Source organism: Mangrovibacter sp. MFB070 (genome assembly GCF_000705335.1).
GTDB lineage: Bacteria > Pseudomonadota > Gammaproteobacteria > Enterobacterales > Enterobacteriaceae > Mangrovibacter > Mangrovibacter plantisponsor.
On sequence record NZ_JJMI01000025.1, the window covers coordinates 55862 to 113532 of the forward strand.

General features: G+C 42.7%; 62 protein-coding genes, 5 tRNA genes, 1 other RNA gene and 2 pseudogenes (1 of these 70 cut by a window edge). 12 read left to right on the forward strand and 58 right to left on the reverse strand.

The annotated features are described in order from the left end of the window. Positions 1-7 precede the first annotated feature (7 nt). From DT73_RS12410 to DT73_RS12525, 25 genes are all read right to left on the reverse strand, one after another. A complete protein-coding gene (locus DT73_RS12410; RefSeq protein ID WP_036109113.1) occupies positions 8-733 on the reverse strand; it encodes a methyltransferase in 726 nt (241 codons plus the stop codon). Positions 734-783: 50 nt separating this feature from the next. Further along, positions 784-1575, reverse strand: a complete 792-nt coding sequence (locus DT73_RS12415; RefSeq protein WP_036109126.1) for a hypothetical protein — start codon at positions 1573-1575, stop codon at positions 784-786. Positions 1576-1589: 14 nt separating this feature from the next. Next, positions 1590-1892, reverse strand: coding sequence for a hypothetical protein (locus tag DT73_RS12420; protein ID WP_235234501.1), 303 nt, complete (start codon positions 1890-1892; stop codon positions 1590-1592). Continuing rightward, on the reverse strand, positions 1855-2208 hold the full coding sequence (locus tag DT73_RS12425) for a hypothetical protein (protein WP_036109133.1): 354 nt from the start codon (positions 2206-2208) through the stop codon (positions 1855-1857). Before DT73_RS12425 ends, DT73_RS12420 begins: the two co-directional genes overlap by 38 nt. Positions 2209-2212: 4 nt before the next feature. Further along, a complete protein-coding gene (locus DT73_RS12430) occupies positions 2213-2794 on the reverse strand; it encodes a hypothetical protein (RefSeq protein ID WP_051691363.1) in 582 nt (193 codons plus the stop codon). Beyond that, entirely contained in the window at positions 2791-3216 is a 426-nt protein-coding gene (locus DT73_RS12435; protein ID WP_036109136.1) for a hypothetical protein, read from the reverse strand. The genes DT73_RS12430 and DT73_RS12435 overlap by 4 nt, the downstream gene beginning before the upstream one ends. A gap of 2 nt (positions 3217-3218) precedes the next feature. Continuing rightward, positions 3219-3671 carry a glycoside hydrolase family protein gene (locus tag DT73_RS12440; RefSeq protein WP_036109139.1) on the reverse strand — a complete coding sequence of 151 codons (453 nt, stop codon included), beginning with the start codon at positions 3669-3671 and terminating at the stop codon, positions 3219-3221. Positions 3672-3734: 63 nt separating this feature from the next. Further along, positions 3735-3998 carry a hypothetical protein gene (locus DT73_RS12445; RefSeq protein WP_036109142.1) on the reverse strand — a complete coding sequence of 88 codons (264 nt, stop codon included), beginning with the start codon at positions 3996-3998 and terminating at the stop codon, positions 3735-3737. A 39-nt stretch (positions 3999-4037) separates the two neighbouring features. Beyond that, complete coding sequence (locus DT73_RS26770; protein WP_051691364.1) at positions 4038-7496, reverse strand: DUF1983 domain-containing protein; 3459 nt, start codon at positions 7494-7496, stop codon at positions 4038-4040. Then, positions 7489-7890, reverse strand: coding sequence for a hypothetical protein (locus DT73_RS12455; RefSeq protein ID WP_036109146.1), 402 nt, complete (start codon positions 7888-7890; stop codon positions 7489-7491). The genes DT73_RS26770 and DT73_RS12455 overlap by 8 nt, the downstream gene beginning before the upstream one ends. 12 nt (positions 7891-7902) lie before the next feature. Beyond that, positions 7903-8529, reverse strand: coding sequence for a hypothetical protein (locus DT73_RS12460; RefSeq protein WP_036109160.1), 627 nt, complete (start codon positions 8527-8529; stop codon positions 7903-7905). Between the two features lie 13 nt (positions 8530-8542). Further along, the gene (locus DT73_RS12465; protein ID WP_036109163.1) at positions 8543-9103 is read right to left on the reverse strand and encodes a hypothetical protein; all 561 of its coding nucleotides are present in this window, start codon (positions 9101-9103) and stop codon (positions 8543-8545) included. Positions 9104-9161: 58 nt separating this feature from the next. Continuing rightward, positions 9162-11546, reverse strand: a complete 2385-nt coding sequence (locus DT73_RS25135; RefSeq protein ID WP_051691366.1) for a hypothetical protein — start codon at positions 11544-11546, stop codon at positions 9162-9164. Continuing rightward, positions 11546-11830 carry a hypothetical protein gene (locus DT73_RS12475; RefSeq protein ID WP_036109165.1) on the reverse strand — a complete coding sequence of 95 codons (285 nt, stop codon included), beginning with the start codon at positions 11828-11830 and terminating at the stop codon, positions 11546-11548. Before DT73_RS12475 ends, DT73_RS25135 begins: the two co-directional genes overlap by 1 nt. 35 nt (positions 11831-11865) lie before the next feature. Beyond that, a complete protein-coding gene (locus DT73_RS12480) occupies positions 11866-12165 on the reverse strand; it encodes a hypothetical protein (protein WP_036109168.1) in 300 nt (99 codons plus the stop codon). 1 nt (position 12166) lies between these two features. Continuing rightward, complete coding sequence (locus DT73_RS12485) at positions 12167-12625, reverse strand: phage tail tube protein (RefSeq protein ID WP_036109171.1); 459 nt, start codon at positions 12623-12625, stop codon at positions 12167-12169. 70 nt (positions 12626-12695) lie between these two features. Beyond that, complete coding sequence (locus DT73_RS26935) at positions 12696-12821, reverse strand: hypothetical protein (protein WP_255358353.1); 126 nt, start codon at positions 12819-12821, stop codon at positions 12696-12698. Beyond that, positions 12811-15693 (reverse strand): phage tail protein, encoded by a 2883-nt coding sequence (locus DT73_RS25140; protein ID WP_051691367.1) that lies wholly within the window; start codon positions 15691-15693, stop codon positions 12811-12813. The genes DT73_RS26935 and DT73_RS25140 overlap by 11 nt, the downstream gene beginning before the upstream one ends. A 4-nt stretch (positions 15694-15697) precedes the next feature. Then, positions 15698-16075 carry a hypothetical protein gene (locus DT73_RS12495; RefSeq protein ID WP_036109174.1) on the reverse strand — a complete coding sequence of 126 codons (378 nt, stop codon included), beginning with the start codon at positions 16073-16075 and terminating at the stop codon, positions 15698-15700. A gap of 2 nt (positions 16076-16077) precedes the next feature. Continuing rightward, positions 16078-16362 (reverse strand): hypothetical protein, encoded by a 285-nt coding sequence (locus DT73_RS12500; protein ID WP_036109179.1) that lies wholly within the window; start codon positions 16360-16362, stop codon positions 16078-16080. 5 nt (positions 16363-16367) lie between these two features. Further along, on the reverse strand, positions 16368-18155 hold the full coding sequence (locus tag DT73_RS12505) for a phage major capsid protein (protein WP_072006955.1): 1788 nt from the start codon (positions 18153-18155) through the stop codon (positions 16368-16370). Then, positions 18100-19539, reverse strand: a complete 1440-nt coding sequence (locus DT73_RS12510; protein ID WP_051691369.1) for a phage portal protein — start codon at positions 19537-19539, stop codon at positions 18100-18102. Before DT73_RS12510 ends, DT73_RS12505 begins: the two co-directional genes overlap by 56 nt. Beyond that, positions 19539-20009, reverse strand: coding sequence for a hypothetical protein (locus tag DT73_RS12515; RefSeq protein WP_036109182.1), 471 nt, complete (start codon positions 20007-20009; stop codon positions 19539-19541). Before DT73_RS12515 ends, DT73_RS12510 begins: the two co-directional genes overlap by 1 nt. Before the next feature lie 5 nt (positions 20010-20014). Next, positions 20015-21862, reverse strand: coding sequence for a terminase gpA endonuclease subunit (locus DT73_RS12520; RefSeq protein WP_152552521.1), 1848 nt, complete (start codon positions 21860-21862; stop codon positions 20015-20017). Next, positions 21783-22310, reverse strand: coding sequence for a hypothetical protein (locus tag DT73_RS12525; RefSeq protein WP_036109185.1), 528 nt, complete (start codon positions 22308-22310; stop codon positions 21783-21785). The genes DT73_RS12520 and DT73_RS12525 overlap by 80 nt, the downstream gene beginning before the upstream one ends. 247 nt (positions 22311-22557) lie before the next feature. On the opposite strand from DT73_RS12525, the gene DT73_RS12530 reads away from it, so the two are divergent. The 3 genes from DT73_RS12530 (at position 22558) to DT73_RS12540 (ending at position 24681) form a co-directional block, all read left to right on the forward strand. Then, positions 22558-22782 (forward strand): hypothetical protein, encoded by a 225-nt coding sequence (locus DT73_RS12530; RefSeq protein WP_036109188.1) that lies wholly within the window; start codon positions 22558-22560, stop codon positions 22780-22782. Positions 22783-23107: 325 nt separating this feature from the next. Beyond that, a complete protein-coding gene (locus tag DT73_RS12535) occupies positions 23108-23794 on the forward strand; it encodes a hypothetical protein (RefSeq protein WP_036109190.1) in 687 nt (228 codons plus the stop codon). 155 nt (positions 23795-23949) lie between these two features. Beyond that, the gene (locus tag DT73_RS12540) at positions 23950-24681 is read left to right on the forward strand and encodes a hypothetical protein (RefSeq protein WP_036109194.1); all 732 of its coding nucleotides are present in this window, start codon (positions 23950-23952) and stop codon (positions 24679-24681) included. A gap of 377 nt (positions 24682-25058) precedes the next feature. On the opposite strand, the gene DT73_RS12550 is transcribed toward DT73_RS12540, so the two are convergent. From DT73_RS12550 to DT73_RS12570, 6 genes and pseudogenes are all read right to left on the reverse strand, one after another. Next, a complete protein-coding gene (locus tag DT73_RS12550; RefSeq protein ID WP_051691370.1) occupies positions 25059-25847 on the reverse strand; it encodes a DUF4225 domain-containing protein in 789 nt (262 codons plus the stop codon). 115 nt (positions 25848-25962) lie between these two features. Then, positions 25963-26343, reverse strand: coding sequence for a GIY-YIG nuclease family protein (locus DT73_RS12555; protein ID WP_036109201.1), 381 nt, complete (start codon positions 26341-26343; stop codon positions 25963-25965). Between the two features lie 83 nt (positions 26344-26426). Next, positions 26427-27045 (reverse strand): annotated as a pseudogene (locus tag DT73_RS25855) (transposase). A gap of 159 nt (positions 27046-27204) precedes the next feature. Then, positions 27205-29268, reverse strand: coding sequence for a hypothetical protein (locus DT73_RS12565; RefSeq protein ID WP_036109204.1), 2064 nt, complete (start codon positions 29266-29268; stop codon positions 27205-27207). A gap of 58 nt (positions 29269-29326) precedes the next feature. Then, a complete protein-coding gene (locus DT73_RS26570) occupies positions 29327-29479 on the reverse strand; it encodes a hypothetical protein (RefSeq protein WP_200874788.1) in 153 nt (50 codons plus the stop codon). Between the two features lie 592 nt (positions 29480-30071). Continuing rightward, positions 30072-31964, reverse strand: coding sequence for a recombinase family protein (locus DT73_RS12570; RefSeq protein WP_036109205.1), 1893 nt, complete (start codon positions 31962-31964; stop codon positions 30072-30074). A 49-nt stretch (positions 31965-32013) separates the two neighbouring features. On the opposite strand from DT73_RS12570, the pseudogene DT73_RS12575 reads away from it, so the two are divergent. Continuing rightward, positions 32014-32625, forward strand: a pseudogene (locus DT73_RS12575) (pyridoxal phosphatase); the annotation flags it as partial. 186 nt (positions 32626-32811) lie between these two features. Here the strand turns inward: DT73_RS12575 and DT73_RS12580 are convergent. The 8 genes from DT73_RS12580 to DT73_RS25560 form a co-directional block, all read right to left on the reverse strand. Further along, entirely contained in the window at positions 32812-33132 is a 321-nt protein-coding gene (locus DT73_RS12580; RefSeq protein ID WP_036109208.1) for a hypothetical protein, read from the reverse strand. Between the two features lie 26 nt (positions 33133-33158). Then, positions 33159-33479, reverse strand: a complete 321-nt coding sequence (locus tag DT73_RS12585; protein WP_036109211.1) for a hypothetical protein — start codon at positions 33477-33479, stop codon at positions 33159-33161. A gap of 61 nt (positions 33480-33540) precedes the next feature. Further along, entirely contained in the window at positions 33541-33825 is a 285-nt protein-coding gene (locus DT73_RS12590) for a hypothetical protein (protein WP_036109214.1), read from the reverse strand. A gap of 212 nt (positions 33826-34037) precedes the next feature. After that, a complete protein-coding gene (locus DT73_RS26460; RefSeq protein WP_160173967.1) occupies positions 34038-34190 on the reverse strand; it encodes a hypothetical protein in 153 nt (50 codons plus the stop codon). A gap of 191 nt (positions 34191-34381) precedes the next feature. Beyond that, complete coding sequence (modC, locus tag DT73_RS12595) at positions 34382-35443, reverse strand: molybdenum ABC transporter ATP-binding protein ModC (RefSeq protein ID WP_036109217.1); 1062 nt, start codon at positions 35441-35443, stop codon at positions 34382-34384. Next, entirely contained in the window at positions 35443-36135 is a 693-nt protein-coding gene (gene modB, locus DT73_RS12600) for a molybdate ABC transporter permease subunit (protein ID WP_036109221.1), read from the reverse strand. The genes modC and modB overlap by 1 nt, the downstream gene beginning before the upstream one ends. Beyond that, the gene (gene modA / locus DT73_RS12605) at positions 36132-36908 is read right to left on the reverse strand and encodes a molybdate ABC transporter substrate-binding protein (protein ID WP_036109224.1); all 777 of its coding nucleotides are present in this window, start codon (positions 36906-36908) and stop codon (positions 36132-36134) included. Before modA ends, modB begins: the two co-directional genes overlap by 4 nt. Positions 36909-37201: 293 nt before the next feature. Further along, the gene (locus DT73_RS25560; RefSeq protein ID WP_036109227.1) at positions 37202-37339 is read right to left on the reverse strand and encodes an AcrZ family multidrug efflux pump-associated protein; all 138 of its coding nucleotides are present in this window, start codon (positions 37337-37339) and stop codon (positions 37202-37204) included. A 122-nt stretch (positions 37340-37461) separates the two neighbouring features. Here DT73_RS25560 and modE point away from each other — a divergent pair, with 122 nt between their 5' ends. The 7 genes from modE (at position 37462) to gpmA (ending at position 45391) form a co-directional block, all read left to right on the forward strand. Continuing rightward, on the forward strand, positions 37462-38253 hold the full coding sequence (gene modE / locus DT73_RS12615) for a molybdenum-dependent transcriptional regulator (RefSeq protein WP_036109230.1): 792 nt from the start codon (positions 37462-37464) through the stop codon (positions 38251-38253). A gap of 98 nt (positions 38254-38351) precedes the next feature. Next, entirely contained in the window at positions 38352-39821 is a 1470-nt protein-coding gene (modF, locus tag DT73_RS12620) for a molybdate ABC transporter ATP-binding protein ModF (protein ID WP_036109242.1), read from the forward strand. Between the two features lie 202 nt (positions 39822-40023). Further along, complete coding sequence (gene galE / locus DT73_RS12625) at positions 40024-41040, forward strand: UDP-glucose 4-epimerase GalE (RefSeq protein WP_036109245.1); 1017 nt, start codon at positions 40024-40026, stop codon at positions 41038-41040. 9 nt (positions 41041-41049) lie between these two features. Further along, on the forward strand, positions 41050-42096 hold the full coding sequence (gene galT, locus DT73_RS12630) for a galactose-1-phosphate uridylyltransferase (protein ID WP_036109248.1): 1047 nt from the start codon (positions 41050-41052) through the stop codon (positions 42094-42096). Between the two features lie 2 nt (positions 42097-42098). Beyond that, positions 42099-43217 (forward strand): galactokinase, encoded by a 1119-nt coding sequence (gene galK / locus DT73_RS12635; RefSeq protein ID WP_036109250.1) that lies wholly within the window; start codon positions 42099-42101, stop codon positions 43215-43217. Then, a complete protein-coding gene (galM, locus tag DT73_RS12640; RefSeq protein ID WP_036109253.1) occupies positions 43211-44251 on the forward strand; it encodes a galactose-1-epimerase in 1041 nt (346 codons plus the stop codon). The genes galK and galM overlap by 7 nt, the downstream gene beginning before the upstream one ends. 387 nt (positions 44252-44638) lie before the next feature. After that, positions 44639-45391: a 2,3-diphosphoglycerate-dependent phosphoglycerate mutase gene (gene gpmA / locus DT73_RS12645; RefSeq protein ID WP_036109256.1), complete on the forward strand. Its 753-nt coding sequence runs from the start codon at positions 44639-44641 to the stop codon at positions 45389-45391. Positions 45392-45457: 66 nt separating this feature from the next. Here the strand turns inward: gpmA and aroG are convergent, their stop codons facing one another. Continuing rightward, the gene (gene aroG, locus DT73_RS12650; protein ID WP_036109259.1) at positions 45458-46513 is read right to left on the reverse strand and encodes a 3-deoxy-7-phosphoheptulonate synthase AroG; all 1056 of its coding nucleotides are present in this window, start codon (positions 46511-46513) and stop codon (positions 45458-45460) included. Positions 46514-46889: 376 nt separating this feature from the next. Here aroG and zitB point away from each other — a divergent pair, with 376 nt between their 5' ends. Further along, the gene (zitB, locus tag DT73_RS12655; protein WP_036109262.1) at positions 46890-47837 is read left to right on the forward strand and encodes a CDF family zinc transporter ZitB; all 948 of its coding nucleotides are present in this window, start codon (positions 46890-46892) and stop codon (positions 47835-47837) included. Positions 47838-47882: 45 nt separating this feature from the next. Here zitB and nadA read toward each other — a convergent pair whose 3' ends face one another. The 18 genes from nadA to cydA all read right to left on the reverse strand — a co-directional run. Next, the gene (gene nadA, locus DT73_RS12660; protein ID WP_036109266.1) at positions 47883-48944 is read right to left on the reverse strand and encodes a quinolinate synthase NadA; all 1062 of its coding nucleotides are present in this window, start codon (positions 48942-48944) and stop codon (positions 47883-47885) included. Positions 48945-49150: 206 nt separating this feature from the next. Continuing rightward, positions 49151-49276: non-coding RNA, RtT sRNA (locus DT73_RS25565), on the reverse strand. Between the two features lie 31 nt (positions 49277-49307). Then, positions 49308-49383, reverse strand: a tRNA-Lys gene (locus DT73_RS12665). 26 nt (positions 49384-49409) lie between these two features. Then, positions 49410-49485, reverse strand: a tRNA-Lys gene (locus DT73_RS12670). A gap of 125 nt (positions 49486-49610) precedes the next feature. Further along, positions 49611-49686, reverse strand: a tRNA-Lys gene (locus DT73_RS12675). 4 nt (positions 49687-49690) lie between these two features. Continuing rightward, positions 49691-49766 (reverse strand) — tRNA-Val (locus DT73_RS12680). A gap of 98 nt (positions 49767-49864) precedes the next feature. Further along, positions 49865-49940, reverse strand: a tRNA-Lys gene (locus DT73_RS12685). Between the two features lie 169 nt (positions 49941-50109). Continuing rightward, positions 50110-50898 carry a cell division protein CpoB gene (gene cpoB / locus DT73_RS12690; RefSeq protein WP_036109268.1) on the reverse strand — a complete coding sequence of 263 codons (789 nt, stop codon included), beginning with the start codon at positions 50896-50898 and terminating at the stop codon, positions 50110-50112. Between the two features lie 9 nt (positions 50899-50907). Then, positions 50908-51420 carry a peptidoglycan-associated lipoprotein Pal gene (pal, locus tag DT73_RS12695; RefSeq protein ID WP_036109271.1) on the reverse strand — a complete coding sequence of 171 codons (513 nt, stop codon included), beginning with the start codon at positions 51418-51420 and terminating at the stop codon, positions 50908-50910. A gap of 31 nt (positions 51421-51451) precedes the next feature. Beyond that, positions 51452-52744 (reverse strand): Tol-Pal system beta propeller repeat protein TolB, encoded by a 1293-nt coding sequence (gene tolB, locus DT73_RS12700; RefSeq protein ID WP_036109275.1) that lies wholly within the window; start codon positions 52742-52744, stop codon positions 51452-51454. A 127-nt stretch (positions 52745-52871) separates the two neighbouring features. Next, on the reverse strand, positions 52872-54191 hold the full coding sequence (tolA, locus tag DT73_RS12705) for a cell envelope integrity protein TolA (protein WP_036109278.1): 1320 nt from the start codon (positions 54189-54191) through the stop codon (positions 52872-52874). Between the two features lie 36 nt (positions 54192-54227). Continuing rightward, positions 54228-54656, reverse strand: a complete 429-nt coding sequence (gene tolR, locus DT73_RS12710) for a colicin uptake protein TolR (protein WP_036109282.1) — start codon at positions 54654-54656, stop codon at positions 54228-54230. Between the two features lie 3 nt (positions 54657-54659). Beyond that, on the reverse strand, positions 54660-55352 hold the full coding sequence (gene tolQ, locus DT73_RS12715) for a Tol-Pal system protein TolQ (RefSeq protein ID WP_072006956.1): 693 nt from the start codon (positions 55350-55352) through the stop codon (positions 54660-54662). Further along, on the reverse strand, positions 55349-55753 hold the full coding sequence (gene ybgC, locus DT73_RS12720; protein ID WP_036109289.1) for a tol-pal system-associated acyl-CoA thioesterase: 405 nt from the start codon (positions 55751-55753) through the stop codon (positions 55349-55351). The genes tolQ and ybgC overlap by 4 nt, the downstream gene beginning before the upstream one ends. A 135-nt stretch (positions 55754-55888) precedes the next feature. Beyond that, positions 55889-56182, reverse strand: a complete 294-nt coding sequence (gene ybgE / locus DT73_RS12725) for a cyd operon protein YbgE (RefSeq protein ID WP_036109292.1) — start codon at positions 56180-56182, stop codon at positions 55889-55891. Continuing rightward, the gene (cydX, locus tag DT73_RS25570; RefSeq protein WP_064597002.1) at positions 56179-56295 is read right to left on the reverse strand and encodes a cytochrome bd-I oxidase subunit CydX; all 117 of its coding nucleotides are present in this window, start codon (positions 56293-56295) and stop codon (positions 56179-56181) included. The genes ybgE and cydX overlap by 4 nt, the downstream gene beginning before the upstream one ends. A gap of 14 nt (positions 56296-56309) precedes the next feature. Next, positions 56310-57449 carry a cytochrome d ubiquinol oxidase subunit II gene (cydB, locus tag DT73_RS12730; RefSeq protein WP_036109301.1) on the reverse strand — a complete coding sequence of 380 codons (1140 nt, stop codon included), beginning with the start codon at positions 57447-57449 and terminating at the stop codon, positions 56310-56312. A gap of 15 nt (positions 57450-57464) precedes the next feature. Beyond that, positions 57465-57671: the end of a cytochrome ubiquinol oxidase subunit I gene (gene cydA, locus DT73_RS12735; RefSeq protein ID WP_036109303.1), read on the reverse strand. The gene runs 1362 nt beyond the window's last position; 207 of the gene's 1569 nt are visible here — the last part of the coding sequence; its start codon lies off the right edge, out of view; the stop codon is at positions 57465-57467.

Here is a 57671-nt window from a genome sequence, read left to right on the forward strand (position 1 = left end):
AGTCACGTTATTCATTATCGTGACTGTACTCAACCGTTACCACCTCACAAATCACGCTCGTACCATGCCATTCATCCTTATAGATTGAGGTGTCAACCCCGCACCCTGCTTCGAACGTCCAGCCGGTGTCTTTAACAAACTTCTTGTACTTCGGTGATTCCCTTCTCTCATAACATCGAACACCACTGTATACAAAACCTGCTGAACCCTGTGGAACAATCCAGACTCCATAATCTGCAAACTCTGCCCCTTTGGTTATGACCTTGTATTCGAACTCAGAACCACTGTAAGAGCCTGTAACAGCTTCTGAGGTATTAATCTTACCGAATGGTGGATTGCCATAAACAATGTCGTAGCGTTGCTCTGAGGTGTATGTGAGAGCATCACCAGTGATCCATTCTGCCTCTGGAAGTACTCTCTTGCCTATCTGGACGTACTCTGGATTCAATTCAACACACCTTATGTGTTCTGGCTTACATCTGGTGTACTGGCAGAATGATAACCGCCCTATTCCAGCACATAGTTCAAGACACCTTCCAGTACAGTAACTGTCTATCGTGAAATCCCATCCTAACCATTCAGGCGTAAAGAATGCACCCGTAGCACCTACTGCATCCCCTGCGTAGTTGTTTAATATGAATTCTTTTTCTTCAAATGTAAGCTGTCTATCTGAATGTACTAAATCCATTACCTGTTGATGTAGTTTTGTTTCCTTTTTTGTTAGTTTTCCCATAAAGTAATACCTGCATAAGTTAATATGCAGGTATTTATTGATTAAAATAATTACTTCGGAGTAATTAAATCAAAGATACTACAATCTTCATAATAACTAATTTTTTTAGAAACACCTTCTCTTAATGAATCTAAATCCTTTAGATTTGAATTCATACTACTTAATACATCGTGATATTGTCCATCAATATTAAAGCCCGCCACAACATGAGTACCATCTGTTCTGTAACCAAGCATAGAAATAACCGACTCAATAGTAATTAAACATGTAATCAACTGTTCTGAGTACTGTTCAATTTCTAACATTAAAATAGAGAAGTCATTGTTTTTTATATTCCACCCTAAAGTGGAAATCATTTTTATATCAGAACGAATATCTTTAATTAAACTAGCATCTTTGTTTGAAACTTCATTTAGTGAAAAGAATGAATTATAAAAAATATTTATTTTGATGTTATTAACATCTTGCGTAGATAATAGATTTGAGAGTAGAGAAGTAAAAACTTTCAGATGAGGTTGACTATAGAACCTAGTTCTTAACTCTTTTAGTTTTTTAGATACAATCTCAACACCAATGTTAATAACTTTATCTTTTGTTGAATCACTACGCCACTTACTGGCAACAATAACACCGATAGTAGCAGAAATTGCCATTATAAAATCTGAAATTGATGAAACCCATTGAGCAAGATTGCTACTATCACTTAGATAGGATCTAATTAGCACAAGGATAAAACAAATTAAAATCACTCCATATATGAGAAAACGAAGATATACATTTTCTTTTAATACTTTCGATATCCAATAAGAGAACACCTTAAAATCATCACTAATGATTTTCATTCTTTAATCCTATGTTAGCTACCACCACCAATCAAGATTATAAGTACTTTCCACACTTCATCAAGTGGTATCGCTGGAAATACTAAGCCCATCAAGGCAAAGATAGGTATCACAACATAGTTATAAAATACGATGAAGGTTAATACATACCCCAACATTTGACGCCAGGTGAAACCTTTGCGTGTTTCTTCAAGTGTTATCTCATTTTGTTCATGACTGTTCTGAGCCTCTAACTCATCTTTTGATTCTTGTTTTTTCTGGAAGAATCCAAATCCAGTTTTAATCAATTCGATTATTGTCGCTAATGAAAACATCATCCTCATCCTTTTCTAAAAATTGTACTATATAAGTACGTGCTCTTATCCCTTTTACATATAATAAAGTACTATCTAATATCTTTACTTTCTCTATATGTCCATCATATGACCAATCGACAATATGACCTTTTCGAACATCTGGTTCTTTACCAAGTTGAAAAGCAATATTCATACAATCACCTGCCAAAAAATCTGGATTGAACTTAGAATCAATAAAACATACATTGTACTGAAGTGAATTCATAAATGGTTTACTTCCTGCAAAAAGAATCATATCTGTTTCTTCCTGATCATAATGCTGCCCTTCGTTTGTCATATAATTACCCCTTAGTAAATTTAAATTGTCCATTAACATTGTTTAGTATCAAACGTGCACCTTTTTCGGCATTCTCAAAGAAATCGAAAATCATCTTACGTTTCTTTGTTTCTCGTACTGCTACAATACGTTTACTCTGTTTGCCTTTCTTCTGTTTCTTGGTTGTATCAATTAAGTACTTTTTTCCTTTCTGCTCAACAACCACATAACGCTTACTGTTTAAACCTGCTTTTAGACCAACAATGTTTCCTTGCTTGTTCAAACGTGCATTATCAGTTGGTACAAACTTGGTTTCACTCGACTGTTCAAAGATAATCGATTGTAAGTACTTCAATTGGCTTGAACGTACTATAATCTGGTTTGTTCTTGTACCATTGCTGTTTTGAATGAAGTTAAAGAATATAGTACGTTTGGTAAATGCTACCGGACCACCTTCTATACTCGTATTTAACTTTTCCTGTAATTGTTTGCTTAACGCTCTTGCACGGTTTGTTATCTCTTTTTGCATGTTATTGATGTAAGTAGTTCCATCCTTAACTAACATTTGTCCGGCCTGTTGTGGTGTCGTTCCTTGCCACCCATTCATGATAGATCTCCCATAATCCGCTGAAGTACTGAAAACTGATAACCGTTATCTTTCTTCAGTCTCTGCTTTGTCATAATCGCTTGATTAATATTCAATGGATGTGTACCAAATATACTAATCAATGCTGTCTCAAGATTACTTGCCTGTTGTAGTGTCGGAAACATCCATAGAATGGTTTTACGAAATGGTTCACCTGCCTGAATTCGTTCTTTCACACTTTTGGAACTACTTATGTACTCAAGCCAGTTACTTTCTCTGGTCTGTTGAGTTAATTTACTAACATCCTTCAAGGCTTTATAAACCTGTTTTACACCAAAATAATATTCATTAGTGTTAGTGAACTGGATCATGTACACAAATGCTGCATTCTCGTATACATCATCAATACTGAATTCATCAGGGTAAAATATGTTCCATATCATGATCACCCCCGAACTACATAGGCAATCATCGAATCAACACGTTTTGGTGTTTGTCTGTACCAGTTACTGTCTTTAACCTCGATAATGGCTGTAGCGTAGTTACCTACTTTCAATGCCGCTAGAAATTTCTTGAACTTGCGAGTACCGCCAATACCCAATTGGAATACCATCATCACAATGAAGTCATTCCAGCGTGAATCCTTCGGTAAATTTAGTTCAAGGGTAGCGGCCTGGGTTTGTGCTTTGTGAATATCAATTTCTAGTAATTTATCTGCTTCTTCTTCGGTTAATCCATTACTGAAATTTTCACCCTGTAGTACTAAATGACCATAACCGACCGTGCTATAACCAAGACTGTCTTTATATGTCCAGAATTTACCATTGCGAAAGTACCCTAGCTTTGCCTGATATTGTTTAGTACCTTCATATTCTTTTAATTGTTCTTTCAAATCCATTTGTATTATTCCTTATATCCATAGTTCTATTTATAAAAAAGGGAGCACGAAGCCCCCTAATGATTATTTGTTTCTTTCTTCGAGAATTGTAATTATCTTTGCAATGCTGATTTTCAATTCTGTGATTTCTGATAGTACTTTTTCTATTTCGTTAATATCTTTAACCATAGTTTCAAGTTTTTGTTCTTGTAATGTCAAACGACTTTCAAGACTTGCAAAACGGTTTTCATTAATGATCATATCCTTTCGACGATCACGAATAGTAGTATAAAGAAAGAAGCAAATAGGTAGTAAAATTGTTGCAAAAACTGTAATTATCCATTCCATTATTAATACCTTTATTATTATTCTTCTAGTATTTATCTGTTAATAACTCGCAGTAGCATTATTAGTACCAGAACTAAAGTTTGTTGAATCAGTTTTGAATACTAATACCTGGCAAGCACTCATCGTCATTTGATACCCTTTACCAGTTGGTATACCCCTTATGCGGATCCTTACTTCCTGATTTGTAGTACCTGCTGCGAAAGTTCTGCTTCCAGTTAGTGTAATATGTTCTAATCCACTTAATGCATTACTCGCTACAACCGTCCCACCAATTAGAATTTCTGCAATTAGATTTTCATTATATTGATCTGTCGTGTTATAAATTGTACAGCAAGGTACACAAACAGTAGTAGGAAATGATTCACCAAGAACCACATTCACTTTGCTGTAGAATTGTAATGAATTACCTATTTCACTTTGTGTACAAGTATGATCCACACCTCCAAGAGCATAAGCATTAACAATATTACCTGAAATCTTGTTAGCATAAACAGTACCGCTAAAGTACCCATCAGTTGCATACACGCTACCCGTAAATGAACCAGAACTTGCATATACAGTACCTCGTACAGTTACATCATTAAACTGACAAGAACCACTTTTATTAATAATCCATCCCGCTGAACCTGAAGAATAGTTAGTACTTTGTATAGTGTTGGCAATCTTGGCAGTACTTATACTTGCATCCTGTATCTTGGCAGTACTTATACTGGCATCGGCAATATGTGCATTGTTAATAACACCAGTACCAATAGCTGCCGAACCAATACTTGCAGACTGTATAACTGCCCCATTTATATATGAAACACCATTCTGAACCACGAAAGGATAAATTTTATTCGTACTTGCTGCTGTAGCTGAATCAATCACGCTAAAGCGATCTGCTACTACTGTGAATAATGACTCAGTGCCACTATTTGCAAGTGAAATACCACTAACATAGTTATTGTTATTAACGCTAACTGTCCACCCCGTATAACCCGCCTCGTCTATGATTTCTTCTTTTACAGTATTGAATTCAGAACTTGACAGAATCCCGTCAACAACATCATTGTTTAGTTGACTGAATGGAACACTGGTTTGTTGATTAAATGGTGTTATTGCACTCCAGTTAATATTATCCATACCGAATTTATCATACATACCAACACGTACATAATATTGTCCATCATCAATAGTAGCGAAATAGGTATAGTACTGTGTAGTAGTGAAATTAGTTACACCAATACTGAAATCTGAACTACTTGATACCTGGAATAATACACCTGCAAAATCATCAGGAAAATTGTCTGAGTCGTAGGTGAACGCTATTTGGCCTATAGCCGAATCCATTTGTACATTTTGAATTAATGGTGCTTGTGGGTTACTGACAGTTAGTTGTACTTCACTTGAATAATCACTGGCTGACTGACCATGGACGATAACACCAAATGTTCTTTGACGGTTTAGACCATCATTCTGATTCATAGCATAGGTATACGTCCATGTAGTACTGGTAGTGTAATAACGGTTTAATTGTGTACCTTGTGAATCCCTTACAACTATCTCGTACTGTTTAAAATAAGAACTGAAAGGTTTACCATTAACATTACCTGTTGGTGCATTCCACCCGATAATAAAATCTGTCTGTTCTGTTTGAGTATTGCCATAGTCATTATTTACAAGATGTAGATTACTGATTTCAGGCATTGTGAAATTATAATCTGGTACTACACCTGTTTGACTTACCTTATCTGATACAAAACCAAGATTGTTATATGCAGCAACGGCAAAATCATAGGCTACTGATTGGTTAAGGCCATAAAGTTCATACTCTGTTAGGTACTTACTCGTTTGACCAGCGATCAACCATGTAGTACTTCCACTTTGTCGGTAGTATGTATAATATCCCAATAGGTTAGGATCTATACTGGCGTCCCAATCCATTACGACTGTTAGTCCGTTGTTTGTAGTACCTTTGCGAGTCACCGAAAGATTAGAAGGTGGTTGTACACTTACTGCTTTAGCAATACTGCCAGTAACAGACCACACCCCAGGATCAGTCCCGTTATATACCCCATCTGCATACTCAACACATGTTAGGTTCACCATGCCTATACCGTCTTGTGTCATTACGATTTCTTTTGAAAGTACTCGAAACTTCTTGTTAGATAGTCCATATTCTGAAAAGCTAACTGTAATAACATCCCACGGTTTTAAATCCCAACCACTATCAGTAGTGAATGCTAAGGTATTAAGTAAGTACTTTGATTTTAAAAGTTCTTTGTTAGCAAGTTCTGCTACTTTCTGTTTATCGTAAATCCAGGAATAATCCAAATCATTTACGATAATACGTCCATCAGAATTAATTACATCGTCTTGTGTAATGTCACTTGGTAATCTTAAAACATCACTTGAATATGAATTATCAACATTCGTATAGGTGGCATCTATGGCGTTAAAATACTCACTCATACCGCTTGTTGCATAGGTCAATTCACCAAATATGGTATCTTCATTAAATGATGCTACTGAACTGGATGCCACATCCAGAGTTAAATACATCTTACCTGCGTGAACATAGAGAACACCACCAAATGACTGAAGAATACTTTCAATATTTGATTTATTCGATTTCTGATAATCGATTGCCCCGTTAGAATAATATCCGTACTGATTACAGTACTGTGCAATTGAACTAAAAGAATTTAAATCTATTACACTAGGATCAATACCCATTCCATATTCTGTATTTGTAATGAAATCATAAATCTGACTTGGTGGATTTGAACTTGCCCGTGTTACTCCATCGGTTAAATCATAAATCAATCGGCCTTTTATTTCTGCTGTAAGAACATAGTTATCATTAACCAAAATTGAATTTTCTAATGAATCCTGTGTTTTCTTGATTACAGTATGAACCTGTACAATATTGTTACCGTGGAAAGTACTATTCCATTGAGAACCTGCATATTGTGTAGCAAGGCTGGAAGTACCAGAATATGAATTACCAAAATAGACTTCTAATTGTAAGTACGGTTTGTATTTGTCTTTAAGTTTTGAATTACTTACCAGTCCTTCCGCTTCAATCGGATAGTCAAGTACTGGCTCATCATCGAAGTATATTTGGCTTATTAATGGCTGTACTGGCCCCATACATAATGCATGTGCAGTATATAAGTACTGGCTGTTATTATTCTGTATATTGTACCAGGGAACAATAGATCCCACCTTTATGAAACAACCATTATCCCACGAACTAAAATCTGGTGCTTCACCCCCGTACACGATTGGAAGTCCAGATGTCGGGCTTGTCGTTCGTGATAATGTTGTTGCACTATCTGTTGTTTGTGTACCCGACACTGCCGCCATCATTGAACTAGTTGCAATATAACTCGCTGCACCTGCGGCAATCCCTGCGGCAATAGCTAAAGACGCTCCGCCAGTCCATAGACTCGCTGCCACGGCAACCGCCATCACCACGGCACTTAGAATGCTACTAAAGCCACCCTTACCCATTTGTTACCTTCCTTAGTCTGTAAAACTTACCATCTTCCGTAATGGCTTTTTTGTTCATATAAAACCCCGTATGATCTTCAAGTACTGCAATATGTGCATTGTGCTGAAATACCGTTACATTAAGACCAGTACTAGCAACCCATATATCACCTAGTATTGGTGTTTGTACTTCATCGGAGTGTTGTTTTATTAATTCTTCAATTCCAGTAAATCCAATTGACTGAAATAGTTTTAATCCATCTTTTACATTGTCATATCCAAGATTGGCAGTACTCATATAGTCAGTACCGCAAAATAGATCAATCCATTTGAGTACTATCAAATTACAATCATTTTTGCCAATCTCATATGGATTATCCAATGCTTCATTTAATATATTAATTAGTCCTATCATCTCGATTCCTCATCATGATTTATACTTCCATGTTTGCTCTGCATGAAGGATACCCAATAAGGAAAAGAAATTATCACCTGGATGCATCGATTGATGTACTGAGTTAGCTGCTAATGTTTTTGGATCATTGTCTAACTTCTTCCAGATACTATTGATGTTAATTTCCAATTCATTCTTGATTGAATCATGCTGATTGTTTGCACTTGCACTAACATAATCGACATAGCCCGAATACATTGTTTGATATTCAAGTACTGAATTATCTGCTGGATTTAGTATCACCAACATAAAATTAACTTTTGCGTTCTGGTATGCCCCTTCTAATGCAAGTACCATATTGTCCTGTTCAATTCCTGATAGGGTAAAAGTTATACCATCGTTTGTTATTGATTTTTGTTCTGTAATATTAGGAAAACCATTATCCATAAAACCGGGATATGAAATGTACTGAACACCATTAATTGAAATATCTGTAAATCCATCATTCCAGTGCAATGGTGTGATTGATTTTGGCATTACATCAACGGCTATTACAGTACAACCAACTGATACTACTTCTGGTAGTGTAAGACTGGTTTTATTAGTTCCCCTGTGCATATTGTAATACTGCAACAGGCTTGCATTTGTATATGTAGTCATTGTTAGTACTCCGTTATTGTAAATATTCTGTTGCTTTAAGTTGAATACTCATTGCATTACCAACGGTTAAACTGTAATCGTTATCGGGATTCAACATAAATTGCCCTTCAATACCTTTGTACTTAATGATTTCACCAATAACGACATTCTGGCGTAGATTTGGAAATACACTGAGTACATTATTAGCATTGGAAATTACCCGATAAATCTTTTTATGGTTACTGAACTGAATCAAAGTACCCACTTCGACTGTATACCCTGATGCAACGGGTATTTGGTATGAACCTTTTGCACGGGCTGCTGTAGCCTGAATTGATTTTGTTTGTGTACCAAGATAGTTACCATAGAATCCAAGAGATAAATTAAATGGTCGGCCTTGTGAATATTGTGCAATGAATGCATTGTATTCTTGTAAGTACTTCTTTTCGAATTGCATTGTAAATTGTATTGTGTAGTACTGAATGCCAGTACTTCTAGTATGAATAACACCTGTCCATGATTGATTGGTGTATATTGGTTCCATCGATGTTACCTGAACATCAGATAGCTTTATATTATTTGTGAATACACTCATTTAGTACCTCCGTGTTATTGTATTTATGAAATAAGTAAGGGGCATATAGCCCCTTTTATTATGTATTTCGTTGTTGTGATTGCCTTACTGCCTGATTAACATTGTTTTTGTGTTTCTTTAACATTGCCTGGAATTGTGCATCATCTGATGAAGAACCACCTTGTACAACTAGTGGTGCGTTAATCACTGTTTGTTGTGTTGGTTGAGTACTTGCATTCTGGTTTTTATCTAGGTAATTATCCAACTTCTTAGCCTGTGGATTTGATAAAACACGTTCACCTTTCGCAAGGTTCCATGTGCCCTCATTGGGAATACTATCTATACCGTCGTGAGCCTGTCCCTGAATGTTAGTACCTTTGATAGTACTGATAATTCCAGCACCTAAAGACAATACCTGTGCATACATGGCAATGTTCTGTGGGAATGGTGTAGCAAGGGCTTCACTTAGTGCCTGCTGAATCTTGATAATACTGGTTGCTACGGCGACACCCTTTGATAATGCAAAAAAAGCCTGTGCTGCACCACTTGATTCACCGAATGCACCCGCCATCATGGTAGCCATGTCGCTGGTTGCTGTACTAATCATACCCATTTGGGCAATCTGTGTTTGGCTCTCAAGTTCTAATGTCTTACGTTGGTATGCACTTTCATAAGCTGATTTCTTCTGATTGTACTGTTCAACACTGATTAGTTTTTTACGGTTCAGATCTTCAAGTAATCCAAGTTCATTAGTATATGAATCCTTCAAAGTACTTTGTTGTTCTTTGATAGAATCTGCATATTCCTGGCTGAATGGGTTATCACTATTGTTAACACCAGTTGCTGATGAAACACGGTCTGACTGATCTTTAAGTACCTTCTGTGTCTGTTTAGGATTTAATCTGTTCCCGATAGCATCAAGATTAGCTTTTAGCTTCTCTGGATCACTTTCTGAAACCATCTGGTCAACCATTTCACTGAAAGCACGAGAACGTGACTTGTATTGTGCTTCTAAGTACTTAGTAGTGTCTGCTTCACTTAGGCCAAGTGTTTTAGCACTTTCACGGATCTTGCGTTCCATTTCATTTTGCTGGTAATCGAACTTAGCAAGCTGTGCGGCAACGGCTGTATCACCCATGTTTCCAAGTACAGCATTTAACTGTTGTTGTGCTTGAATACGTTTCTGTTCTGCTGCCTTTGCGGCTGCTGCTGCTTTATCGGCTGCTGCTTTTTGTTTTGCCAAATTAGGAGCATTCAATTCTGCTAGTTTTGCCTGATAATCAGAATCGAGCTTTTGAAGTGCTGCTGTCTGTGCTGCTACATCACCATTATATGCACTCTGTAAACTGTTTTTGATTTCTTGCTTTGTTTGCTGATAACGTTGATTGAGGCTGTCTAGTGTTGCCTGTGCCTTCTGTGTTGAAGTCTGAAAAGCTGCCATTCCCGCTTTTAAAGTGGCTGCTGATGAACCTATTGGTTCTTTTTGAATGTTTGTAATATCACTGGTTAATGTACTAACTTGTGCATCAAGTGCATTTACATCTGGTTTATTATTAGGATCAATTAAATGTGCGTACTGTGCTGCTGACATTGAAGCACCTGCCGCAAGGTTAGTTACTACTGGATTTTTTACCGGGCCAGTTGCATTTATTTTATTAATTGTTTCCAAAATACCAGCTAATGTATCTGCAACTGGTGAAAGAGAATCATTTAACCATTTTTGCCATGTATTACTTAATTCATTAGTAGCTGCATCATATCGTTTGAAAGCTGCAATTTGGTCTTCAGTCATCGTTACTGTTTGTTGGCTTAAACTATTTTGATAGTCCTGTTCTGTATTAAACTGTTGAAGTACTGCTAACCTGCTGGTTGCATCATTACCAAGCGTTTCAAACATATTAACAAGTTCAGAATTTGAATAACCCTGTGCTTTTGCTGAGAAATAAATTTTCGAATATACATCTTCACCCGCACTTGCCATCTTCTGAAGTTCAAATATATTCAATTTTAAAGGCTGAATAACATCTGTTAACATACTCCCTGCATTATTAAACAGAGCATCTTGTAACTTATCCTTCAAATCCTTCTGTTGATCAGCGATGTTATCGAGTGTTAGACCAGTTTGTCGGTACACATTAGCGAGTTGTTGTAACTGGCTTGTTGACATACCACTTTTACTAGCTGCTGCAATAATTTCCATTGCTTTTTCTGCTTGTTCACCTACTTTAACGAAAGCAGCACCCATCGCTGTAGCAACTGAGCTAGTAGCAAGCATTACCGGATTAAGGCTGGTAAAGCGACCTATCATGTCACCAATGCCACCACTTACAGTACTGAACACACCACCTGAATTTTTCCCGAAAGTACTCAAGGCACGTTCTGATTGTTGAAGTGCCTGTACTAATCCCTGAGAATTACCAGTAATATTGAATACTAATTGCTGATTTTGATTTGGTTGTGCCATTACTTACCACCCATTAATTTCTTGAAAGCTTCTACTTCGCTTTTCTTCTTATCTTTCTGTTTTTCTTCTTTTGATTTAAGAATGTTGTAAAAATCCCAATCTTCATAACTTGCATTTTTGAAAGCACTTTCACTAACATTACCGGATGATTTCAGAATCAAATCACACAAGACGGCAAAACGTAATTGTTGAATGTGTGCTGAAGTAGGTTCAATGAATGTATCGAAAACATATAAGGCATCGAATAAATCAGGTTCATCTGGTAATTCACCTGATCTAATCATCTGCCTTAAACAAAAGCGTACATGGTTATTGCTTCTTACTTTTTTTCAATATGTTCTTCAACTGTTTGCTCAACTTTGAACATTTCATTGATGAATTCAATAATCTGTTCATTCATCTGTGATAAGTACTTCGAATCTATTAAATCTAAGTCTTTTTCTTCAAATACAAGTACTGCATTTTCATCACATATGCAGTACAGAATATTTGATACTACATCCTGGCATTTCTGCATGTTTTGCAGTGATGGTAGACGAATGAAAAGATCCATATCTACATCAAGCTGTACCTTCCTCGTTTCAGGTTTAAGTGCTTTTAATAGTTCTTGCTTATTCATATTATGCACCTGCTGTAATCACGGCTGTAGCTACTGCACCACCATCAATACCAAGTGTGAAATCTTTTGTGATTACCTGATCTTTATCACCTGCAATTGTAGATTTACTAACAAAACAGTTATAGGTAACACTGAAACCTTCTGTTTTAGTTGCATCAGTAAAATAAGATAATTTAACCTGAATACGTGACTGGTTTTCTGCTGCGGTTTCTAATTGTTGATGTACTGCATCATCTGGTAGATAGTTTACAGTTAATGTAATGTCGGGAACATTTTTAGTACCCAATAGTTTACGGTCATATGCTGAGTTGAAAGATTTAACAGTAATGACGGTACTTTCCGCACCACTTGTTGTAAAACTTGCAACTTCAGGTACTTCTACAAAATCAGTTGCTTCGGTTGAACCTGCTGTACCAATCTGTACTAGGATGTTAGCACCAGAGAAAATATCCATTGCCATATTTAATTCCTTTTTATAATTTGGCGGTACTTCCTGTACCGCACTGTGTTTATACTAATATTATTTATTGTTATATTTCGGTACTGGGAGGTTGTTCAGTTACTAATGTTTCATCATCTTCTAAAACATCATCAGCCAACACACATCGCCAACTACCATCTGATTTTACAGCCCAATATTGTGTATTATCGTTCATATGTATATCCTCCTATATCAATATATGCACCACCATCTGGTGGTGTGTTATTCCAATAATAGTATATGTAAGGATATGCCAATAAAGGAACTTCAAATATACCTTTGCCGTACTGTGCAGTATGAACCATATAATTACCACTGCGTGAAACAACCCATACTACATATCCAGAATAAGATGTAGTATTAGTTACACATACTCTTGTTCGTATAGCTGTTGATGGGTTTAATGTGTTTGCAACAACTGATGTCGAAGTATTTGCCGTTCCTGCGGCTAATACACGACACGATGACCCCCAGTTATCTTCATAATTACAATTACCATTACTACAAAATTCTGGGATGACAGCATTAGCAGATGTTGATCTAAAACTACCCAAATATCTTCGAGTACTATCGCCTGTTTTGATTTTTGCAGGTTTTGCATAATCAACTGGAACTGTGGTTGAGTATTCAATAGCAGGTGTACCAGCATTATCATAAAGATATATATGATACCATGTTGATGCAGTTGTAGAACTGATTGCTAATGTAATATCACTAGTTACTTCTAAGCTTCTTCCCAATCCAGGTATGTAAGCTTCACCTGCATGTACTGTAATTGATGTAGCTGAAACAAGTATATCTAAACCATAGATAGTCCGTTTATTAGAAGTTGTAATATCAAATGATGTAGTACTGGTACTTGTACCACGAGAATCAATTACATCAATTTGAGGTACTATTGCCCCATCTATTGTAGTTCTTGCACGTAGTTTAACTGCTGCATAATCAGCACCACCAACCTGATACTTACTGATTAAGTCACCACCATATACAACTGTTCCGGCTGATGGTGCCGTAGTATCAGCGTTAATGACATTAAAGTTTGTACCAACTGCTGAGAAAGAACCCTTAACACGGATTACCCAAATACCCACGGCTGAATTCATACGAATTTCTGTAGTAGAATCACGTCCATATACTGCACTGGAACGTGACGCTTTAAAATCATATCTACTTGGGAATGCACCACTTCCAGAAGTAGTTAAACCAAATAAATTCCAGTACGTTGTTCTGTCATATGTAGAGGCAAAAGCTCCAGTTAATCCACTTTGTTCTATCAAACCACTACTTTCAGCAACTTGTCTTACAGTACCTTGAATATCCGGTGCGGCGTTTTGTTGCATCTGACCTACTGTATAAGTACCGGAACCATCACCACGCAATACAGGGGCTACATAAGAACCACTGTACGCACCATTAAGATCAGGCATACGGAAAGTAGTAGAACCATCACCTGTAGAGTACTTAGCTCTTTCAGTTGCTGAACCAGTCCATGTAGCATCAGTAGTTGAACTTAGTAATCCATTACTGATAGCACTCCATATATCAGGATAATCAGCACGGTTTAAAAGCTGTCCATCTGCTGGCAAGCATCCTGACCACATTGTGGCACGAGTACCAGCGAACCAGCTTACAGCACCGATCTGATTGTTCATTACACCGTTAAGACTTGGGCCACCACTTCCACCCGCTGAAATGGCAGATTGTAATTGACGTAATGTAACAGCGTCATAATCACTTTGAGCATCTGCACCTAATTCAAGACTTCCACTTAAAGCGGTTAAATCTGTAATATCGCTGTTAATACCTAATTGTGCATATTTGGCATCGGATTCGTTTTTCGAATACACATTTAAGTTAGTTCTTGCTTCTGTTGCATCTACATCAGATAGATTATTTGTAATTGCTAATGAACCAGTATCAGTACTTGAAAGGGTAATATTACCTGATAGTGAATGACCATTTATAGTTAATGTACTTGGTACTGCTTCTGATTTACTATATACATCAAGATTAGTTCTTGCTGTTGATACAGAATTCAAATCAGATAGATTGTTTGAAATTGCCAATGAACCAGTATCAGTACTTGTTAATACAATATCAGTACTTAAAGCATGACCATTAATAGTTAATGTTTTTTGTACATATGAACTATCAGTTTCTTCTTTTGAATACACATCAAGATTAGTTCTTGCTTCTGTTGTATCATTCAAATCAGATAGATTATTTGCAATTGCAAGTGAACCAGTATCAGTACTTGATAATACAATATCAGTACTTAAATCATATCCATTCACTTTGCGTGTCATTGGTGTAAACGTAGCATTAATTTCTGATTGTTCGGGGATCTTCGTCCAGGATGTATCACTGTTCTGTACGTAAAGATGTGGTGTGCCAAGTGAATTACCTACAATCTTAAGAGTATCAGTACCATCAACCCATGCAGTACCGTACATATCAACACCAAGGGGATTCTGTTCCTGCAATGCTGGTACTTTGATTAGGCTGTTTCCGCTTGGTGTACTTGATTCATAATGAGGTACTTCTAGGCCATTTGAACCTAGGCCAAAATCACCCCATGAAAGATTAGGCAAGTCTTGTGTAGTACCCCTGCTTACCACATCTTCTGCTGTGAAAGTGTATGAACGGTCAAATACTGCATTCTGATCACTTGAATCTGAATAGGCAGTACAAAAACCTGCGAGAATAATGTAGTGCTGGTCAAGGGATTCATCAGATTCATATAGACTTATTTTAATTTGAAATTTTTCACCATCACTGAACCTATCTAGTAAGTACTGGTGAGAAAGATTATCCGGTACATAGTGAACAACGATAGATACCGAATTAATATTCATACTTCCAGATATAATCTGTGTGTATTCGTCCTGATAGGTTTCAATACTGGTATTATCACTGTTAATTGTTACTGTTGGGAATTCAGCAAGGTTATCAATTTCTACATATCCAACACTGTTTACTGTCGTATTAAACGCATCGTTGTTGTAGAAGATCTTTGTTCTGTTCCCTAAAAATATTCCTGACATATAATCACGTCCTTGTTATGTAATTTATTTGTACTGTTAACATGATTGTATTTATGCCACTGACTGGATCAATATCTTCAGTACTGCTAACAATACTGTTACTCGATACATTCACACCTTCAATCACGAATGGTTGATTTACAATACTCACAACCTGATTCATTATAGTAAGGCAATCCGTAGCAGATTTAGATGTACATGAAATATCCATTTGACATTGTGCATTCTGAATCTTGCTAAAGTTATCCTGACGTTGTTCTGTAATGTTAGTAATTAATAATGCATAACTTCTATCTTCTTGTTGTTTTAGTGGTTCACGTATAACCAGACCATCAGAAGAAAGGAGATCGTAAACATGATTTTTTATTGTTATTATATTCATGCTTAGATCTCCCGATAATAGACATTAACGATTCCTGATAAATCGTCGGATATGTCATAGATTTGATAGTTTTTATAGTTATATGTGAAAGTATCTTCTAGGTTTACAATACCTTGTTTAGTACTGAAATACATTTGTTCTGTTTGAATTAAACCATCTGTACCATCGATTACAATTTGTTCTTGTTCAAATATTACTGTTATATCAGTACTACCATTTATACTTATTGTTTCACCAAAATAATCAAGAAGAGCAGTTACTTGTTGTTTGGTAAATGCTCTACTCATATTAATTACGCCGTGATAGTAATAGTATGGAATGCTTCTGGACGTGTTACTTTAAAGTCGATAGTTGACCAAGTACGAACATACATACCTTTTTTAGCACGAGCGGTTGTAGTATCAGAATCTAATTCTAAATCACCCCATGAAGCGATTACGATATTAGAGAAATCACCCATTACAACAACACCATCAGCTACTAAATTACTTACTACTACTGGAGTAGAACCAGCCAATACCATGTTATCACCAGTGCCTTCAAGCAAGAACTTAGCGTTGGTGTTACCTTTAACAACTACCTTACGGCATAGTGCAGCCATTGCAGGTGACATAACAGCAACAATATTTGCTTCAGAGACATTGTTAGTACCAAGAGTTGCTAAACCGTCAATAACGGTATCATAATCAACCGCTGTTACATCAGTATTAGAACCAGCTTCGGCAACTACTTCAGCCATTACTAATTTTTCTAATTTATTTGCTGAACCTTTTAGAATTGCATCACTTACAAAACGTTCTGCCGCTGATGCAGATTTTTGCATGATGTGAGTTAGGTATACAGAACCTGTGAAATCACGAGGTACTAAGTCAATAGAACCAAATGATGGATCAGCTTCTACACCTGCACTATCTTCATTCACAAAACCGAATGAATCAGTAAAATCACCGCCCAAGTAAGGGATACTTAAAGTACCGTTACCTTCCAAGCCAGAAATAACCATTAGGTTAAATTTAGCTAAGATTGAATTTGCACGTAGTACATCTACGTAACTATCATATTTAATAGTTTCTTGAATAAGAGATGCACCAGTTGTTGAACTAACAGCACGTAATGCTGATGCAGGTACGATCGCACCACGTTCACCCATTTCTGTTTGAATCTCTGTTCCGTCAACGAAACTACGAATTAATTGTTTTAAAGAAAATTCCATTTTATTATCTTCCTTGATATTGTTATTAATATTTGTTAATTGACGTTTGAAATCTGCAACACTAATTCCTTTAGAGATTGCTTCTGTTACATCGACTTTTAAAACGCGAGCCATTCCCTCAAGTTCAGCAATACGTTCTTGTTCTTCTGTTTTATTTATCATTTCAGAATCTGGTTCTGATCCAGCTTCCTGTTCGATTTCAGTACCTTCAGATTCAGTACTATCATGTTCTGCTACTTCGTCTGGTTCAGTACTTTGTTCCTGTTCGGTTTCAGTACTTTCAGATTCTGATTCAGCTTGTGCTTCTTCCGCTTCAGATTGTCCCTGAATCATTTCAAGTAATTCAGGACGGTTTAATATTTCTGCATATAGTTCTTCGTCTGATACATCTAAAGCACGGCCTACACCTACTAGATCATCTGCTGGTACACTAACCATACTGATCTCGTAAGGCATCCAGCTTGTTACTAATAGGTCTTGTCCTTCGATTCTGTAATCTAAAATTTCATATCCTACTGATACTTTTGTTAGTACTTTCTCCATTACCATACGGTACTTTTCATCAGCTTTTTCAGTACATGAAAAGCGAACCAATGCACGACCTACTTTGTCTTGATCAATACTGGCAATCTCGACAACACCAATTTGATGATCAAGATTGTGATTGAATAGAAGTGCTGCGGAGTTGTTTAGACGTGTTAAATCACAATTACCTTGCCCGTGTAGTAATATTTCATTATATTCTTGCCCGTTGATAATTCTTGTAACTGGCGATTCAGAACTAAATGAAAGCATTACAGTACGAGTATCATCAGGTTGTACTGTTGTTAGGTTCATCTCCCTGGTTTGGGTTTTGTTGAATTCCATTTTCTTCATTTTCCTTTTTAATTTCTGCGAATACCTTCTCTGGTTCGCCTCCCATATCTAATATGATTTGAGTTTTTGACATAACACCCATTTCCAAATACGTTTGTCTTTCCTGTGCATCACGTTGTGGATCAATACTAATATGTTTAACTGGTATATATCTTGCCTGAGATAAGTTTGTATATTCACTGAATTGTAGTTTCAATGTATTTATCGTCATCATATAATTTGAAAGCCAGCGTTGGTATAATGGTTTAAGTACTTTTGTTATCATGACGTTTGAACGTGTTTTGAAAGTACTTTGCTGCAACTTGTCAGATAGTTTACTTGCTGAGAAACTTGCATTACTTGTATCCATAGTTAGATTCTGTTTACTTATGTTTAGTCCCATAGCTACCTGTGTCATTAATTCACTAATGAATGTATCAATTTGATCTACACCACTATTAGGATTAATTGTTTTAACATCCTGACCCGGATTCAGTTCGAAGATTGCCCCGGGTTCATAATATTCGCTGTAACTGGCAGTACTGGTATTCTCATCAATCATCATATTGTCAGTATTGGAATTTGTTATAAAGCCCATACTACTGGCTGAAATCTTCTTCTGAATTAGAGCGGCTTCAATAAAAGTACTCAAGTCTTTTAGATTCTCTGCAACACATAACAAATCAGGTATACCCCGTTCCTGTCCTGCAAAGTCTGGAATATAGTAGTGAATGATTTCATCTGCTGGGATACGTTCATAAGTGCTGTAATCTACGAGATAGGTTACAGGATTATAACGACATACATAGTAAGCAAGTGGTTTACCATACTGATCGAATTCAATACTATTACTGATGTATGAACCACCAGGTAATAGACCAACCTTGGATGAACTTAACCTTGCCGCGTCAATGATTTCTACTTTCATATCCTTATGAATACGGATAAAGCATTCACCATCTACTGCTCTGGTCTTTTCAACCAATTGCTGAAACAAATCAATAGTAAGTTGTCCGTTAATACTGAATTGTTCTGGATCTTCCGCCCATGTATAGAAAAGCTGTTCTAATGCATTCCCTAAATCTGGATTTGCTGAAATTGGTGTAGGGCGAATTGTTATACCGTCTGCACCAGTCACCCCATCGGCACACTGAACTACATAGCGTTTCGCTACTGGATTGTTAACGGCTAATTCGCGTGATTTGTTCCGTGCTGGTGTTAATACATAACGTAATACCTGATTGATGTTAGTACTTGATACACCACCAATACCCAAATCGATAATAGGACGGCGGATTGCATCTATTTCACGTTTCAATTGTCCAGTAATCTTCTGTACTTGTAATTTTCTTACCTGTTCTGGTGGTTGTGGTTTCTTCCTGAAAAAATTAAACATCAGTTGCGACCCTTCTTCAAAATTGTAATTGATTTAAAAATTCCGGCTGAATTCTTTTTCTGTAATCTATTTATTCTTTCAATGAATAGTGCTCTTAATTTATACAACGAATCTATACTGTCATTCACAATTGTTTTGTTATTGATGGTAATTTGTGTAGTTGCATTCTTAGCACGGTTTTCAATTATTGAATCTATTTCTTTAACCATCATTTTTGCATAAGATAGTTCATCTGCGGATTTCATTGGATCAATTACTGTAATGTTGTTTATAGTAATAGTACCGTTATTGTTTAATACATATGCAAACGTCCCTTCTTCCCAAGTACTGGTGTCAATTGTTTGTGTGGTTTGTATGTCTTCTGTATTGGAGTACTCATATAGTGTTTGGTTACTGTTTCCTATTTTCAGAGTACTGGAAGCTGGGATAGCTTCAATGATAGTTTCCCCAATATATATTGTTTCCTTCATTTTTATTATTTCTTCCCTAACCAGTTACTTTTTCGTCTTGTCGTTGTTCGAGACTCTGGCTTATTCTCATTGTATTTATCATTTGTTTGATTAGATTTATATATTCGTAAATCTTTGAAACCAACACGACTAAGACAATAGTTCATAGCGATCATTGCATAATTCAAACAGTCCAGCGTTTCATTACGTTTAATTCCTTTCTTTATTATCCAGCGTAATGAATCACCTTTTCTTTTAAGTTCTTCACTGGTTAACTGATCAAAGTAGTCATCTGGAAGGGTACTGGAAAAGTGTAATTGCAATGGTAGCTGGTCTGCTTCTTCCGATAGTGCTCCATTAAGTAGACGCCTAACTGTTGTTTTCCCTTCATTAACGTTAAGTACTAACAGATTGTGTCCACCAGTACGGGATTCTTTGAATAAATCACTGGTAGTACTACTTGATCCTTTGATCGCCCTGAACAGTTTCTTACCTGCACAAAAGCGGTATATGGTGTTACTCGCGTTTCCGTTACTGCTATCTACAAAGGCACAAAGTACTTTTATCTTGCGTCCACTGACTGTACGGAAATCTGCGTTTACATAGGCTTCAAGTTCCTGATAGGCCTTTGCCGTGTACTTGGTACAATCGGGGCTGAAGAACGAGCGATGATCCACCACCCAAACATGATTTTCAGACCATGCAAGCGTTGTACACTCAAGGCGGTCTAACTGCTGGTCTATACCCATTGTGATTGCTAGTGCATCATCGGGTATGCTCTTAACATCGAATTCTTCGCGTAGGTTTTCCAGTAACAGAGAATCAATTTCCTGATTCATCTGGTCATCGTAGGGTAAACCTAAATCATTGTTATAGAATGATTGTAGGTTGAATTCGTAGTGTGCAACGGCAAATGACTGTACTAACTTCTTAATCGTTGTTATTGGGCTGTATAGGCGTGATATGTGAAATCCGGCAACGTCTTTAACTTCTGGATTAGTAGCAATCCATCGCCCATGTTTTACTATCCGTGCCCGTTCTGCCTCTGTTATCTCATGTTCACACTCTGGACAAACTAACCGGGCTGTATCTTCATCCGGTAGTGCTCGTTTGCCATTGTTGATTTGCTTAAATTCGAACCTGACATTTTCCCATTCAAGCGTATGTTCATGATTGCAATGAGGGCATGTTACGAAGTACTTTCGCTGGTCTGATAACTGGTACTCAGTACATATCAAGTCATCAGGAAGTTTTGGAGTACTTGCACACATGACCAAGCCGTCTGTAAAGGTGGCTGCCCGTTGTTCTGCCAGTCTTAGCGGATTACCTTCATCACCTTCTTCAACGTTACTGATTTCATCAAGAAACAAACGTTTGATTGTTTTACCACGCAAAGTACTTGCGGCATTTAGGTTCAACCAGTACAAGAATGTCCCGTCTACAAGTTGCGTCTGATCGACGTTATTGCTGAATGATTTATTATTTTTGTCTGTTAGTAATCGATTGAGTACCGGGCTACGTTGTACAACGTTATCAAACTTTCCGGTTTTCATTAGCTTTACTTCCTTACCAGTCGAGGACGCCACAGCCATATTGGAGGGATCGACGGCCATGAAATACATTGCGGCGTTTAACATGACTGTTGTTTTTAATAATTGAGCTGAACTCTGTAATACTACTTTCCGTATTTTTGGATTTGTTATTATGTCTAATGGTTCTTTCTGGAATTCAAATAGGCGTACAAATTGCCCTGCCATTGGCCCATCTGGAAAAGTAACATTATTCTGTACCCAATCACTGGGTTTCATCTTCCTTGGTGGTAATATCATCTTGATCGACTTCTTCAAGATTGATTGTAATTTCTTGCTGTTCATCTAATTCTTCCGTGAATTCGTATTCCTGATTTCCTATTTCGTTTAGAACATCATCAATAATATTTTGTAGAAGTACTTTTAGTTCTAATGCATCCTGGCATTCGAACAATTCTAGGTAGTACTTCTGTGGTATTGAGCGTAGGTAGTTCTTCAGCTGGCTGAAGTACTCTGATAATGATTGTTCCAGATAGGATAGTTCGATTAAGTTACCAAGCCTCTGTTCAAGCTCTATCTCTGCTGTTGCTGCCTCTGCTGCCATTTTTCGTAGTTTTTCTTGTTGTATCTGTTCCTGTACGCTGGTGTTACGCAATGGCTTAAGTATGTTCTCTACAATCCATGCTCTTGCATTGTCTTCGGTATCTTGGGGCATTCCCTTTTCTACCCAAAAGCGTACTGTACTTTCATCATAGCCGTACTCACGTCCAAGTTTTGTTCTGTTGATTGTCATATATGGTTCCCCCTATCGGTTATTTATCGTTAACGTGACGGGGAGGTTTGAAAAATGAATAAATTTTTTAAAGGCCGAGCTGCGAAACCTCTCGATGAGAATTTTCTTCCAGAGGAACCATTATAAACTAATATTATTGATATTCGAATAATTTCAATATGAAACTATAATTATAAATAAGAGTTGTTAAAGTTCTCTATTAATTCCCCGATAACTATTTATCTATAAACACATAAAGGATGCAATAATGGTTACCAAAGTTACTACTGTTAAAATTGAATATACTGTTATATATGATGAGGTTACAAATGATGTTCAAGTTATTACACCACATAAAGGGTCAACGGGTTCCCATGGTGTAAATGTAGGATCTGCTGTTCAGACACATAAGCCTGTTCCAACAATCAAGGTCGATTTATCACAAGAAGATGGTGGATCAGACGTTGCTGACTTTATCAAAGGAAGATTTTAATATATAGTTAAAAACCCATGCTGACGAATACTATCATGCATGGGTATTTAAGTAATATAAGTATAGTTTTCTTCCAAGCATTGAAAGTTCATCATCTCCACACATACTCTATTCCAGGTTAACAACTTAGGTCATAGTTCTACGGCTTAAAGGTTTCAGTACTTCCTGAAAAATATGTAGTTTTACCTCTCTTGCAACCTACCTGTATCTTACCTTGTCAAAGTGGCCTCTATAGGATTAAACTGAATACTTACAGTTCTCTACTTTAGTGCTACTTAATATTAAGCACTACAGGCTGAATTATCACTAGTGTGGATAAAAATTAATGAATAAGTTATCTCTTTTTGTTTTTTTTATTTTCATCAGTTTGATTCCAGTAAAATCCTTTTCTCTTACTCGTGTTGACTGGAATTATGAGGAAAACGGTCCATTGTGCCCATATATGGGTTATGGTATGTGTATTTCTCTGAAGTATAGTGGTGATATCCAAGAGGGTGATTATAAAAAATTAAATGACTTTATAACTAACATTTCAAAATTAAATCCAAAAACCAGGATCGGTGTTATTTATTTAAACTCTAATGGTGGAGACCTATATGAATCATTTATGCTAGGAAAACTAATTAGAGAGCATAAAATACAGGTAGTCATTCCTATGAATAGTCACTGTTATTCATCATGTGTATTTGTTCTTGCTGCTGGTGTAGGTAGACTTTCTTTTGGTGATGTTGGTATACACTCTTTTTATTCAGTTAAAACACTTGACAAAAATTTTAATTATGATGAAGAAGATAAAGTTTACCAAAAAACACTTAATGACATACGAAACTACCTTAATTATATGCGTGTATCACAAAAAATAGTAGATATGATGTTAACTGTACCATCATCTAATTTGCATATTTTATCTTCAGATGAACTAAAGGAAACCGGTTTACTTGGTATAGATCCATTATTCCAACAATATCTAGTATCCCAAGGAATGTTAAAACCCCCTAAAGTAATACAATAGTACTCATCCCCAATGAGGCACAAAGAGTCAAGCCACCCAATACGCCACATGGGGATGAGCAATTAGATTATATCAAAGACGCTATGTAAATCATATACTGATGGAGTATTATATAACAAAGAATATAATCTTCTTGTTCGATTATGGAGTAATTGATGAAAGTAAACAGAATTCTAATCGGATTAGTCATTGTACTATTATTGGTAGCTATTATAGCTTTTGCTAATGTACTACTTAATCAATATGCAGGACATGTTATGGAATGGGGTAGTGTTAGTGATTGGTTAAGTTCTCTATCAACATTCGGTACTTTGATTGTTGCTGGTATGGCTTATAAGAAAGCACCCGAATGGATAAGTCAGAAACGCTATGATATTGTTCATAGTATTATTGATGATCTTATATATACCAGCATGGTAGACCTTGCCAATAAAGATTTTCATTTAATGGTTAAACTCACACATTTCACCAGTGATCTACAGAGTTGTCTTAATGAGGATAGAACAGCATTGAATTCACTAGATGAAAATTTTGACTATCTTCAAACAATATTTTTTGAATTTACCAATTTATCATATTCAATTGTAGGAAAGTTTAATTCCGTAAAAAGATATAATTATTCCCTAAGTACACATTCAGAGAATATTATAGGTAAAATTAAGTTAAGAAGTGATATGCATAGACAATACTACAGCGATATCTATGGATTGAAAACTGAAGTAGCTATGTATATTCACGCAGACAAAGATTCTAAAAAACCGTTAGCTGAAAAATTAATTAATATTTCAAAAAAACTTAGTGATAACCATATGAAATTATATAGCCAAATAAATGAATTAATCAAAAGTAATAGACCTATTGATGATTTTATTATCAAAAACACTTAGTATTTATTGTTGTGATTATGTCCAGAAACTTAAGTTAAGTACAAGTACTGGACATTGTGATTATTTAAATTTTGTGGGTATAGCTATGCCGTATGCCAGAAAAAAGACAAAAGCACCATTATATATGGATTTATAGGCAAGTGTATCTAAATATACTCCAAATACTGTATTAGTAAATTCACCACCAAATCTGAATATACATACTTGGATGGCAGAAAACAGAGTAACAAAAATAGCATAACACATATATACAGTAAAATTAGCATAACGATGTACAAAGAGCTTACCAATATATAGTAATATACCTACAATAATTGATACAGTATAATATAGTACTGGAGGCCATATTGAATCTGTTATTATAATGTCATTATAGGTCATTTGGTTTTCTCTTTCGCTTGTTCTAATATTTGATTCTGTCTTATTTGGTACATCTGGTAGCCAGTAGCACTAGTACCTACTCCATCAACCAACATATTAGGTACTGCTACTGTTTTCCAACCACGAATAAAATCAGATCTTATATGTCTGAACAGTGACCAGGATTTTTCTCTCGATAATAATGACAGCTTCCCATAGTTACTAACTGTTAGTCCGATATCTACCGTGCCATATATCAGGTCAGCAGTGTTATTAGAGCCACCAAATTTACCTACTGTATATCTGTACGCATCTCGCACAGTACCGGAAGTACTTTCTTGGAATAACAGGTAATAGCCATTTTCATAAAAGTTATTAAGGCCTTGAATAATGTTCGGTGAACCATACCCGGCACAGGCTGTTCCAAGACTTTCAGTACAGATCCCTATCCCGCCCATAACCTGTGCAGTCGCAGCCACAAAACCAATTCTTGCCAGTCTGATATTTGTATTTCTTTGTTCTTCTACCTTTTCAATGATCGCATACATTCGCAATTGCTGCGTCATCAGCATGGTTTCTTGTTTCTTAAGGTACTCAATGTTGCGATCGATTTCAGCGATACCGTACCGCCAGGACATACAGTTGGTTGTGATATCTCGTTTCAAACTCTGAATGAATACTTGCTGTTCATATACAAAATCTTCTGAAGTACTGAACATGTAGCGGCTTGCCAGTTGACGGGCATAACTTTCAAGTTCTTTGGCCTTGCGTTCAAAATCGCCCTGATCCGGGTTATGTAGTGGCATGGTGTGTAACCTCCCTTTTGCGTCATTAAAACACTGGTAGGCAATCAGTCAATAGGATTAGTACTAGTTTCAAAGTACTAATCGGGTAATTCACTGGTTATTATTTGTACGAAAATCACGCCCAAACAAACATAGGTTCATTGGCTTCTTCATCAGTATCAAATACGCATATGTAACCTAGCCTGGATAGGCTTGATAAAAGTTCATGACAATAGAATGATTCATAGCATTCTGTACGGCCTAGTGGCATCACATCTTTTGTGAATCGTGTCCTGTTCGTTGCGTTTTCGTTGTGAATGATTTGTTCATCAAAGAAGTAACCAATGTTTTTTGTTTTGTGGCGATATAGTTTAATTGATTGGATTTCAAAGTACTTATTACCCTTCTCTAGCTGCTTTATTCGTTGTTCAATGTTGGCACTATAGCCTAGTTTTATGTAGTGCTCTTTGGTGAAAATGTTAATTATAGTAATCATGTATAGGTATTGTTCCATCATGTTCTTCTCCTCATTATTGAGGCAATAAATAGTTTGCATACATGGGGCGGCCTTCGGGCTGCCTTTTTATTGCCTTGTAGTGGTCAACAAAAACTGGCCACCACTTTAGAGTTTTTCCAGAACAATCGTTCTGATTCATTCGGCGTCAGACCACCGTTATATTGATGAGGCCTGAGCTGGCTGTAATATCCCGTTATGTAATTCGTTATCGCTGTGCTGGCTTCGCTAAAATTAGCGTATCCATTATCCGGCACCCACTCCGATTTCAGACTTCTGAAGAATCGTTCCATCGGGCTATTATCCCAACAATTTCCCCGGCGACTCAGACTTTGTTTTATCTGATATCTCCAAAGTAACTGCCTGAAATTTCTGCTGGTATAGTGGCTACCTTGATCCGAGTGATACATCAAACCAGCGGGATTTCCTCGCGGTAGCCTTTTTTAATATATCCCTTTCCATTTCAACGCGTTGAAGTCTTTTCTTCAGCTCGCGTATTTCAATCTGTTCAGGCGTCATGGGCGAAGCTGTGGGAGATTTTCCCGCTCGCTCTTCTTTCAACTGGCGAACCCACTTATCCATCGTAGATTTGCCGACATTCATTGCCGTGGCAGCGGCCACAACAGTGTAATGCTGATCGAGTACAAGCTGGGCGGCTTCGAGGCGAAACTCTGGGCTGAAATTACGTCTATTACGTCCGGTCATAATGTCACCTGTTTTTGACTATGAGGCGATGATATCACCTCTATTCAGGTGGCCAAATTCAGTGTGCCACTACACCTGTTGTTTTTCTTTTGAGTAGGTGTCTACCTTAGGATCTCTTTATATAAGAATAATTACTTCCTAAGGTAGACACTTTCATAGTTACATACGTAACTGGTTTAGTTTTTCTTTCAATCCTACTAGTGACTGATTCACTTCCACATGCTCGGTAGTGCGTCGGATGTAGGCTGGCTTGTCGAAATGAAGCCCCGTTAGTGACAAATGAATGACTTCACACGCACTAACTCTAACACCGTTAACCCTGATTTGTTCGCCCTTCCCTAGTGTGATGTAGCGTTCAAGAATCGCCTTAGCACCCTTGGAACTTGAGCTAACTAGATTGCTTCCATCCTGAACTACTGCTTTCTTCCACAATGGATGTTTAAGCATCATTGTCTTGTCACCTGCAAAGTACTCGTTAAGTACTTTTATGATAACGGCATCAGCAATATCACGAATCTTAAAGCTATCAAGGTATGTATCAGTTCCTATCATTCCAGCGATTAATTCACGAATTGTGTTACCCGTAGGGAAGTACTCCGCGTCAACGTGAGCACGATAAAAGTAGGTGCGATCCTCTATAAATCCCTCCATGAGTGATTCAAAATCAGTAGGTCTTAAGCCCTTAGCGAATAGCTTTTCAACGCTTTCATGAGTAGTGTTATACAGCTCTGTAACGCTTTCTGAGGGCTTCACATTACCCGCAATAGCATCAGCCATATACTCTCGGATAATCGCGTTCTCGGCCTCTATAGCCTCTTCCTTTACCTTCTTTGACGTGTCGTTGATTACTCTCTCATTCTCTCCGTCACCATCAATGAAATGAATAGGATTAACAATGAAATCATACTTACTAAGTGCTTCACTCAATAAATTGAAATCGTTAGCAAACTCTCTTCTTTGGTGTTCTGTGTAGTTGAAATCAATACCTGTATAGGAAACATGAAATTCTCCATCATGGAAGTACACCATAGATCCCGCTATATCTTTGCGGTACTGGTTAGTGAATGATTGTTTTGCTTCATCTGTGTGAAGTGCGTCATATGTTACCTGAAGCATGTCTTTCATGATTTTGGCATCATTTACCACTGCATTACGATTGAAGATCCCTACTTCTATTTGTTCCGAACGTCTCAAGTAGTATGTTACATTCTTCAAGTCGGATACTCTACGGAAACGGTTTGTAAACTGTTCAATACGTGCCGGGTGTTCGTGACCAACAATGATCACATCAACTTCATCAAGCTTGTTGATGATTGAAAGTCCTTCAACTATTGAGTACGTACCAAAAAGTACATCATGGTTCATTTCTCCAGTAACAAAGAGATCGATTACTTCCTGGTTGTTCTTCTTATCCGCATTCACTGTTAGACCATTACGTAAACACATCTGATTTAGTGATTCACATTGTGCCTTATCATTGATAAGTACAATCGTCTTACGTGTACCTTCATTTAACTGCTTCAATACTAAATCCAGTGGGTTGCTTGTAACTACTGTGTTGAGTATCTTCCGTGCCTGTGAAGGTTTGTAGATGCGATAGGTTTTGTTAAAATCAATACCACTAAAATCTTCGGCTTCTGCTGTACCAGACATCATGATCACACTTTTGAACAATGGGAAAGATGCAATCAGCCGATTGATAACCATTGCTTTGTAATCATAATCAAGGAAGAATCCATGTACTTCATCAATTACTAGTGTTTTATCTTTGAAGTATTCTTTGTTTGGATGATTGTTGATTGTTTCAATCTTGTTCCATGTACATATCCCTGTACTAAAAACATCATTATCACCATTGAATGACAAACGAATTGAAGTTAATGGTACAAGTACTATGTAACCTTCCTTTGCCCTTAATGGTTTCCCGTTTCCATCTACTTCAATAAATTGAGTAGTTTTACCAGTACCAACACTTGCGTTTATTAGGTTAACCCCATTTGTGAGATCCATATGTTCAAACACATTACTGATGTACTGATTATGTTTAAGATTCCATTCACCATCATAGAGTGAATCTGTTCCTTTTAGTTCCTTACGTAATGCACGGGATAGAATCTTGTCCTGTACTGTACCGTTCATTACTGCTTCTCTGAGTCTATTAGCTGCCTCCTTTAGTTCTGACCTATCTGATAGTGTCGGCCCACGTAGTTCTATTTCTTCCATAATTTCATTCCTTTGATTGTTGTCATTGCATCCATGCAATGACGTTACTTACTTCTAATCATTCGCCCCTAATCATTGCCATATTGATAAGGTACTGAATTGCACCCGCTGGGGTTTTTGCTTTGTTTTCCTGAATCAGCTTCTCGATAAACCCATTTTGTGCATCGTTGATTCGTGCGGTAACTTTATGATCTTTGCTATCTTTATTCATGTTGCTTTCCTTGTCGTCATTTTTTCCATTTTTCCATATGAAAAATTACCCCAATGTCACGAGGGGTATTTTTTCATGGATGAGATTATATTTGTCACGTTTAGACTGTGACCACCTTTTACTATGGGAATTGCTTCCCGGTGAGGTATCCACTCGTGAACTACTTTTCGTCTGATTTACTACCTGTACTACTATTTATGATTGATTTTCAAAAGAGGTAGTTATACTTCTCCAGTACCTAATTATACCGCAAATTTTTTTTCTGTTTCACAAATTTGACCAACCCCATACCACAATCATCAATACCAAGAACCACCAACCCATAAGAGCAAAACCAACCAGCCCAATACACAAAACAATTCCCGTAACGCAAATTTCCTGAATAATCCTTTTCATTAAATCTTCCTTAAATAAAATTAACTATTCTATTTAGTTTATTATGCTGAAAATACAGATATAACAGTGAAACAAACACAAAAGCCCCTGTAACGCTCTGTAGCAGGGGCTGAATGTAAGATGTGGGTTAGGGTTAAGACTGGATTTAAATCGCTCTACGAGCTTCCTGTGAAGCCTGTATTGGGTATTGTGGTAATTAATTAGTGAATACAAAATTCATGTTGTCTCGCATCCAAATACCTACATCATCATTAGGATCTACAGCATCTACATAGTTCAGCAATAGTGACCAATCAATGATACTTAGTGGTTCCCCTTCTACGTTGATTAAACGAGGTGATGTACCACCGTCAACAGCGATACTAAAGGATGGCGTAGAATAAGCTACAGTATCGCCAAAACGCTCTATAGCAACGCAAGAAACCAGTTCAGGCACTTTCTTAGCTTCAACAAATAGTACATGCTTAAGTACTTCCACCTTTTTATAATTGATTGTAATTACATAGTGCTTACCCGTTCGGTAAAGCTGAATACCATCTAATATCTTAGATAGTTCTGCTGCCATCCTTGAACGTACTTCAATGTTCTTAACATCGAATAGTACGGAAGGATCAACCGTTTTAAGGTAATCAGTATCTACTTGTACTTCAGTGAATGTACTTTGACGTACTTTGAGTTCTTTTAGTCTATCTTCCGATTCTTCAAGTTCGACCAGGACGGCAAACGGTATTTTTTTACCACTGTTACGATACCGTTCAATGTTTTGTTTATATTCTTCTATGTGTGCTTCTTCATCTTCAATCTTTAAACGTACTAATTCAATTTCAGGATTATTTTCATTAGGCCGTAGAATTTTGGTAAAGTCCAAGTTCTTGATATGTTCGATAACAAATTTTTCAACTACTTCATACTGAAGTGCCTTGTTCTCACAAAGTGCATCACGTTCAGCAATACACCTGATGTATCTGTATTCCTCTGTAAACTTTCCCCTTTTCTTAGAATCCCGTTTAGTCACTACCACATTATGATACATTGCCTCACCACAACGTGCACAACGAAAAATCCCATTAAATATATTACTCTGTGTGATTTCCTTACCTGTATCTACTTCCAATTCGATTACATTACCGTCACGGTCTAAGTATGGTTTATTTGTGCCCGGATCATAGAATTTCTTCAGGAATTTACCACCAGTTACTTTAACACCAGAGCGACGTGATTTTAGCAATTCCTGTACTAAATCGAATTCCTCTTTTGAAATAGCAATTGGGTATACATCCATTTCAGAGAGTTTCTGATCTACCGGGTTAAAAGTACTATTATAATCACGAATAATTTCACTAATAAAAATAGAGCCCGTTACCCTCTTATTACGTAGAAGTTTATGAATAGATTCACCACGCCATAGACGGCTAGATTCAAACAACCATTCGCTACCTCTTTCATTAAGCATTTTCGCTATTGTTGGTGTACCAATACCAGTTTGATACAAACGGAATATTTCACGCACAACAGCTACTTTCTCGTTCAGTACATACCTATCATCTACTACGTCTATCCATTGTGGACGCTTGTTAGTAACGATAGTACCTTGCTTAAATGCTTGTTCACGTCTACGTTTCCACCCATCACGTATACGATCACTCTTGAGTTTAGACTCTTCATAGGCACGTTGAGCCGACATAGTGACGATCGGCAACATAGCACTACTTGAACGATTAATAAGCATATTCAATGAAACATCATGAATAGTAATATTGTGATTAACAAGTTCTGAAAGATACGCAACAACTGTGAATGGGTTTTGCCTACTAAAGCGGTCAATGCTTTCCAGTACTAAATGTGAATCATCCCACATACCCCCACGTACTTGTTCCATCCATCGGCCTAACTCCCCTTCGGACATATTCAAACCTTTGAAAGCTGACACGCCCTGATCGCTAATAATAATAGCTTCTGGATCATCCATTTCAGAAAGTAGATTAGTACGCTCTACATATGCGTTCAAGTTTTGTTCTTGACGCTCAATACCCGTTCCAGATCGTTGTTGCTCTGAACTTACCCTATGATATATAAAGCATTTTTTCATTTTTCAGTTATCCAGAAAATGATAATAATTTTTTGTATAACATATTATACATTTGTATGATTATCATGCAAAAAAAGTACTTTCATCCGACCCGCTCTCCCACCAGCAGGCTCATGCACTGGTGAAGTTGCTGGCAAAACACCAGGTGCACGGGCTGATGTATGTCGACGACGCCATGTTGTATCAGCATGATGTTGGGCATGTTGAGCGTACCCGGAAATGGGCCAGCACATTACCTGAAGAACAACGCCCGGTATTTTTGCATGTTGCCTCTTTGGAGCAGGAAGTAGACCAGTGTGAGTCCATATGGAAGTTCGCTCTGACAGATGACAATATTCCCCGCCTGCAACAATTTACCGCTGTGGTTGAACAGGAGCTGGGCCTTACCTGTGAGTGGTCCTGGCATGATCAGGTTGATGTTGCGCAGACCGGAAACAGTAAAGGGAAACGCCTGGCGCAGTGGGTGGAGTCTCAGGGTTTAAGCATGGCAAACGTGGTAGCGTTCGGCGATAACTTTAACGATATCAGCATGCTGGCAAGTGCCGGTATGGGCGTAGCGATGGGGAATGCTGCCGATGAAGTTAAACAGCACGCACGCCAGATTATCACTGACAATACACAACCCGGAATTGCAGATTTTATTACCCGTAGTCTGTTGTAATTAGCGTGTTGGTACACTTTTTTGTTGATAAAGCCACAGCCCGGTTTAAGAACCAGTTTATTCCGGGCTCCTGGCTACACCCGAAAAGTATGTGGAAATAAAGTAGCGGTATTTACAACAGCGGACTTTAAGCATGACTGTTGCCATAATCCGCAATAATTCCCTGCAACATACCGGAGACCATGATCATTTAAGCTTAGTTGGTAATGCAAGGGAATATATAATGGTAAAAATATATGTCCCATTGAATATTGACTCATATCCATATACATCTAAATCTATTCTTAGTATATCCCTGGCAAAATCCGCACCAAACCGCATCAAACAAAATTGCACTGCTGTAATGGTAATAACAAAGAAGGCATAAAGCAGAAAGCCTGGCAAATTTGCACGGCGATGCACTATATATTTACCAATAAATAACAGCACACCAACAACAATGGAAACAATGTAGTATATTATTGGTGGCCATATTGAACTTTTTATTGCAATATCACTCCAGGTCATAGTACATTCCTTGTGCTTGGGTGTGATTATTTAAATCTAATTGGAGTTGCAAGAGCATACACTAAAGCAAAAAGATATGAACCATAGAAAATTGAATCATATGAATAAACATCTAAATTTACTCTTAGTATATCCTTTACAAAATCACCACCAAACCTGAAATGTGCCAGTTGGCAACCACCACAAAAGATCACAACAAGGCCATAAAGCATAAAGACAGTAAAATTAGCACGACGATGCACATAGTACTTACCTAAGTATAACAACACACCAACAATAATTGACACAATATAATAAATTATTGGTGGCCATATTGAATCCGTAATTACAATATCATTCCAGGTCATCGTACTTTCCTTGTGCTTAGGTATGATTATTTAAATTTTGTTGGCATAGCAAAAATGTATATTAGAAAAAAATAAATGCGCCATTATATATTGAATCGTATCCATACACATCTAAGTTCACCCTTAATATATCTTTTGCAAAGCCTTCACCAAACCTATATAAACACATTTGCACCGAGGCGACAGCACCCACAACTAACCCATAAAGAATGAATACAGTAAAATTAGCACGGCGATGTACATAGTACTTCCCTACGTATAACAATACACCTACAACGATTGACACAATATAAAAAATCACGGGAGGCCATATCGAAGCTGTAATTACAATATCATTCCAGGTCATTGGACTTTCCTTGCTCTCCAACTTCTACAATTACTTGAACTTTGATGGAACTGCAAAAATATAGACAAGTGCAAATGCAATTGAGCCAAAGTGTATAGAATCATAAGCATATACATCTAAATGCACCCTGAGTACACCACTTGCAAACTCCGCACCAAATTTGAAAAGACAATAATGAAGCGCTGCAATGAATAGCACACAAAAAACGTAAATCAAAAAAACTGTAATATTGGCGTATTTTTCAACAAAGTGCCTGCCAATATATAACCCCCACCGACAATGATTGACACAAAATAATAAATAACAGGCGGCCATATACTTAATGCCGGGCCACCAGTAGTAATATCAACACCCTGCCAGGTCATTACCTTTCCTTGTGTTTGAACGGGTACGGGAGATTATGCTACTGGTAAATAACCGATACAACCATTAACCAGTAGCATCAGCGCCAGCAGTATCGTTCCCATCAGGCAGCACGGCTTTCAACATGCCCGAATAAAAGCAATGTATTCTCTGGCTGGCTGGTATTGAGATGTGGTTGAGTAACCGCCGAAAATTACGTAGTAATAGAAACGCTTTTTATCTGTGCGTACAGCCACAGGCCCGGCTTAATCCCCAGTTCATCACGCGCCCACGGGCTGATACGTGACCAGAGTGTGCGGGAGCCCACTTCCAGGCGTACTTCAACCTGCCCGTTCTCGTTGTCGTAGCATTCGACAACTTTGGCTCGCAGAACGTTACGAATACTGCTGCTTTGTGGCGGGATCAGCACCAGCGACACATCAGATGCGCCAATACGAATCCGCACGGCGGCTCCTTCAGGCAACTCCAGCCGGTGTACCCATAAATGCTGGTCGCCCACTGCAAGAGCTGTCATGGCGTAGTGCAGGTGGTGCTCGAGCACCGTCACTTTAAACACAGTGCTTTGCTGCTCTTCCGGCAGCCATGGGTGCATAACCTGGCTGGTCCACACGTCTTCCAGATTACCGTAGGCTTTAACCAGCCCCTGATCCAGCACCAGCACTTTTTCCGCCAGGTGCAGAATCTCTTCCAGCGAGTGCGTAACATACAGCATTGGGATGCTGATTTCTTGAGCCAGCCGCTGGAGGTATGGCAGCACTTCGCGTTTGCGGGGAATATCCAGTGAAGCAAGAGGCTCATCCAGCAGCAGAAGTTCCGGTGCTGTCAGCAAGGCGCGGCCAATCGCCACCCGCTGTTTTTCTCCACCGGAAAGACTGCCTGGCAGGCGATCGAGTAGTGGTTCTATCCCCAGTAATTGCACCAGTTTATCAAACTGTGGTGCCATTTTTTTTGCCATACCATATTTCAAATTGCCACGAACACGGTAATGGGGAAACAGGCGTGCATCCTGAAAGACATAGCCTATACGCCGTTTCTCCGGGGCAAGGAAGACATCCTGTTCGGTGTCACTCAGCACCCGCTCATTGAGTACTATTTTCCCCTCCTGGGGGCGAGTCAGGCCACTTATCGCATTAATTAACGACGTTTTCCCGGCGCCAGACACCCCAAAAATGGCGGTAATCCCTTTGCCAGGCAAGGTTTCGTCAATATGCAGGCGGTGTGTGCCAAGTGTTTGGGTAAACTGCAGCTCCAGCATTACTCTCTCCCTATACGCCGACGGCTCAACCTGGCCAGCCATTCAGAAATCATCAGTGAACATAAAGCCAGGATAATGGCGATAACGCACAACCGGGCAGCAGCACCTTCACCACCAGGTGTCTGAATCAGAGTGTACATTGCAGAAGGAAGTGTGCGGGTTTCACCAGGAATATTGGAAACAAAAGTGATGGTAGCGCCAAATTCGCCCAGTGAACGGGCAAACGCCAGAACTGTACCGACAATAATACCCGGCAGTGTCAGTGGCAGTGTAATCGTCCAGAACACGCGCCAGCGGCTGGCGCCAAGGGTTCTGGCTGCCTGCTCCAGGCGCTGATCCACCCCTTCAAGCCCCAGGCGTATTGCCCGCACCATTAAAGGAAACGACATCACTGCCGCAGCCATTACCGCACCACGCCAGCTAAAGGCAAATGTCAGGCCAAACCATTCATAAAGAAAACGGCCAACCACGCCATTGCGCCCCATTACCACCAGCAACAGATAACCGACAACAACAGGCGGCAGAACAAGAGGAAGGTGGACAATGCCATCCAGTAAAGATTTTCCGGGGAAGGAGCAACGAACCAGCACCCATGCTAACGCAATCCCAAATGGCAAACTCACACAAACAGCAAATGTTGAAACTTTCAGGCTGAGTAATAGCGCCTGCCATTCGGGATCAGTCAATATCATTGTTTCGTCGTAAACCCATATTGTTTGAATACAGCTGCTGCCTCAGGGCCTTGCAGGTATTCATAGAATGCTTTCACCTGAGCACCAGTATGCCCTTTTACCATCGCAAGGGGGTATTCAACTTTCGGATGGGAATCCTCCGGGAAGGTTCCAATCACTTTTACCCCTTTGCTGGCTACTGCGTCAGAGCCATAGACTATCCCCAAAGGTGACTCACTGCGTTCAACCAGAGCTAACGCACCACGCACATCCTGCGCGGGAGCCAGTTTTGCGGAAAGTGTATCCCAGGCACCCAATTTTTCCAGTGCCTGTTTTGCATAAATTCCTGCCGGAACATGAGCCGGGTCACCCACAGCCAGACGCCCATCCTTCAGTAACGCCACCCAGTTAGTTTTATCGTTAATTGTTACATCGCCCTGGGAAGCGGTAGCCGGCGCAACCAGCACCAGGCTATTGCCCAACAGCGTTTTACGGCTGGCGGTATCAATGGTGTTTTTATCGACTGCGTAATTCATCCACTTTTGGTCTGCAGAGATGAATAAATCAGCCGGTGCACCTGCCTCAATCTGGCGAGCCAGTGTTGAGGATGAAGCAAAAGAAGCGACCACATCAACCTGCTTCTCTTTTTTATATTGTGTTGCAATATCTTGCAGCGCATTGGTTAAAGAGGCAGCCGCAAAAACAGTGATTTTGGCATTGTCTGCCATCACCTGTGCCGCCATTCCCAATGATAAAGTGACACCCACTGCCAGTTTTACCCACGTCTTAGCCATGATTATCTCCAGGTTTTTCGTTGTATATTTTGCAATATAACGTAACACCTGTGATTCTCATAACATTTATCGGCAAAAAAACTGGGGGCTTTACAGTGAAAAAACCTCGGTTAAACCGGGGGATAAGATACAAAACAGAAAAGCCAGCATCACTGCCTGAAATTGGCGCTTAGTGAAGTTTATTGAAGTGCTGTTTTCTGCTGCTAGCAGGGTAAACTACGTTTTTGCTTGCCGACTAAAAACAGCAACGCCCGGGCAAACCGGGCGTTACAAATGGCGTTATGCGTGGAGACTCAGGAGGTCTTTTTACGGCCAATACCTGAAAAGATGTTGAATACCTCACCAAACGCATAAATCAGCCCGAGAATAATCGCCATCATGACAGGCACCATGCAAACGGCGAAAACCAGACTTTTCAATAACTCTAACATGGTTGTCTCCCTTGTAAATTCTGGGTCATTGTACTGTTATCCACCAAAAACGCACACGCCTTTTGTGCGAATTTGCCCTGACGTTTACAATCACTGGATTCTCGTTTAACCAGGAGCCGCACATGCAGGCTGAAATCTTACTTACGCTAAAACTTCAGGGAAGCCTTTTTGCCGACCCAAGGCGTATTTCTCTTCTTAAACAGATAGAACAAACAGGCTCAATTAGCCAGGGCGCTAAAATGGCGGGTATTAGCTACAAAAGCGCCTGGGATGCCATAAATGAAATGAACCAACTGACTGACCAGTTGCTGGTAGAAAGAGCAACCGGAGGCAAAGGCGGTGGCGGAGCCATATTGACCCCCTATGGCAAGCGGTTAATCCAGCTGTATGATTTGCTGGCACAAATTCAGCAAAAAGCGTTTGATGTACTGCGTGATGACGCCCTGCCGCTGGACAGTTTATTGGCTGCCATTTCACGTTTTTCACTGCAAACCAGCGCCAGAAACCAACTTTTTGGCACCCTGCTTGAGCGGGATAACCAGCATGTCCAGCAACATGTGAATATTCTGCTGGCCGACGGGAAAACACAGTTGAAAGTGGCACTGACTGAACAAAGTGCACACCGGCTTGGCCTGGAGCCCGGTAAAGAAGTGCTGGTGCTGGTAAAAGCCCCCTGGGTGGGTATTACCCGTGACACACAACGCGCAAGCCAGGCTGATAACATTCTGCCGGGTACTATTAACACTATCGAGCAGGGCCCGGAACAAAGTGAAGTGCTGGTTACGCTGGCCGACGGGCAGACACTGTGTGCAACACTCCCCAACCAGGTCGTTGCCCAGGAAGCGCTGGAAGTGGGTAACCAGGCCACGGCTTACTTCAATGCCGACCACGTAATCATCGCCACTCTTTGTTAACAACATGCAGGCTGGCCGGGTTTAAACAGCATAGTGATTGACAAGCCCGGTCGGAACACGTATCCCTGTATTATTTACTGCAATAAACGGGATACATGATGTCATTGTTGCAAATTTCGCAATGTACGTTTCACCTGAGCGATACCCGTTCACTGGTGATTGATGATTTAACCATACGCGCCGGGGAAAGCTGGGCCTTTGTTGGCGCGAATGGCAGTGGAAAATCTGCGCTCGCTCGCGTACTGAGTGGTAACCTGCCCGCCATGCGTGGCACGCTGTCCAGCTCATTTAAAAGACCTGTCTTGCTCTCGTTTGAATTACTCCACCAACTGGTCCGTGAAGAGTGGCAGCGCAATAATACGGACATGCTCAGTGCCGATGAAGACGATACCGGGCGCACAACGGCTGAAATTATCCAGGATGCGGTAAAAGACCCGGCTCGCTGCCAGCAACTGGCGCAACGGTTCGGTATCAGCCATTTACTGGACAGGCGGTTTAAGTACTTGTCCACTGGCGAAACACGTAAGGCCTTGTTATGCCAGGCGCTGATGCCCACGCCGGATTTACTGGTGTTCGATGAACCCTTTGATGGCCTGGACAGCCAGTCCCGGGAACAGCTTGCCGGTGAACTGGCCTCCCTCAATCAACAAGGTTATACCCTGGTGCTGGTACTAAACCGGTTCGATGAAATACCCGAGTTTATCCGTTATGCGGGTGTACTGGCCGATTGCGCGTTGCAGGCAACAGGGGATAAAGCCGAATTGCTTTCCCAGGCACTTATCGCGCAGCTTGCCCACAGTGAACAATTGGCGGGTATCAGTATTCCGCAAGCAGATACACCATCACCCGGTGCTGTACTCGATCCTACTCAACCATTGATTACCCTGAATAAAGGGGTGGTTTCCTGGAATGACCGCCCGGTGCTGCATAAGCTTGACTGGCAGGTAAACCCTGGCGAGCACTGGCAAATTGTCGGCCCCAATGGGGCTGGCAAATCTACATTACTGAGCCTGGTCACCGGCGATCATCCCCAGGGTTACAGTAATGACCTGACATTATTTGGCCGGCGTCGTGGCAGTGGTGAAACCATATGGGACATTAAAAAACATATTGGCTATGTCAGCAGCAGCCTGCACCTTGACTACCGGGTCAGTACCACATTACGTAATGTCATTCTCTCTGGTTTCTTCGATACAATCGGCATTTACCAAGCCGTTTCTGAGCGCCAGCAACGCCTGGTACGTGAATGGCTGCAATTACTGGGTATGGATAATGCCACGGCAGATGCCCCTTTCCACTCCCTTTCCTGGGGTCAGCAACGCATTGCATTGATTGCCCGTGCACTGGTCAAGCATCCTACTTTATTGATTCTGGATGAACCATTGCAGGGCCTTGATCCGTTAAACCGTTTACTGGTGCGCCGTTTTATTGATGTGCTGATTAGTGAAGGCGATACCCAGTTGTTATTCGTTTCGCATCATATGCAGGATGCGCCAGATTGCATCACTCATCGTTTAACCTTTGTCCCGGACAACGGCATTTATAGATACCAGACCGATATTCTGTGAAAACCAGCGGGCCACTGGCCCGTTTTTTTCAGAATCCCCGCAGCTACACAATCTATCCTGTTGATTTACAATGTGCCTGTTCAGGGAGTATTTATAGATGAAATCTTTGTGTAAACGATTCCACTAATTTATTCCATGTCACACTTTTCGCCACTCTGTTATGCTATGTTTATTACATACCATAAGCGTAATGGAGCGAAAAATGAGAGTTCTGGTAACAGGTGGTAGCGGTTACATTGGCAGTCATACCTGCGTTCAGTTACTGCAAAGCGGGCACGAGGTATTTATCCTTGATAACCTGTGCAACAGCAAACGCAGTGTACTGCCTGTCATTGAACGCCTTGGCGGAAAACAGCCGTTATTTATTGATGGTGACATTCGCAACGAAGCCTTACTCACCGAAATTCTTCATGACCATGCGATTGAGGCTGTTATTCATTTCGCCGGCCTGAAAGCCGTTGGTGAATCGGTCCAAAAACCGGTTGAATACTACGACAACAACGTTAATGGTACTTTGCGCCTTATCGCCGCAATGCGTGCCGCTAATGTCAAAAACTTCATTTTCAGCTCTTCTGCCACAGTGTATGGCGACCAGCCGAAAATTCCTTACGTTGAAACCTTCCCCACCGGGATGCCGGCAAGCCCCTACGGGCGCAGCAAATTAATGGTGGAACAAATTTTAACGGATCTGCACACCGCAGACCCGAGCTGGAGCATTGCCCTGCTGCGCTACTTCAACCCGGTTGGCGCCCACCCGTCGGGAGATATGGGTGAAGACCCGCAAGGTATCCCTAATAACCTGATGCCATATATTGCGCAAGTTGCTGTCGGGCGCCGTGAGTCACTTGCTGTGTTCGGTAATGACTACCCAACGGAAGACGGCACCGGAGTGCGGGATTATATCCATGTGATGGACCTGGCGGACGGCCATGTAGTTGCCATGCAGAAACTGGCGAATAAACCTGGCGTGCATGTTTACAACCTGGGAGCTGGCGTGGGTAGCAGCGTGCTGGATGTGATTAATGCGTTCAGTAAAGCTTGCGGTAAACCGGTTAATTACCACTTCGCACCTCGCCGTGCTGGCGATTTACCCGCTTATTGGGCCGATGCAACTAAAGCGGATAAAGAACTTGGCTGGCGTGTTTCCCGCACGCTGGAAGAAATGGCCGCCGATACCTGGCGGTGGCAGTCCAGCCACCCGCAAGGTTACCCTGACTAAGGAAATGTTATGGAACCCTTTAATCCTGTCGAACACCCACATCGCCGTTATAACCCGTTAACAGGGCAATGGGTTCTGGTTTCTCCGCACCGCGCAAAGCGCCCCTGGCAAGGGGCGCAGGAGACACCAGCCAAACAGTCATTACCAAAGCACGACCCTGAGTGTTATTTGTGCCCGGGCAATACCCGGGTGACAGGTGATACCAACCCGAACTATACCGGGACGCACGTGTTCACTAATGATTTTGCAGCGCTGATGCCCGATACACCGGATGCTGCAGAAAACCCAGGATCCCTGTTTCGTTGCCAGAGTGCCCGGGGTACCAGCCGGGTTATCTGTTTTTCACCGGATCACAGCAAAACTCTGCCAGAGCTGACACTGGAAGCCCTGGAAGGGGTTATCCGTACCTGGCAGGAACAAACTGCAGATTTGGGTCGCACTTATCCCTGGGTTCAGGTTTTCGAAAATAAAGGTGCCGCCATGGGATGCTCTAATCCGCATCCACATGGGCAGGTTTGGGCGAACAGCTTCCTGCCCAATGAAGCGGCGCGTGAAGATGAGCACCAACGGAACTGGCAAGCTCTGCATGGTTCGCCCATGCTTGTGGATTATGCCCGGCAGGAAATGAATGATGGCAGCCGTACAGTTGTTGAAACACAACACTGGCTGGCGGTTGTGCCTTACTGGGCTGCATGGCCTTTTGAAACGCTGTTGCTGCCGAAAGCGCCAACACAGCGCCTGACAGATTTATCACCCGAACAACACAAAGACCTGGCTGTTGCACTGAAAAAACTGACCAGCCGCTATGACAACTTATTCCAGTGCTCTTTCCCGTATTCCATGGGCTGGCATGGCGCGCCATTTAACGGCGAAGACAACACACACTGGCAGTTACATGCTCACTTTTACCCGCCACTGTTGCGCTCAGCAACAGTACGCAAATTTATGGTGGGTTACGAAATGCTGGCGGAAACTCAGCGCGATTTAACCGCTGAACAGGCTGCCGAGCGCCTGCGGGCAGTCAGTGATATCCATTTTCGCGAATCAGGAGAATAACAATGAGTCTGAAAGAGAACACCCTGGCCCTTTTTACTGAAATTTTTGGCTACCCGGCAAAAGAAACTATCCAGGCACCAGGCCGTGTGAACCTGATTGGTGAGCACACTGATTACAACGATGGCTTTGTTCTGCCTTGTGCAATTGATTACCAGACCGTTATCAGTTGCGCTCCCCGCGATGATCGTATCGTGCGTGTTATTGCCGCAGATTACGATAACCAGCGCGATGAGTTTTCCCTTGATGAGCCGATTCTGAGCCACCCGGACCAGCAGTGGTCTAATTATGTTCGCGGTGTCGTCAAACATTTGCAAAAACGCAATAGTGGGTTCGGCGGTGCCGACCTGGTGATTAGCGGTAATGTACCCCAGGGCGCCGGTTTGAGTTCATCAGCATCGCTGGAAGTTGCTGTGGGCAAAGTATTCCAGCAACTGTACCACCTGCCACTTGATGGTGCGCAACTGGCGCTGAATGGGCAGGAAGCTGAAAACCAGTTTGTGGGCTGTAACTGCGGCATTATGGACCAGCTGATTTCCGCTCTGGGCAAGCAGGACCATGCATTGCTTATCGACTGCCGTAGCCTCGGCACTAAAGCCGTCCCAATGCCAAAAGGTGTGGCGGTTTTTATTGGTAGTAAATACAATACCCGCCGAGAGCAGTGTGAAACAGGTGCCCGCTTCTTCACACAGAAAGCATTACGTGATGTGAGCCTGGCAACGTTTAATGCCGTGGCCCATGAGCTGGACCCGGTTGTGGCAAAACGCGTGCGCCATGTTTTAACCGAGAATGAACGCACTCTGGCAGCAGCCGATGCACTGGCAGATGGCGATTTGCAGAAAATGGGTGAGCTGATGGCTGCCTCCCACATCTCTATGCGTGATGATTTTGAGATAACCGTCCCACAAATTGATACGCTGGTTGATATTGTTAAGGCTGCTATCGGTGATAAGGGCGGCGTGCGTATGACGGGTGGCGGTTTTGGCGGTTGCGTTGTGGCACTGGTGCCTGAAACACTGGTCGATGATGTACGCCAGGCTGTCGCCAGCCAGTACGAAGCGAAAACCGGTATTAAAGAAACCTTTTATGTGTGCAAACCCTCCGAAGGAGCCGGATTATGTTAAGCCAGGATCACGGGATGGCACCAGATGGCCAACCGTTTAAGCTGATAACGTTACACAACCAGGCAGGCATGGAAGTCATGCTGATGGACTGGGGCGCAACACTGTTGTCGTGCCGCGTTCCGTTGAAAGACGGGCATACCCGGGAAGTATTGCTGGGCTGTGAAACACCCGAACAGTATACCCAACAGGCCGCTTTTCTGGGTGCATCCATTGGCCGCTATGCGAACCGTATTGACAGCAGCCAGTACACTCATGACGGGCTGACTGTGCACCTGAAACCCAGCCAGGGGGAACACCAGTTGCATGGTGGACCGGAGGGGTTTGATAAGCGCCGTTGGGAGATAATCAGCCATGACAGCCAGCAGGCAGTTTTACAACTGACCTCACCAGATGGCGACCAGGGGTTTCCTGGTAACCTGACAGCCAGCGTCATTTACCGGGTAACACCAGATAACCGTATTGCCATTATTTACCAGGCTCAGGTTGATAAACCCTGCCCGGTTAACCTGACCAACCATGCCTACTTTAATCTGGATGGCAAAAAGGGCGATATTCGCCAGCACCGCCTGCAATTGTTTGCAGAGCAGTGGTTGCCGGTTAATAGCAACGGTATTCCATCTGGTGAACTGGTGGATGTTCAGCACACTGGTTTTGATTTCCGCGGGCCGAAAACAATTGCAGAAGATTTTCTGCGCGATGAAAACCAGGCTGTCGTGAAAGGTTACGATCATGCTTTCCTGCTCACTGCCCGGGGGGACGCAAGCCTGCCCGCAGCACATGTCTGGTCTGCAGATAACAAGCTAAAAATGAGCGTGTTTACCTCAGCACCAGCATTACAGTTCTATTCCGGGAACTATCTTGACGGCACACCGGCAAGGCAGTTTACCCACTACGCATCCTTTGAAGGCCTGGCGCTGGAAAGTGAGTTTCTGCCAGACAGCCCCAACCACCCAGAGTGGCCGCAACCTGACTGCGTACTCAAGCCGGGTGAAACCTGGCAAAGTATTACAGAGTACCAGTTTACTGCGCTATAACGGGTTAACCACCAGCCTTACACTGCCTGGTGTGAGGCTGGCATGCACTACTCTGGTGTAAGTAACTGGCGTAGTTAGCTGGTGTCGTAAGCTAAGCGGTATGGTCAGCCTGTGTGGTTATAGTAACGCCCCCGGTTTTACTGGTGGTGTATCCTTTCAGCAACCCACCCCATTTCACCTGGCAACCCAGCCGTCGAGCTCACTTTTTAAACAAAATGCTGTTTTTAAAACCATTTAGCAGCAAAAGAGCAACCACAAATTCACATCAGCCTTACACTCTGCCAAGAATTTCGCTATGTTTAAGGTTTGGCGTTGCCGCTGGCGCCACCACGGCAATATAATGATAATTGTTATCATTCAATCCCCAGGATTACGAGGAGTAATATTATGGCTGTAACTAAGCTGGTTCTGGTTCGTCACGGTGAAAGTCAGTGGAACCAGGAAAACCGCTTTACTGGCTGGTACGATGTTGACCTGTCTGAAAAAGGTAAAAGCGAAGCAAAAGCTGCTGGTAAACTGCTCAAAGACGAAGGCTATAGTTTCGATTTTGCCTACACTTCTGTGCTGAAACGAGCCATCCACACGCTGTGGAATATCCTGGACGAAGTGGACCAGGTGTGGTTGCCGGTAGAAAAATCATGGAAACTGAATGAACGCCACTATGGTGCACTGCAGGGGCTGAACAAAGCAGAAACCGCAGAAAAATATGGTGACGAGCAGGTTAAACAGTGGCGTCGTGGTTTTGCGGTTACCCCGCCAGAACTGACGAAAGACGACGAACGTTTCCCGGGCCATGACCCGCGTTATGCAAGCCTGTCAGAAAAAGAGCTGCCGGTAACTGAAAGCCTGGCGCTAACCATTGAACGTGTTATTCCTTTCTGGACTGACAGCATCCTGCCACGTATGAAAAGTGGTGAGCGTGTGATTGTTGCTGCTCACGGTAACTCTCTGCGTGCACTGGTTAAATACCTGGATAACATGAGCGAAGACGAAATTCTCGAGCTGAATATCCCGACAGGTGTTCCGCTGGTTTACGAGTTTGACGAAAACTTCAACCCGATTAAACGCTACTACCTGGGCAACGCAGACGAAATCGCAGCGAAAGCAGCGGCTGTTGCCAACCAGGGTAAAGCCAAGTAATAAAAAACGGTGCCAGTTTACCCAGGCACCGTTTGTTTAAGAAAACCGCTCACCAGAGCGGTTTTTTTATTTAGTTCTGCGTGCTTTTACTGCGCCAGCAAGCTGAGTTAACAAGGCCGCGGTATCTTCCCAGCCAATGCAGGCGTCAGTGATACTTTTGCCGTATTCCAGTGGTTTTCCACTTTCCAGGCTCTGGTTACCTTCAACAAGGTGGCTCTCTACCATCACACCCATAATACCTTTTTCGCCGCCAGCAATTTGCCCGCACACATCGGCACATACATCCATTTGCTTTTTAAATTGCTTGCTGGAGTTTGCGTGGCTGAAATCAATCATTACTTGTGGCGCCAGCCCGGCTTTTTCCAGCCCTTGCTTTACCTGAGCCACATGTTCCGCACTGTAATTTGGTGCTTTGCCGCCGCGTAAAATAATATGGCAGTCACCATTCCCACTGGTATTAACGATGGCGGAATGCCCCCATTTAGTTACCGACAAGAAGCAGTGAGGCGCACCGGCTGCATTGATGGCATCAATGGCTACTTTAATTGTCCCATCGGTACCATTTTTAAACCCAACCGGGCATGAAAGGCCGGAAGCCAGCTCACGGTGAACCTGAGATTCTGTGGTACGGGCACCTATTGCCCCCCAACTCATCAAGTCCGCCATATATTGCGGCGTGATCATGTCAAGAAACTCACCCGCCGTCGGCAAACCAGTGTCGTTAATTTCCAGCAGGAGTTTACGGGCGATACGCAAACCGTCGTTAATCTGATAGCTACTGTCCATGTAAGGGTCGTTGATAAGCCCTTTCCAGCCAACAGTGGTGCGCGGCTTTTCAAAATACACCCGCATCACCACTTCCAACTCCCCTTTCAGGGCTTCACGCATTTCCAACAAACGCGTGGCATAAGCTTGCGCTGCACTGGGATCATGAATTGAGCAGGGGCCAATAATCACTAACAGGCGATCGTCCTGCCCGGTGAGAATATTATGGATGGCATTACGGGCACCAGAGACTGTCGCTGCAGCATTATCTGTCGCCGGGAATTTTTCCAGCAATGCTACCGGAGGTAAAAGCTCGTTAATTTCGTTAATACGTAAATCGTCATTCTGATAATTCATGATAATCCCAATAAAGACTGGCTATGCTAATTTCCTGATTGCAACCCGTCCAATCTATCTCTTCACCCGGATTGTGTAAACGCAATTTTACACTACAGGAACAAAATACCAGCGAAGCAGCTGGTTCACAGAAAGTAAAACTGAAAAAATTAAAAATACCGCAACTTAAACCAATAAAATCTGGCTGTTGGCAAGAAAACATAATTTTCCGCCACGAGCGCCATAACGAACTGAAAAATAGATATAATTTTTGATGCAATTTCAGGCCGGGTCCGGGTTTACAGTTTTATCTGCTGTACCCATTGCTGGCCCGAAGCCATAATAGATATATGCAACAAAGGCTTCACTGGCTTACCTCTTTACGCTCAGGAGACACATGGCTCATACGCACTCCCATCACCATTCGCACAACAGCAACCATGACAATGAAACTCGCCTGCTCTATGCGTTTTTGATAACAGCTCTGTTTATGGTAGCTGAAGTTGTTGGTGGTTTACTGTCTGGCTCTCTTGCGCTGCTGGCAGATGCCGGGCATATGCTGACCGATGCTGTAGCCCTGTTCATTGCCCTGATGGCTGTGCGGATTGCCCGCCGTTCACCTGCGCGTGGGCATACATTTGGCTGGCTCCGCTTGCCCACCCTTGCCGCCTTTGTTAATGCCATTGCACTGGTCGTTATCACTGTATTGATTGTCTGGGAAGCAGTGGTGCGCTTCTGGCACCCAAGGCCGGTTGGCGGCACCATGATGCTGACCATCGCTATTTTGGGGTTGCTGGCGAACCTGGCGGCCTTCTGGATGCTTCATCGTGGCAATAGCGAAAGTAATCTGAACGTGCGTGCCGCAGCACTTCACGTACTGGGAGATTTGCTGGGGTCTGTTGGTGCCATTGTTGCCGCGATTGTGATTATGTGGACAGGATGGACACCGGTAGATCCTATTTTGTCGGTGCTGGTTTCCTGCCTGGTGTTACGCAGTGCCTGGCAATTGCTAAAAGAAAGTGTTAATGAATTAATGGAAGGTGCCCCACGCGATTTGGACATCGCGAAAATGCAAAAAGCCCTGACCCGGGCTTTGCCTGAAGTTCGCCAGGTGCACCATGTCCATGTGTGGCTGGTTGGTGAGCAGCCACTTCTGACGCTGCATGTGCAGGTTATTCCTCCACGGGATCATGATGAACTGCTGGGGCGTATTCACACCTTTCTGCGTGAAAACTACCACATTGCCCATGCCACGGTACAAATGGAATACCAGCCGTGCAGTACAACGTTGTGTGACCTGAACCAGGTGCAGTCAGCCGAAGCTCACCACCATCATCATCACTAACACCAGCTAACCTGTGCGCCCGTGCAACATCTCACGGGCGGTAATTCAGGCATTACCTTTGACAACCTGGTTCAGAGATGCCGCGAATTGCAGCATTCTGTTAAGCGGCAAAAGAGCTTTTTCCCGTAATGCAGAATCAACATGAATTTCATGCTCTGCACCACCTTGTTCCAGCCCGCTGGCAATGGCCCGTAAACCATTCATCGCCATCCACGGGCAGTGTGCACAGCTACGGCAGGTTGCACCTTCTCCGGCTGTCGGTGCTTCCAGTAATATTTTTTCCGGGCAGGCCTGCTGCATTTTATAAAAAATGCCGCGGTCGGTTGCTACAATCAGCCTTGGGTGCGGCAATTTACGTGCTGCGGCAATGAGTTGGCTGGTTGAGCCTACCGCGTCTGCCAGGTCAACGATAGCCTGAGGCGACTCAGGGTGGACCAATACGGCGGCATCCGGGTAGAGCGCCTTCATCTGTAACAACGCCTGGGTTTTAAATTCATCATGCACAATGCAGGCACCCTGCCAGCACAGAATATCTGCGCCAGTCTGCTTTTGGACATAGCGCCCTAAATGGCGATCTGGCGCCCAAATAATTTTTTCCCCCAGGCTGTCGAGGTGTTCAATAAGCTCCACCGCGATGCTGGACGTCACAACCCAGTCAGCACGCGCTTTAACCGCCGCTGATGTGTTGGCATACACCACCACGGTTCTGTCCGGGTGCGCATCACAGAATGCACTGAATGCATCTTCAGGGCAGCCCAGGTCCAGCGAGCACTCTGCGGCAAGCGTTGGCATTAGCACTGTTTTTTCCGGGCTGAGAATTTTTGCTGTCTCCCCCATGAACCGCACACCTGCAACCAGCAGAGTGGAAGCCGGGTGGTTTGCACCAAAGCGGGCCATTTCCAGTGAATCTGCTACACAACCGCCGGTTTCTTCGGCCAGAGCCTGAATTTCCGGGTCGGTATAGTAGTGCGCCACCATGACAGCATTGCGCGCTTTTAGTAACGTTTTGATCTTTTCCCGATACTGTGCCTTTTCCGCATCACTCAAACGCGGTGGTTTCGGAGGAAAGGGATAAATGGAATCGTGCAGTTCGGCCATCACACTCATGGGATACTCTCGTTTAACAGCTTAACCAAAAAATGCCTGCAACTGGTATTTTCCCATCCCGGGCAGGTCATTTGTTTTATATGCTAAACAAGATAGCCGAATTATCGCTTTTTGTCGTGAGGTTTTGTTTACCGAATACGCAAAATTACAGTTTTGTGCGTTGCCGCGTTTTGTGCTTTGGACAATACCGGGGATAAATAAATGAAGGGTGGGTCGTGCAGGATGATTCGGCCGTTGGCCTCACCCTGCGGGCCGTTGCCAGAGGCAACGTTGTCTCGCTTCGCTCGGCTCGAACCTGTGCAGGTTCTCATTCTGCACTTTTTACACATAGCAAAAAGGCGCCTTTAGGGCGCCTTTCCACACTGGTGGGTCGTGCAGGATTCGAACCTGCGACCAATTGATTAAAAGTCAACTGCTCTACCAACTGAGCTAACGACCCCTTACGGGTAATACAGGCTTAAATGATGGTGGGTCGTGCAGGATTCGAACCTGCGACCAATTGATTAAAAGTCAACTGCTCTACCAACTGAGCTAACGACCCATCAATTAAGCTATTGCTTTTGTTACTACTCTATAACCCTGCACAACTGCAGGAGCGTTTTCACAAAGTGAACAAACCATGCAACAAGACACCTTGCTGCCTTAAACGTATCCACCGGAGAAAACTGGTGGGTCGTGCAGGATTCGAACCTGCGACCAATTGATTAAAAGTCAACTGCTCTACCAACTGAGCTAACGACCCGAAGTGGTGGGTGATGACGGGATCGAACCGCCGACCCCCTCCTTGTAAGGGAGGTGCTCTCCCAGCTGAGCTAATCACCCACATGTACTGCTTTGACAGGCAGTAAACTGCCTTAATGGTGGGTCATGGATAAGAACCACATGAAACACCTTGCTACCGCGACGAACACCAAAATTTTTGGTGGGTCGTGCAGGATTCGAACCTGCGACCAATTGATTAAAAGTCAACTGCTCTACCAACTGAGCTAACGACCCGTCGTCTTGCTGGCTCACCACTCTTCAGTGATGTATCCCCCGGCAACGGCGGCATATATTACTGCTTTCTCATTTCAGCGCAACAAAAATTTCGAGAAAGGTAACTCAACTGCTTATGTTTCAGGCGGCAAGACCAGAAAAACAGCATTATCGGGCCTTGCCCGGAAAATTACATGCCATTCAGGCGTTTTTGAGCCTGTTTAGCACCATCCGTGCCTGGGTATTTTGAGACCACTTGCTGGTAAACTGCTTTCGCTTTTGCCGTATCGCCTTTTTCCTGCATGATCAAACCGACTTTATACATTGCATCCGGTGCTTTCGGTGATTGCGGAAAGTTTTTAACGACAGATGCAAAATAGTAAGCAGAGTCGTCTTTTTTACCTTTGCTGTAATACAGTTGCCCCAACCAGAAATTCGCATTCGGAACATAGGTTGAATCCGGATACTTTTTCACAAAGTTCTGGAATGCAGCAATAGCATCATCCTGGCGCGATTTGTCCTGCACCAGTGCAAACGCGGCATTGTAATCTGTATTAGCATCACCAGTTTGAGCCGGAGCTGATGAAGCTGGTGCAGACGGCGCAGCCGTACTCCCGGTATCACCGCTCGCACTCCCTTCAGCAGGCGTGGTTCCATTTGCTGCCGCCCCACCAGACATATTGCCTATCTGCAACAGTATCTGCTTCTGCCGCTCTTCAATCTGGCTAAGCTGATACTGGCTTTCCTGAATTTGGCCGCGCAGAGAGTCTATGTCGGACTGGTTATCTGAAAGTTGCTGCTGGAGTTGGGTTAAAAGCTGGCTGTGCGCATTAGAAATGCGCTCGAGTTGCGTTACACGGTCCTCTACGGACCCTGAGCCTACACTACTGATTGGCGCCTGAGCATTAGCGGCCCAGGGGGCCGCTACGCCAACCAGTAACGACAGACTCAACAGATGATGTCTGAAGTTACTGATCATGCCATTCTCTTAGTAAACCAGTACGGCGCGACGGTTTTTCGCATAAGCGGCTTCGTCATGGCCCAGTACTGCTGGTTTTTCTTTACCGTAAGAAACGATAGAGATCTGGTCTGCAGCAACACCTTTGCCCTGCAGGTACATTTTCACTGCGTTAGCACGGCGTTCGCCCAGTGCGATGTTGTATTCCGGAGTACCACGTTCGTCCGCATGACCTTCAACAGTCACTTTGTAAGACGGGTTGCTGCGCAGGAAAGCTGCGTGAGCATCCAGCATTGCCGCGAATTCAGAACGGATATCGTATTTATCCAGATCGAAGTAAACGATATTGTTCTGTTGCAGCTGTTGCATCTGCAGGCGAGCCTGTTCTTCAGAAGACATGTTGCCATTGCCTTCCATACCTGTACCGGCACCCAGCATGCCTTCGCTCTGACCATTATTTGCATTCTTGTGAGAGCTACAAGCAGCGATAGCCATAACAGGCAGAACCAGCATCAGCCCTTTCAGCACTTTGTTAAATTGCATTTTTTATAATCCTTAGTAAGAACTCTTTTATTTACAGATACGGCGACCAGGCCGGTGATTTCACCTGACCATCAGTAGCCGGTAGACGCGCTTTGAAACGCCCATCTGTAGAGACCAAATTCAGCACGGATCCCATCCCCTGAGAAGAGCTGTAGATTACCATAGTGCCGTTAGGTGCCAGACTTGGCGTTTCGTCCAGGAACGTAGAAGTTAAAGTTTGAACTCCTCCCGTTACCAGATCCTGTTTGGCGATATGCTGAGCACCACCATTGGAACTCACCATCACCAGGAATTTACCATCGGCGCTGACATCCGGATCCTGGTTTTGTGAACCTTCCCAGGTAATACGTTGCGGAGCACCGCCATTAATGTTGATTTTATAAATCTGCGGACGACCTGCCTGGTCAGAAGTGTAGGCAAGTGACTGGCTGTCCGGGAACCAGCTAGGTTCAGTGTTGTTGCTGCGGCCATCAGTAATCTGGCGAATTTGCCCGGAAGCCAGGTCCATCACATACAGATTAAGGCTACCTGTTTTAGACAGAGCGAAAGCCAGTTTGGTACCATCCGGTGAAAATGCCGGCGCACCATTGTGCCGCGGGAAAGAAGCTATCTGGCGAACAGTAGCGTTAGCCAGGTTCTGAACAACCAGCGCCGAGCGGCCACTCTCAAAGGTTACATAGGCCAGTTTGTTGCCATCAGGAGACCATGCCGGAGACATCAATGGTTCGGGTGATTTATGAACCAGGAACTGGTTGTAGCCATCGTAGTCTGCAACGCGCAATTCATAAGGATACTGGCTGTTCGCCGTCTGCACGACATAAGCAATACGCGTACGGAAAGCCCCTTTGATACCCGTCAGTTTTTCAAACACTTCATCACTGGCAGTATGCGCTGCATAACGCAACCACTGTTTATTCACTTTATAAGTGTTTTGAGCAAGGACGGAGCCCGGCGCCCCACCAGTATCAACCAACTGGTATGACACAGAATAGCTGCCATCCGGATTCGGTGATACCTGCCCTACAACGACGGCATCAATACCCAGAGCTGACCATGCAGCAGGCTGAACTTCCTGTGCTGACGCAGGCTGCTGAGGCAAGCGGGATGTATCCAGCGGGTTGAATTTGCCACTGTTACGTAAGTCGGCAGCCACAATGCCGCCAATATCTTCTGGTGCAGCACCAGGGCCTGCCCATTTAAACGGTACCACACCGATGGGGCGAGCCGAGTCCACCCCCTGAGTTATCTCGATGCGTACTTCAGCGTGCAGCACTGCTGCCCACAGCATCAGGAAACTTAATGCAACTCGTAATGCCTGCTTCATCATATCTCCCTTATCTGGATACAAGACCCACGATAATTAGCAGAAGGTTAACAAACCCAATAACACAAAACTACCGCCACCCGGCGACTTAACGTTCATGCTATTCCCTTAGTACAGGGGAATAGAATTACGGTTTGAAATCCAGCGGCGCATTCTTAAAGACTTCATAAACTGCCTGGCTCGGCGGTTTTGGCATATGTGCCTGGCGAGCAGCCGCAAGTGCTGCCTGGCATAATGCCGGGTCACCACCTTCTGACTGAACATCCAGCAACATACCATCTGGTGCCAGCTTGATTCTGAGCGTACAGGTTTTACCTGTATAAGAGCCTGAATCATAGAACTTACTTTCAATAGCCGACTTAATTTGCGAAGCATAGCCATTAATTTCAGCACCTGACGCGCCATTATTCTTGGTATTACCACTACCGGCAGGTGAAGCGTTGCTACCTTTTGCTCCACCTCCCGCTTTCGGTGCATTTTTCTTGGAGCTCAGATCGCCTAACAGGTCATCCACCCCGGCGGCTTGTTTTGCCGCAGCTTTGCTGGCGGCAGCTTTCTCTGAAGCGGCTTTTTCGGCTGCAGATTTTTTAGCAGCGGCCTTATCTGCTGCTGCTTTTTGTGCTGCCGCTTTTTCCGCAGCTGCCTTCTCTGCCGCTGCTTTTTGTGCTGCCGCTTTTTCCGCTGCTGCCTTCTCTGCCGCTGCTTTTTGTGCCGCCGCTTTTTCCGCAGTTGCCTTCTCTGCCGCTGCTTGCTGCGCTGCCGCTTTTTCCGCTGCTGCCTTCTCTGCCGCTGCTTGCTGCGCTGCCGCTTTTTCCGCTACAGCCTTCTCTGCCGCTGCCTTTTGTGCTGCTGCTTTTTGTGCTGCTGCTTTTTCAGCCGCCGCCTTATCTGCCACTGCTTTTTGTGCTGCCGCTTTTTCCGCTACAGCCTTCTCTGCCGCTGCTTTTTGTGCTGCCGCTTTTTCTGCTGCTGCCTTCTCTGCCGCTGCTTTTTGTGTAGCTGCTTTTTCGGCTGCTGCATCTGCTGCCGCTTTCTCAGCCGCTGCTTTTTCTGCTGCAGCTTTTTCAGCCGCCGCCTGATCAGCCTGTTTTTGCTGCTGCGCCTGCTCCTGAGCTAACCGTTCTTTTTCCAGGTCTTTCAGGCGCTGTTGTTTCGCCGCTTGTTTCTCACGGAGTTCTTCAGCCTGCTGCTGAGCCTGTTTTTCACGCTGCTCAGCTGCTCTCTGCGCACTGGCCTGCTGTTGCGACTGGCGGTTGTATTGATCGACTACAGCGCCAGGATCAACCATCACGGCATCAATAGACGAACCGCCACCACCACCGGCGCTGGCATCAATATGTTCGTCAAACGAACTCCAAATCAACACCGCAAACAGTATGACATGCAGTACCGCTGAGATGATGATGGCACGTTTAAGCTTTTTGTTCTCTTCGGTTGCCTTTGACACTCTTGGTTCCCAAAAACTCTGCCGTTATAGCGCTGATTAAATTGGTTGGGTCATCAGACCTACCGATTTCACACCAGCCTGATGCAACAAATTAAGCGCTTTAATAATTTCATCGTAAGGGACTTCTTTTGCGCCCCCGATCAGAAATACCGTTTTCGGATTTGCTGCCAGGCGCCGTTGAGCCTCTGCAATAACTTGCTCTGGCGGAAGTTGATCCATACGATCTTTATCAACTACGACGCTGTACTGCCCCACACCAGAGACTTCAATAATGACGGGTGGATCATCGTTAGTCGCCACGGACTGTGAATCCGTTGCATCGGGTAAATCCACCTCGACGCTCTGTGTGATGATAGGTGCCGTGGCCATAAAAATAAGCACCAGCACTAACAGAACATCCAGCAACGGCACAATATTGATTTCGGACTTCAGCTCCCGGCTACCTCGTCCCCGCACTCTGGCCATGGTTTACCCCTTTTGGCTCTCAGTAGTGGTAAACGCCTGACGGTGCAGAATTGCGGTAAACTCTTCCATGAAGTTGTCGTAATTCAACTCAAGCTTGTTAACACGCAGGTTCAAACGGTTGTATGCCATAACAGCCGGGATAGCGGCAAACAGACCAATCGCAGTCGCGATCAGCGCCTCTGCAATCCCTGGAGCGACCATTTGCAGTGTGGCTTGCTTCACTGCACCCAGGCCGATAAACGCATGCATAATCCCCCACACCGTACCAAACAAACCGATGTACGGGCTGATAGAGCCTACAGTCCCCAGAAACGGAATATGCGTTTCCAGCGACTCCAGCTCACGGTTCATTGAGATACGCATTGCCCGCGATGCCCCTTCAACAATGGCTTCCGGTGCATGGCTGTTGGCCCGATGCAGGCGTGCAAACTCTTTGAAGCCCGAATAGAAAATTTGCTCGGAACCGCTCAAATTCTCACGACGCCCCTGGCTTTCCTGATACAGGCGGGATAAATCAATGCCTGACCAGAACTTATCTTCGAAGGTTTCAGCCTCGCGTGTTGCCGCATTGAGAATGCGGGTTCGCTGGATAATGATAGCCCAGGACGCAATAGAGAAACCCATTAAAATCAACATGATGAGTTTGACCAGAAGGCTTGCCTTCAGGAACAAATCAAGGATATTCATGTCAGTCACTGCTTGAACTCCGCGACAATAGAAAGTGGAAGCGCTTTTGGCTTCATGATGATTGGATCAACGCAAGCAATAAGCACTTCCGCTTCATTAAGGATCTTGTTGTCTGCATTGACTATGCGCTGCGTAAAGACCATAGATGTCCGGCGTAGCGTGGTAATCTCTGTTTGGATTTCGAGTAAGTCGTCAAGTCGGGCTGGCGCGTGATACTCAACAGACATGCGGCGCACAACAAAGGCAACACGCTCTTCCAGTAATGCCTGCTGGCTGAAGTTATGTTCACGCAGCATTTCAGTACGTGCTCTTTCATAAAAGGCAATGTAACTGGCGTGGTAAACCACTCCCCCTGCATCAGTATCTTCATAGTAGACACGAACAGGCCATTGAAACTGCTTAGTGCTCACTTTACATCCCGGTAAGGCAAAATAAACGTTGCTACTATACGCAAGCTGAAGTGGGTTGGGAATGGGTTAAGGGGTGCGGAGTGTAAATATTTATGGGCTTTGTAAAGCCCATAAATTGTGACGGAGGTAGCTTATTCAAAAAAAGAAAAAAGCCAACCCTGCTGCCAGTACGATCATAGCGAGTAATGGGCAAAAAACAGCCTGCCACTGAATGGCTTTCAGCTTAAAGCCGATACCGTGAATAACCCCTGCGCAAACTGCCCACATCAGCAATAAACCATGCCAGACAGATAACGCGCTGGTGTGCGCGGCAAACCGTGACGGATTCCAGAACATACAGCCAGCCAGAACCAGTGCCATCAGCAGAGAAAGAGCCCTTAACGGGCTCTTATCTACCAGCTTATAGAGTGATGAAATCAGATTTTTCATCCCTGCTTTTCTTCTCCGGACTGAGTCGCTTCAACGTGCTCAAGTGCCAGTGCTGTAATCACACCGAATGCACACGCAAGAAGGGTGCCCAGAATCCATGCGAAATACCACATAATCAGCTCCTTACTTAGTACAGAGAATGCGTGTTGCTTTCGATGTGTTCTTTCGTAATGCGACCAAACATTTTCCAGTAACACCAGGCGGTATACAGAAGAATGATTGGTACGAACACAATCGCTACGTAAGTCATCACAGACAGCGTTAACTGGCTGGATGTCGCATCCCACATTGTCAGGCTGGCATTCATCATCGTGCTGGATGGCATAATGAATGGGAACATTGCCACACCAGCTGTCAGAATGACGCAGGCGATAGTCAGTGAGGAGAAAATAAAGGCCAGGGCAGCTTTATTTGCACGGGTCATCAGCACGGTCAGCAACGGCAGCACAACCCCCAACGCAGGGATAGCCCACAGTGCAGGTGCATTATTAAAGTTGACCAGCCATGCTCCTGCCTGGCGAGATACTTCTTTCACCAGCGGGTCGGATGCGGCGTGATGGTCCATAGCAGATGTCACCACATAGCCATCAATCCCGTAAACCACCCAAACACCAGCCAGGATAAAGCACACCATCATAACCAGCGTGGCAACCTGAGAAACTGCGCGGGCACGCAGCAGCAACTCACCATTGGTACGCATTTGCAGGTAGGTTGCCCCCTGAGTCAGGAACATCGCTACACTCACCACACCCGCCAGCAGGCCAAATGGGTTCAGCAGTTGGAAGAAATTCCCGGTGTATGTCAGGCGCAGATACTCATCGACATTAAACGGTACACCCTGCAATAAGTTGCCGAATGCAACGCCAATAACCAGCGGTGGAACAAAGCTGCCGACAAAAATGCACCAGTCCCACATGTCACGCCAGCGAGAATCTTCTATTTTAGAGCGGTAATCAAAGCCAACCGGGCGGAAGAACAATGATGCCAGCACTAAAATCATCGCGACATAAAAACCAGAAAAAGCGGCAGCATAAACCATTGGCCAGGCGGCGAATAACGCCCCGCCAGCAGTGATAAGCCATACCTGGTTACCGTCCCAGTGTGGCGCAATGCTGTTAATCATCACACGACGTTCAACATCATTACGGCCCATAAAGCGGGTCAGCATACCTACGCCGAAGTCGAAACCATCAGCTACGGTAAAGCCAATCAGCAGAACGCCAATCAGCAACCACCAGATAAAACGCAATACTTCATAATCAATCATGTTTCGACTCCTGTCTTAGCGTGCCGTTTGAGCCGTAGCGCCGGATTGCTCAAAATGATAGCGACCGGTTTTCAGGCTACTTGGCCCCAGACGTGCAAACTTGAACATCAGGAACAGTTCCGCCACCAGGAACAAGGTGTACAGACCGCATATCAGTACGATTGAGAAAATCAAGTCAGACGCGGACAATGTCGAGTTAGCAACGGCTGTGGGTAACACTTC

Coding starts and splice junctions, on each gene's coding strand:
- DT73_RS12520 (WP_152552521.1), bottom strand. CDS start 21,862: ATGAACAGCAAGAAATTACAATCAATCTTGAAGAAGTCGATCAAGATG.
- DT73_RS12415 (WP_036109126.1), bottom strand. CDS start 1,575: ATGAAAATCATTAGTGATGATTTTAAGGTGTTCTCTTATTGGATATCG.
- DT73_RS12460 (WP_036109160.1), bottom strand. CDS start 8,529: ATGACTACATATACAAATGCAAGCCTGTTGCAGTATTACAATATGCAC.
- DT73_RS26770 (WP_051691364.1), bottom strand. CDS start 7,496: ATGGGTAAGGGTGGCTTTAGTAGCATTCTAAGTGCCGTGGTGATGGCG.
- DT73_RS12455 (WP_036109146.1), bottom strand. CDS start 7,890: ATGATAGGACTAATTAATATATTAAATGAAGCATTGGATAATCCATAT.
- DT73_RS12410 (WP_036109113.1), bottom strand. CDS start 733: ATGGGAAAACTAACAAAAAAGGAAACAAAACTACATCAACAGGTAATG.
- DT73_RS12525 (WP_036109185.1), bottom strand. CDS start 22,310: ATGACAATCAACAGAACAAAACTTGGACGTGAGTACGGCTATGATGAA.
- modA (WP_036109224.1), bottom strand. CDS start 36,908: ATGGCTAAGACGTGGGTAAAACTGGCAGTGGGTGTCACTTTATCATTG.
- DT73_RS26570 (WP_200874788.1), bottom strand. CDS start 29,479: ATGAATAAAGATAGCAAAGATCATAAAGTTACCGCACGAATCAACGAT.
- tolB (WP_036109275.1), bottom strand. CDS start 52,744: ATGAAGCAGGCATTACGAGTTGCATTAAGTTTCCTGATGCTGTGGGCA.
- DT73_RS25135 (WP_051691366.1), bottom strand. CDS start 11,546: ATGGCACAACCAAATCAAAATCAGCAATTAGTATTCAATATTACTGGT.
- DT73_RS12590 (WP_036109214.1), bottom strand. CDS start 33,825: ATGACCTGGAATGATATTGTAATTACAGCTTCGATATGGCCTCCCGTG.
- galK (WP_036109250.1), top strand. CDS start 42,099: ATGAGTCTGAAAGAGAACACCCTGGCCCTTTTTACTGAAATTTTTGGC.
- gpmA (WP_036109256.1), top strand. CDS start 44,639: ATGGCTGTAACTAAGCTGGTTCTGGTTCGTCACGGTGAAAGTCAGTGG.
- DT73_RS12565 (WP_036109204.1), bottom strand. CDS start 29,268: ATGGAAGAAATAGAACTACGTGGGCCGACACTATCAGATAGGTCAGAA.
- DT73_RS12530 (WP_036109188.1), top strand. CDS start 22,558: ATGGTTACCAAAGTTACTACTGTTAAAATTGAATATACTGTTATATAT.
- DT73_RS12540 (WP_036109194.1), top strand. CDS start 23,950: ATGAAAGTAAACAGAATTCTAATCGGATTAGTCATTGTACTATTATTG.
- ybgE (WP_036109292.1), bottom strand. CDS start 56,182: ATGAAAAATCTGATTTCATCACTCTATAAGCTGGTAGATAAGAGCCCG.
- DT73_RS12535 (WP_036109190.1), top strand. CDS start 23,108: ATGAATAAGTTATCTCTTTTTGTTTTTTTTATTTTCATCAGTTTGATT.
- tolR (WP_036109282.1), bottom strand. CDS start 54,656: ATGGCCAGAGTGCGGGGACGAGGTAGCCGGGAGCTGAAGTCCGAAATC.
- nadA (WP_036109266.1), bottom strand. CDS start 48,944: ATGAGTGTGATGGCCGAACTGCACGATTCCATTTATCCCTTTCCTCCG.
- DT73_RS12440 (WP_036109139.1), bottom strand. CDS start 3,671: ATGGATTTGAAAGAACAATTAAAAGAATATGAAGGTACTAAACAATAT.
- DT73_RS12500 (WP_036109179.1), bottom strand. CDS start 16,362: ATGAGTAGAGCATTTACCAAACAACAAGTAACTGCTCTTCTTGATTAT.
- cpoB (WP_036109268.1), bottom strand. CDS start 50,898: ATGATCAGTAACTTCAGACATCATCTGTTGAGTCTGTCGTTACTGGTT.
- DT73_RS26935 (WP_255358353.1), bottom strand. CDS start 12,821: ATGAACGATAATACACAATATTGGGCTGTAAAATCAGATGGTAGTTGG.
- DT73_RS12485 (WP_036109171.1), bottom strand. CDS start 12,625: ATGGCAATGGATATTTTCTCTGGTGCTAACATCCTAGTACAGATTGGT.
- pal (WP_036109271.1), bottom strand. CDS start 51,420: ATGCAATTTAACAAAGTGCTGAAAGGGCTGATGCTGGTTCTGCCTGTT.
- DT73_RS12445 (WP_036109142.1), bottom strand. CDS start 3,998: ATGGAATGGATAATTACAGTTTTTGCAACAATTTTACTACCTATTTGC.
- DT73_RS12505 (WP_072006955.1), bottom strand. CDS start 18,155: ATGGAATTCAACAAAACCCAAACCAGGGAGATGAACCTAACAACAGTA.
- galM (WP_036109253.1), top strand. CDS start 43,211: ATGTTAAGCCAGGATCACGGGATGGCACCAGATGGCCAACCGTTTAAG.
- DT73_RS12550 (WP_051691370.1), bottom strand. CDS start 25,847: ATGCCACTACATAACCCGGATCAGGGCGATTTTGAACGCAAGGCCAAA.
- DT73_RS12555 (WP_036109201.1), bottom strand. CDS start 26,343: ATGATGGAACAATACCTATACATGATTACTATAATTAACATTTTCACC.
- modB (WP_036109221.1), bottom strand. CDS start 36,135: ATGATATTGACTGATCCCGAATGGCAGGCGCTATTACTCAGCCTGAAA.
- DT73_RS26460 (WP_160173967.1), bottom strand. CDS start 34,190: ATGACCTGGCAGGGTGTTGATATTACTACTGGTGGCCCGGCATTAAGT.
- DT73_RS12515 (WP_036109182.1), bottom strand. CDS start 20,009: ATGAAGGAAACAATATATATTGGGGAAACTATCATTGAAGCTATCCCA.
- zitB (WP_036109262.1), top strand. CDS start 46,890: ATGGCTCATACGCACTCCCATCACCATTCGCACAACAGCAACCATGAC.
- DT73_RS12510 (WP_051691369.1), bottom strand. CDS start 19,539: ATGTTTAATTTTTTCAGGAAGAAACCACAACCACCAGAACAGGTAAGA.
- galT (WP_036109248.1), top strand. CDS start 41,050: ATGGAACCCTTTAATCCTGTCGAACACCCACATCGCCGTTATAACCCG.
- DT73_RS12570 (WP_036109205.1), bottom strand. CDS start 31,964: ATGAAAAAATGCTTTATATATCATAGGGTAAGTTCAGAGCAACAACGA.
- aroG (WP_036109259.1), bottom strand. CDS start 46,513: ATGAATTATCAGAATGACGATTTACGTATTAACGAAATTAACGAGCTT.
- DT73_RS12585 (WP_036109211.1), bottom strand. CDS start 33,479: ATGACCTGGAATGATATTGTAATTACGGATTCAATATGGCCACCAATA.
- DT73_RS12435 (WP_036109136.1), bottom strand. CDS start 3,216: ATGATATGGAACATATTTTACCCTGATGAATTCAGTATTGATGATGTA.
- DT73_RS12420 (WP_235234501.1), bottom strand. CDS start 1,892: ATGATGTTTTCATTAGCGACAATAATCGAATTGATTAAAACTGGATTT.
- galE (WP_036109245.1), top strand. CDS start 40,024: ATGAGAGTTCTGGTAACAGGTGGTAGCGGTTACATTGGCAGTCATACC.
- DT73_RS12495 (WP_036109174.1), bottom strand. CDS start 16,075: ATGAATATAATAACAATAAAAAATCATGTTTACGATCTCCTTTCTTCT.
- modE (WP_036109230.1), top strand. CDS start 37,462: ATGCAGGCTGAAATCTTACTTACGCTAAAACTTCAGGGAAGCCTTTTT.
- DT73_RS12425 (WP_036109133.1), bottom strand. CDS start 2,208: ATGACAAACGAAGGGCAGCATTATGATCAGGAAGAAACAGATATGATT.
- DT73_RS12480 (WP_036109168.1), bottom strand. CDS start 12,165: ATGAATAAGCAAGAACTATTAAAAGCACTTAAACCTGAAACGAGGAAG.
- DT73_RS25560 (WP_036109227.1), bottom strand. CDS start 37,339: ATGTTAGAGTTATTGAAAAGTCTGGTTTTCGCCGTTTGCATGGTGCCT.
- modC (WP_036109217.1), bottom strand. CDS start 35,443: ATGCTGGAGCTGCAGTTTACCCAAACACTTGGCACACACCGCCTGCAT.
- cydX (WP_064597002.1), bottom strand. CDS start 56,295: ATGTGGTATTTCGCATGGATTCTGGGCACCCTTCTTGCGTGTGCATTC.
- DT73_RS12430 (WP_051691363.1), bottom strand. CDS start 2,794: ATGAATGGGTGGCAAGGAACGACACCACAACAGGCCGGACAAATGTTA.
- DT73_RS12465 (WP_036109163.1), bottom strand. CDS start 9,103: ATGAGTGTATTCACAAATAATATAAAGCTATCTGATGTTCAGGTAACA.
- modF (WP_036109242.1), top strand. CDS start 38,352: ATGTCATTGTTGCAAATTTCGCAATGTACGTTTCACCTGAGCGATACC.
- DT73_RS12580 (WP_036109208.1), bottom strand. CDS start 33,132: ATGACCTGGAGTGATATTGCAATAAAAAGTTCAATATGGCCACCAATA.
- cydB (WP_036109301.1), bottom strand. CDS start 57,449: ATGATTGATTATGAAGTATTGCGTTTTATCTGGTGGTTGCTGATTGGC.
- DT73_RS12475 (WP_036109165.1), bottom strand. CDS start 11,830: ATGATTAGATCAGGTGAATTACCAGATGAACCTGATTTATTCGATGCC.
- DT73_RS25140 (WP_051691367.1), bottom strand. CDS start 15,693: ATGTCAGGAATATTTTTAGGGAACAGAACAAAGATCTTCTACAACAAC.